This is a genomic window from Faecalibacterium sp. Marseille-P9312 (genome assembly GCF_902497445.1).
GTDB lineage: Bacteria > Bacillota > Clostridia > Oscillospirales > Ruminococcaceae > Faecalibacterium > Faecalibacterium longum.
Window position 1 is genome coordinate 1 of record NZ_CABVEW010000014.1, and the last position, 54,236, is coordinate 54,236.

At 58.9% G+C, this 54,236-nt stretch carries 61 protein-coding genes and 1 tRNA gene (1 of these 62 running past the window's edge); 45 read left to right on the plus strand and 17 right to left on the minus strand.

Translation table 11 applies throughout. From position 1 onward, the window contains the following. The first annotated feature begins 95 nt into the window (after positions 1 to 95). Positions 96 to 662, plus strand: a complete 567-nt coding sequence (locus F3G95_RS10585; protein WP_149794900.1) for a hypothetical protein — start codon at positions 96 to 98, stop codon at positions 660 to 662. Between the two features lie 157 nt (positions 663 to 819). Here F3G95_RS10585 and uxaC read toward each other — a convergent pair whose 3' ends face one another. Next, complete coding sequence (gene uxaC, locus F3G95_RS10590; protein WP_149794901.1) at positions 820 to 2,253, minus strand: glucuronate isomerase; 1,434 nt, start codon at positions 2,251 to 2,253, stop codon at positions 820 to 822. Positions 2,254 to 2,575: 322 nt separating this feature from the next. On the opposite strand from uxaC, the gene F3G95_RS10595 reads away from it, so the two are divergent. The 4 genes from F3G95_RS10595 (at position 2,576) to F3G95_RS10605 (ending at position 6,893) form a co-directional block, all read left to right on the plus strand. Continuing rightward, complete coding sequence (locus tag F3G95_RS10595) at positions 2,576 to 4,090, plus strand: tagaturonate reductase (protein WP_149794902.1); 1,515 nt, start codon at positions 2,576 to 2,578, stop codon at positions 4,088 to 4,090. An 89-nt stretch (positions 4,091 to 4,179) separates the two neighbouring features. Continuing rightward, positions 4,180 to 5,670 (plus strand): altronate dehydratase family protein, encoded by a 1,491-nt coding sequence (locus F3G95_RS10600; RefSeq protein WP_149794903.1) that lies wholly within the window; start codon positions 4,180 to 4,182, stop codon positions 5,668 to 5,670. Between the two features lie 174 nt (positions 5,671 to 5,844). Further along, entirely contained in the window at positions 5,845 to 6,006 is a 162-nt protein-coding gene (locus F3G95_RS13830) for a hypothetical protein (protein WP_015565286.1), read from the plus strand. Between the two features lie 5 nt (positions 6,007 to 6,011). Next, positions 6,012 to 6,893, plus strand: a complete 882-nt coding sequence (locus F3G95_RS10605) for an aldose epimerase (RefSeq protein WP_149794904.1) — start codon at positions 6,012 to 6,014, stop codon at positions 6,891 to 6,893. Between the two features lie 79 nt (positions 6,894 to 6,972). On the opposite strand, the gene F3G95_RS10610 is transcribed toward F3G95_RS10605, so the two are convergent. Both F3G95_RS10610 and F3G95_RS10615 read right to left on the minus strand, forming a co-directional pair. Then, positions 6,973 to 7,674 (minus strand): GntR family transcriptional regulator, encoded by a 702-nt coding sequence (locus tag F3G95_RS10610; RefSeq protein WP_149794905.1) that lies wholly within the window; start codon positions 7,672 to 7,674, stop codon positions 6,973 to 6,975. Between the two features lie 129 nt (positions 7,675 to 7,803). Beyond that, on the minus strand, positions 7,804 to 8,436 hold the full coding sequence (locus F3G95_RS10615; protein WP_149794906.1) for a phosphatase PAP2 family protein: 633 nt from the start codon (positions 8,434 to 8,436) through the stop codon (positions 7,804 to 7,806). 142 nt (positions 8,437 to 8,578) lie between these two features. Between F3G95_RS10615 and F3G95_RS10620 the strand changes: the two genes are divergently transcribed. The 5 genes from F3G95_RS10620 to F3G95_RS10640 all read left to right on the plus strand — a co-directional run bounded on the left by F3G95_RS10620 (position 8,579) and on the right by F3G95_RS10640 (position 13,492). After that, positions 8,579 to 9,496, plus strand: coding sequence for an HAD-IIB family hydrolase (locus F3G95_RS10620; protein WP_149794907.1), 918 nt, complete (start codon positions 8,579 to 8,581; stop codon positions 9,494 to 9,496). A 187-nt stretch (positions 9,497 to 9,683) separates the two neighbouring features. Next, a complete protein-coding gene (eda, locus tag F3G95_RS10625) occupies positions 9,684 to 10,646 on the plus strand; it encodes a bifunctional 4-hydroxy-2-oxoglutarate aldolase/2-dehydro-3-deoxy-phosphogluconate aldolase (protein WP_149794908.1) in 963 nt (320 codons plus the stop codon). A 69-nt stretch (positions 10,647 to 10,715) separates the two neighbouring features. After that, complete coding sequence (locus tag F3G95_RS10630; protein ID WP_149794909.1) at positions 10,716 to 11,741, plus strand: sugar kinase; 1,026 nt, start codon at positions 10,716 to 10,718, stop codon at positions 11,739 to 11,741. Positions 11,742 to 11,760: 19 nt separating this feature from the next. After that, on the plus strand, positions 11,761 to 12,609 hold the full coding sequence (gene kduI, locus F3G95_RS10635) for a 5-dehydro-4-deoxy-D-glucuronate isomerase (protein WP_149794910.1): 849 nt from the start codon (positions 11,761 to 11,763) through the stop codon (positions 12,607 to 12,609). A gap of 82 nt (positions 12,610 to 12,691) precedes the next feature. Then, positions 12,692 to 13,492: a gluconate 5-dehydrogenase gene (locus F3G95_RS10640; RefSeq protein ID WP_149794911.1), complete on the plus strand. Its 801-nt coding sequence runs from the start codon at positions 12,692 to 12,694 to the stop codon at positions 13,490 to 13,492. A gap of 57 nt (positions 13,493 to 13,549) precedes the next feature. Here the strand turns inward: F3G95_RS10640 and F3G95_RS10645 are convergent, their stop codons facing one another. The 3 genes from F3G95_RS10645 to F3G95_RS10655 all read right to left on the minus strand — a co-directional run bounded on the left by F3G95_RS10645 (position 13,550) and on the right by F3G95_RS10655 (position 16,184). Then, positions 13,550 to 13,960, minus strand: a complete 411-nt coding sequence (locus F3G95_RS10645; protein WP_149794912.1) for a peptide deformylase — start codon at positions 13,958 to 13,960, stop codon at positions 13,550 to 13,552. A gap of 291 nt (positions 13,961 to 14,251) precedes the next feature. Continuing rightward, positions 14,252 to 15,682: a site-specific integrase gene (locus tag F3G95_RS10650; RefSeq protein ID WP_149794913.1), complete on the minus strand. Its 1,431-nt coding sequence runs from the start codon at positions 15,680 to 15,682 to the stop codon at positions 14,252 to 14,254. Then, positions 15,654 to 16,184 carry a helix-turn-helix transcriptional regulator gene (locus F3G95_RS10655; protein ID WP_128117650.1) on the minus strand — a complete coding sequence of 177 codons (531 nt, stop codon included), beginning with the start codon at positions 16,182 to 16,184 and terminating at the stop codon, positions 15,654 to 15,656. Before F3G95_RS10655 ends, F3G95_RS10650 begins: the two co-directional genes overlap by 29 nt. A gap of 148 nt (positions 16,185 to 16,332) precedes the next feature. Here F3G95_RS10655 and F3G95_RS10660 point away from each other — a divergent pair, with 148 nt between their 5' ends. From F3G95_RS10660 to F3G95_RS10685, 6 genes are read left to right on the plus strand one after another with little or no spacing between them, the layout of a single operon-like run. After that, positions 16,333 to 16,539 (plus strand): hypothetical protein, encoded by a 207-nt coding sequence (locus F3G95_RS10660; RefSeq protein ID WP_149794914.1) that lies wholly within the window; start codon positions 16,333 to 16,335, stop codon positions 16,537 to 16,539. Further along, positions 16,532 to 16,744, plus strand: coding sequence for a helix-turn-helix domain-containing protein (locus F3G95_RS10665; protein ID WP_128117648.1), 213 nt, complete (start codon positions 16,532 to 16,534; stop codon positions 16,742 to 16,744). The genes F3G95_RS10660 and F3G95_RS10665 overlap by 8 nt, the downstream gene beginning before the upstream one ends. A 6-nt stretch (positions 16,745 to 16,750) precedes the next feature. Further along, positions 16,751 to 17,491 carry a replication initiator protein A gene (locus tag F3G95_RS10670; protein ID WP_149794915.1) on the plus strand — a complete coding sequence of 247 codons (741 nt, stop codon included), beginning with the start codon at positions 16,751 to 16,753 and terminating at the stop codon, positions 17,489 to 17,491. A gap of 55 nt (positions 17,492 to 17,546) precedes the next feature. Further along, on the plus strand, positions 17,547 to 18,002 hold the full coding sequence (locus F3G95_RS10675) for a terminase small subunit (protein WP_128117646.1): 456 nt from the start codon (positions 17,547 to 17,549) through the stop codon (positions 18,000 to 18,002). After that, entirely contained in the window at positions 17,950 to 18,360 is a 411-nt protein-coding gene (locus F3G95_RS10680) for a sigma factor (RefSeq protein WP_128117645.1), read from the plus strand. Before F3G95_RS10675 ends, F3G95_RS10680 begins: the two co-directional genes overlap by 53 nt. 33 nt (positions 18,361 to 18,393) lie before the next feature. Beyond that, complete coding sequence (locus F3G95_RS10685) at positions 18,394 to 18,663, plus strand: hypothetical protein (RefSeq protein ID WP_128117644.1); 270 nt, start codon at positions 18,394 to 18,396, stop codon at positions 18,661 to 18,663. Between the two features lie 201 nt (positions 18,664 to 18,864). Here the strand turns inward: F3G95_RS10685 and F3G95_RS10690 are convergent, their stop codons facing one another. The 3 genes from F3G95_RS10690 to F3G95_RS10700 all read right to left on the minus strand — a co-directional run bounded on the left by F3G95_RS10690 (position 18,865) and on the right by F3G95_RS10700 (position 19,977). Continuing rightward, a complete protein-coding gene (locus F3G95_RS10690; RefSeq protein ID WP_097839813.1) occupies positions 18,865 to 19,089 on the minus strand; it encodes a CPCC family cysteine-rich protein in 225 nt (74 codons plus the stop codon). 222 nt (positions 19,090 to 19,311) lie between these two features. Next, on the minus strand, positions 19,312 to 19,683 hold the full coding sequence (locus F3G95_RS10695; RefSeq protein ID WP_149794916.1) for a PBECR2 nuclease fold domain-containing protein: 372 nt from the start codon (positions 19,681 to 19,683) through the stop codon (positions 19,312 to 19,314). A gap of 21 nt (positions 19,684 to 19,704) precedes the next feature. Then, complete coding sequence (locus tag F3G95_RS10700) at positions 19,705 to 19,977, minus strand: plasmid partition protein ParG (protein WP_128117642.1); 273 nt, start codon at positions 19,975 to 19,977, stop codon at positions 19,705 to 19,707. 348 nt (positions 19,978 to 20,325) lie between these two features. On the opposite strand from F3G95_RS10700, the gene F3G95_RS10705 reads away from it, so the two are divergent. Both F3G95_RS10705 and F3G95_RS10710 read left to right on the plus strand, forming a co-directional pair. Then, positions 20,326 to 20,652: a hypothetical protein gene (locus F3G95_RS10705; protein WP_149794917.1), complete on the plus strand. Its 327-nt coding sequence runs from the start codon at positions 20,326 to 20,328 to the stop codon at positions 20,650 to 20,652. A gap of 68 nt (positions 20,653 to 20,720) precedes the next feature. Further along, entirely contained in the window at positions 20,721 to 20,927 is a 207-nt protein-coding gene (locus F3G95_RS10710; protein ID WP_097839809.1) for a hypothetical protein, read from the plus strand. Positions 20,928 to 21,038: 111 nt separating this feature from the next. Here F3G95_RS10710 and F3G95_RS10715 read toward each other — a convergent pair. Then, positions 21,039 to 21,111: transfer RNA gene (locus tag F3G95_RS10715), tRNA-Pro, on the minus strand. Between the two features lie 61 nt (positions 21,112 to 21,172). Continuing rightward, positions 21,173 to 21,622 (minus strand): Rrf2 family transcriptional regulator, encoded by a 450-nt coding sequence (locus F3G95_RS10720; protein WP_015565277.1) that lies wholly within the window; start codon positions 21,620 to 21,622, stop codon positions 21,173 to 21,175. Between the two features lie 170 nt (positions 21,623 to 21,792). Here F3G95_RS10720 and F3G95_RS10725 point away from each other — a divergent pair, with 170 nt between their 5' ends. The 13 genes from F3G95_RS10725 to F3G95_RS10785 all read left to right on the plus strand — a co-directional run bounded on the left by F3G95_RS10725 (position 21,793) and on the right by F3G95_RS10785 (position 33,448). After that, on the plus strand, positions 21,793 to 22,116 hold the full coding sequence (locus F3G95_RS10725) for a rhodanese-like domain-containing protein (RefSeq protein ID WP_015565276.1): 324 nt from the start codon (positions 21,793 to 21,795) through the stop codon (positions 22,114 to 22,116). 749 nt (positions 22,117 to 22,865) lie between these two features. Continuing rightward, on the plus strand, positions 22,866 to 23,303 hold the full coding sequence (locus F3G95_RS10730) for a hypothetical protein (RefSeq protein ID WP_149794918.1): 438 nt from the start codon (positions 22,866 to 22,868) through the stop codon (positions 23,301 to 23,303). 142 nt (positions 23,304 to 23,445) lie between these two features. Next, complete coding sequence (locus F3G95_RS10735) at positions 23,446 to 24,663, plus strand: cysteine desulfurase family protein (RefSeq protein ID WP_149794919.1); 1,218 nt, start codon at positions 23,446 to 23,448, stop codon at positions 24,661 to 24,663. A 1-nt stretch (position 24,664) separates the two neighbouring features. Then, a complete protein-coding gene (gene nifU / locus F3G95_RS10740) occupies positions 24,665 to 25,114 on the plus strand; it encodes a Fe-S cluster assembly scaffold protein NifU (protein WP_149794920.1) in 450 nt (149 codons plus the stop codon). A 132-nt stretch (positions 25,115 to 25,246) separates the two neighbouring features. Next, complete coding sequence (locus tag F3G95_RS10745) at positions 25,247 to 26,041, plus strand: NAD(P)-dependent oxidoreductase (RefSeq protein WP_149794921.1); 795 nt, start codon at positions 25,247 to 25,249, stop codon at positions 26,039 to 26,041. Beyond that, the gene (locus F3G95_RS10750; protein ID WP_015565272.1) at positions 26,038 to 26,628 is read left to right on the plus strand and encodes a dipicolinate synthase subunit B; all 591 of its coding nucleotides are present in this window, start codon (positions 26,038 to 26,040) and stop codon (positions 26,626 to 26,628) included. Before F3G95_RS10745 ends, F3G95_RS10750 begins: the two co-directional genes overlap by 4 nt. 73 nt (positions 26,629 to 26,701) lie before the next feature. Next, a complete protein-coding gene (locus F3G95_RS10755) occupies positions 26,702 to 28,018 on the plus strand; it encodes a serine hydrolase (protein WP_149794922.1) in 1,317 nt (438 codons plus the stop codon). Between the two features lie 248 nt (positions 28,019 to 28,266). Then, the gene (gene rfbC / locus F3G95_RS10760; RefSeq protein ID WP_015565270.1) at positions 28,267 to 28,833 is read left to right on the plus strand and encodes a dTDP-4-dehydrorhamnose 3,5-epimerase; all 567 of its coding nucleotides are present in this window, start codon (positions 28,267 to 28,269) and stop codon (positions 28,831 to 28,833) included. Between the two features lie 6 nt (positions 28,834 to 28,839). After that, positions 28,840 to 29,649 carry an ABC transporter permease gene (locus tag F3G95_RS10765; RefSeq protein WP_243124987.1) on the plus strand — a complete coding sequence of 270 codons (810 nt, stop codon included), beginning with the start codon at positions 28,840 to 28,842 and terminating at the stop codon, positions 29,647 to 29,649. A gap of 16 nt (positions 29,650 to 29,665) precedes the next feature. Then, the gene (locus tag F3G95_RS10770; RefSeq protein WP_015565269.1) at positions 29,666 to 30,409 is read left to right on the plus strand and encodes an ABC transporter ATP-binding protein; all 744 of its coding nucleotides are present in this window, start codon (positions 29,666 to 29,668) and stop codon (positions 30,407 to 30,409) included. A 6-nt stretch (positions 30,410 to 30,415) separates the two neighbouring features. Continuing rightward, the gene (locus F3G95_RS10775) at positions 30,416 to 32,296 is read left to right on the plus strand and encodes a glycosyltransferase family 2 protein (RefSeq protein ID WP_149794923.1); all 1,881 of its coding nucleotides are present in this window, start codon (positions 30,416 to 30,418) and stop codon (positions 32,294 to 32,296) included. Continuing rightward, positions 32,293 to 32,829 carry a DUF5662 family protein gene (locus F3G95_RS10780; RefSeq protein WP_149794924.1) on the plus strand — a complete coding sequence of 179 codons (537 nt, stop codon included), beginning with the start codon at positions 32,293 to 32,295 and terminating at the stop codon, positions 32,827 to 32,829. The genes F3G95_RS10775 and F3G95_RS10780 overlap by 4 nt, the downstream gene beginning before the upstream one ends. A 142-nt stretch (positions 32,830 to 32,971) precedes the next feature. Beyond that, on the plus strand, positions 32,972 to 33,448 hold the full coding sequence (locus F3G95_RS10785) for a CAP domain-containing protein (protein WP_149794925.1): 477 nt from the start codon (positions 32,972 to 32,974) through the stop codon (positions 33,446 to 33,448). A 68-nt stretch (positions 33,449 to 33,516) separates the two neighbouring features. On the opposite strand, the gene F3G95_RS14080 is transcribed toward F3G95_RS10785, so the two are convergent. Beyond that, positions 33,517 to 33,639, minus strand: a complete 123-nt coding sequence (locus tag F3G95_RS14080; protein ID WP_256276019.1) for a hypothetical protein — start codon at positions 33,637 to 33,639, stop codon at positions 33,517 to 33,519. A 330-nt stretch (positions 33,640 to 33,969) separates the two neighbouring features. On the opposite strand from F3G95_RS14080, the gene rsxC reads away from it, so the two are divergent. From rsxC to F3G95_RS10820, 7 genes are all read left to right on the plus strand, one after another. Next, positions 33,970 to 35,292, plus strand: a complete 1,323-nt coding sequence (gene rsxC, locus F3G95_RS10790; RefSeq protein ID WP_149794926.1) for an electron transport complex subunit RsxC — start codon at positions 33,970 to 33,972, stop codon at positions 35,290 to 35,292. Further along, entirely contained in the window at positions 35,292 to 36,245 is a 954-nt protein-coding gene (locus tag F3G95_RS10795) for an RnfABCDGE type electron transport complex subunit D (RefSeq protein ID WP_149794927.1), read from the plus strand. The genes rsxC and F3G95_RS10795 overlap by 1 nt, the downstream gene beginning before the upstream one ends. After that, entirely contained in the window at positions 36,242 to 36,790 is a 549-nt protein-coding gene (locus F3G95_RS10800; protein WP_149794928.1) for an FMN-binding protein, read from the plus strand. The genes F3G95_RS10795 and F3G95_RS10800 overlap by 4 nt, the downstream gene beginning before the upstream one ends. A gap of 16 nt (positions 36,791 to 36,806) precedes the next feature. Then, entirely contained in the window at positions 36,807 to 37,469 is a 663-nt protein-coding gene (locus tag F3G95_RS10805; protein WP_149794929.1) for an electron transport complex subunit E, read from the plus strand. Between the two features lie 4 nt (positions 37,470 to 37,473). Continuing rightward, positions 37,474 to 38,106, plus strand: coding sequence for an Rnf-Nqr domain containing protein (locus tag F3G95_RS10810; protein WP_149794930.1), 633 nt, complete (start codon positions 37,474 to 37,476; stop codon positions 38,104 to 38,106). A 15-nt stretch (positions 38,107 to 38,121) separates the two neighbouring features. Then, entirely contained in the window at positions 38,122 to 39,042 is a 921-nt protein-coding gene (locus F3G95_RS10815; protein ID WP_149794931.1) for an RnfABCDGE type electron transport complex subunit B, read from the plus strand. A 322-nt stretch (positions 39,043 to 39,364) separates the two neighbouring features. Then, positions 39,365 to 40,495 (plus strand): MFS transporter, encoded by a 1,131-nt coding sequence (locus tag F3G95_RS10820; protein WP_149794932.1) that lies wholly within the window; start codon positions 39,365 to 39,367, stop codon positions 40,493 to 40,495. A gap of 217 nt (positions 40,496 to 40,712) precedes the next feature. Here F3G95_RS10820 and F3G95_RS10825 read toward each other — a convergent pair whose 3' ends face one another. Further along, entirely contained in the window at positions 40,713 to 41,345 is a 633-nt protein-coding gene (locus F3G95_RS10825) for an epoxyqueuosine reductase QueH (RefSeq protein ID WP_149794933.1), read from the minus strand. 234 nt (positions 41,346 to 41,579) lie between these two features. Between F3G95_RS10825 and F3G95_RS10830 the strand changes: the two genes are divergently transcribed. The 3 genes from F3G95_RS10830 (at position 41,580) to F3G95_RS10840 (ending at position 44,207) form a co-directional block, all read left to right on the plus strand. Continuing rightward, positions 41,580 to 41,783 carry a DUF896 domain-containing protein gene (locus tag F3G95_RS10830; RefSeq protein WP_015565258.1) on the plus strand — a complete coding sequence of 68 codons (204 nt, stop codon included), beginning with the start codon at positions 41,580 to 41,582 and terminating at the stop codon, positions 41,781 to 41,783. A gap of 195 nt (positions 41,784 to 41,978) precedes the next feature. Next, a complete protein-coding gene (locus F3G95_RS10835; RefSeq protein ID WP_149794934.1) occupies positions 41,979 to 43,274 on the plus strand; it encodes an adenylosuccinate synthase in 1,296 nt (431 codons plus the stop codon). Positions 43,275 to 43,307: 33 nt separating this feature from the next. Continuing rightward, positions 43,308 to 44,207, plus strand: coding sequence for a DegV family protein (locus tag F3G95_RS10840; RefSeq protein WP_149794935.1), 900 nt, complete (start codon positions 43,308 to 43,310; stop codon positions 44,205 to 44,207). A 60-nt stretch (positions 44,208 to 44,267) separates the two neighbouring features. Here F3G95_RS10840 and F3G95_RS10845 read toward each other — a convergent pair whose 3' ends face one another. The 3 genes from F3G95_RS10845 to cysK form a co-directional block, all read right to left on the minus strand. Next, positions 44,268 to 45,584 (minus strand): hemolysin family protein, encoded by a 1,317-nt coding sequence (locus F3G95_RS10845; RefSeq protein ID WP_149794936.1) that lies wholly within the window; start codon positions 45,582 to 45,584, stop codon positions 44,268 to 44,270. Positions 45,585 to 45,764: 180 nt separating this feature from the next. Beyond that, on the minus strand, positions 45,765 to 48,377 hold the full coding sequence (clpB, locus tag F3G95_RS10850; RefSeq protein ID WP_149794937.1) for an ATP-dependent chaperone ClpB: 2,613 nt from the start codon (positions 48,375 to 48,377) through the stop codon (positions 45,765 to 45,767). Between the two features lie 255 nt (positions 48,378 to 48,632). Further along, on the minus strand, positions 48,633 to 49,565 hold the full coding sequence (gene cysK / locus F3G95_RS10855) for a cysteine synthase A (RefSeq protein ID WP_149794938.1): 933 nt from the start codon (positions 49,563 to 49,565) through the stop codon (positions 48,633 to 48,635). Positions 49,566 to 49,840: 275 nt separating this feature from the next. On the opposite strand from cysK, the gene F3G95_RS10860 reads away from it, so the two are divergent. Beyond that, the gene (locus tag F3G95_RS10860; RefSeq protein WP_149794963.1) at positions 49,841 to 50,272 is read left to right on the plus strand and encodes an RrF2 family transcriptional regulator; all 432 of its coding nucleotides are present in this window, start codon (positions 49,841 to 49,843) and stop codon (positions 50,270 to 50,272) included. A 58-nt stretch (positions 50,273 to 50,330) separates the two neighbouring features. Here the strand turns inward: F3G95_RS10860 and F3G95_RS10865 are convergent, their stop codons facing one another. After that, positions 50,331 to 51,479 carry a trigger factor gene (locus tag F3G95_RS10865; protein WP_243130360.1) on the minus strand — a complete coding sequence of 383 codons (1,149 nt, stop codon included), beginning with the start codon at positions 51,477 to 51,479 and terminating at the stop codon, positions 50,331 to 50,333. A gap of 246 nt (positions 51,480 to 51,725) precedes the next feature. Here F3G95_RS10865 and F3G95_RS10870 point away from each other — a divergent pair, with 246 nt between their 5' ends. The 3 genes in view from F3G95_RS10870 to F3G95_RS10880 are tightly spaced (at most 29 nt apart) and all read left to right on the plus strand, a layout consistent with a single transcriptional unit that may run on beyond the window. After that, on the plus strand, positions 51,726 to 52,898 hold the full coding sequence (locus F3G95_RS10870) for a malic enzyme-like NAD(P)-binding protein (protein ID WP_149794939.1): 1,173 nt from the start codon (positions 51,726 to 51,728) through the stop codon (positions 52,896 to 52,898). A 15-nt stretch (positions 52,899 to 52,913) separates the two neighbouring features. Further along, a complete protein-coding gene (locus tag F3G95_RS10875) occupies positions 52,914 to 53,753 on the plus strand; it encodes a fumarate hydratase (protein ID WP_149794940.1) in 840 nt (279 codons plus the stop codon). A gap of 29 nt (positions 53,754 to 53,782) precedes the next feature. Further along, positions 53,783 to 54,236, plus strand: partial view of a Fe-S-containing hydro-lyase gene (locus F3G95_RS10880; protein ID WP_015565249.1) — the 5' portion only. It continues 104 nt past the right edge of the window; 454 of the gene's 558 nt are visible here — the first part of the coding sequence; the start codon lies at positions 53,783 to 53,785; its stop codon lies off the right edge, out of view.

The window sequence follows — 54,236 nt, forward strand, 5'->3', positions numbered from 1 at the left end:
ATGTGTATAAGAGAACAGATAATGTCGTGGGCTGACGACCGGAAAGGGACAGATGGCCCATGAAATTTATTTGAACATGTGGGAGGCAAAAAATCATGAAAATGGCAAAGAAACTTCTGGCTCTCGTCCTCACCGGCGTCATGGCAATGTCTGTTCTGACCGGCTGTGGAAGCACCGCTTCTCGTCAGGCTGCTGGCAAGCTGGAGGGTATGCTGGAGGGTATGCTGAAGGAAGCAAACCCCAATGCTACCGTTGAGGTCGGCAGTGAAGAACTGGCAAATAAGGCTATCGAGGCTGCAACGACTGATGACGGCAAATTCGAGACTAACGCAAAAAAGAATATCAAAGCTGCTCTGAAGGAGGGCAACAATGACAAGTACGTCTGGTACGCCTACTTCGAAGCCGAGGGTAAGAATGAGACTAACAAGGCTCAGGCAATCGCCAATGAGATTCTGAAGACGGAGACTAACAGTTCTGTAACGATCGGCACGAATAAAGCTGTTAATTCCCTGTATGTCAGGATCCCCGGCAAGTATAATATTAAAGCCGGCGATGAGTTCGTGCTGAGTATGAAGGAGTTTACCGTCACCAGTGATGATGGCAAGACCACGACTGACTGGATCATGGCTGTTGTCACCTGCAAGGCTGTTGAGAACAAGTAAGCCTTTGGCACAACTGAGCAATTCTATATTTCTTCAATAGAAAATGCAGCCAAGGCCCGGGGTGGAGACACCCCGGGCCTTGGTGTTTGTTTTTTCCGGAAGGACAGCAAAAACGGGGGCCGCTGCACGAATGTGCAGCGGCCCCCTCGGGATTGATTTACAGGTTGAAGTAGCGCTTTGCGTTGTCGAAGCAGATGCCGCGGACGATCTTCTCCAGAGCCTTCTCGTCGTTGGGATACTCGCCGTCCTCGACCCACTGACCGATGAGGTTGCAGAGGATGCGGCGGAAGTAATCGTGGCGGGTGTAGCTCAGGAAGCTGCGGCTGTCGGTCAGCATACCGACGAAGTTGCCCAGCAGGCCGAGGCTGGCCAGACGGGACATCTGCTCTTCCATGCCGATCTTGTGGTCATTGAACCACCATGCGGAGCCGTGCTGGATCTTGCCCGGGATCTCGCTGTTCTGGAAGCAGCCGAGGATGGTGCCGATCTGAGCATCATCGCCGGGGTTCAGGCTGTAGATGATGGTCTTGGGGCACTCGTCGGTGTCGTTCAGGGCGCTCAGCAGGGCTGCGATCTGGCCGCCGCAGGTAGCGGTGTTGATCATGTCGTAGCCGGTGTCGGGTCCCAGCAGGGTGTTCATCTTGCGGTTGACGCCGCGCAGGCAGTTGTAGTGGATCTGCATGGCGATACCGAGGCGGTGATACTGCTTGCCCAGATGGATGAGGATGTAGGTCTGATACTTCTCGGCCTCTTCCGGAGTGCAGGTCTCGCCGGCCATGACCTTCTGGTAGATGGCGTTGACCTCTTCCGTGGTGGCCTCACGGTAGGGGATGTAGTCCAGACCGTGGTCGGAAGCGCGGCAGCCCATCTCGGCGAAGAACTCGATGCGGTCGGTCAGAGCGCTGGTGACGCAGTTGATGCAGGCCAGCTTCTCCTTGCCGACCGCAGCGGCCAGCTTGCCCATGTACTCAGCAAAGCCGGGCTTGTTGATGTTGAGGACCTTGTCGGGGCGGAAGGAAGGAGCCACGGTGAACTTGATGGTGGGGTCTTCCTTGATCTTCTTGTGCCACTCGAGGCTGTCGATGGGGTCATCGGTGGTGCCGATGAAGGCCACGTTGCTCTGCTCGATGAGGCCGCGGACGGTCAGCTTGGGGTCGTGCTGGAGCTTGTCGTTGCACAGGTTCCAGACTTCCTCAGCAGTGTCGCCGTTCAGCACGCCGTCGTAGCCGAAGAAGGTGTGCAGCTCCAGATTGGTCCAGTGGTACATCGGGTTGCCGATGGCCATGGGCAGAGCCTCAGCGAACTTCTGGAAGCGCTCGCGGTCAGGCTTGTCGCCGGTGATGTACTCCTCAGGCACGCCGTTGGAGCGCATGACGCGCCACTTGTAGTGGTCGCCGAAGTAGCTGCCGTCCGGGTTGCGGCCGCCCAGCCAGACCTGAGCGATGTTGTCGAAGCGGCGGTTCTCGTAGATCTCACGGGGAGGAATGTGGCAGTGATAGTCACAGATGGGCATATCCTCAGCGTAAGCGTGGTACAGGTGCTGTGCGGTGGGCGACTGGAGCATGAACTCCTTATCCATAAATGCTTTCATGGTCAGAACTCCTTTTTTCAATGGTCATGACAGTTTGAAACATTCTTATAGTAGGGGATCGGCCTGTTCCGTGCAAACAGGCCATTCCTGCTTTTAGTATACCGGAAAATGCCGATGTATACAACTGAAAAACTGCCCAAAAATCTCGTGCGGACTTGTACAATTCGCTGGTTTTTATAAAAACGACCCGGTTTCCGGCAAAAAACTGTTGAGAAGCACTTGACTTATTTGTATACAACAGCATAAAATAGAGGCAGAGAAGGGCGCGGCTCAGGCTGCCCCCCGTGAAAGGCAAAGCAAGCTGATAAAAGGAGACACTCAAATGGAAACTTTGAATTACAAGGTCCTGGAAAGCACCGGCTACAACGGTTATATCCTCAAGGACGCACCCGTCAAGGTGATGCAGTTCGGCGAGGGCAACTTCCTGCGCGCATTCGTGGATTACTTCTTTGATATTGCCAACGAGAAGGCTGGCTACAACGGCAAGGTCAAGCTGGTTCAGCCCATCGCAAACTTCCCCCAGATGGCGGACTGGATCAACGAGCAGGAGGGTCTGTACACCCTGTACCTGCGCGGCAGCGAGAAGGGCCAGAAGGTCGATGCAAAGCGCGTCATCTCCTGTGTGCATGACTGCGTCTGCCCCTACTCCGAGGGCAAGTGGGACGAAGTGCTGGCTCTGGCCCGCTCTGAGGACCTGGAGATCGTCGTCTCCAACACCACTGAGGCCGGCATCGCCTACACGCAGGGTGACAGCCAGTTTGACCAGGTGCCTCCCAACAGCTTCCCCGCAAAGCTGACCCGCGTGCTCTACGAGCGCTACACCGCCTTCAAGGGCGCTGCTGACAAGGGTCTGGTCATCCTCTCCTGCGAGCTCATCGACAACAACGGCAAGGAGCTGCAGAAGTGCTGCAACAACTACGCGAAGGACTGGGACCTCGACGCTGCCTTCATCGACTGGATGAACAACGCCAACACCTTCTGCTCCACTCTGGTGGACCGCATCGTCCCGGGCCGCATCCGTGACCCGAAGGAGATGGCTGCTCTGGAAGAGGCCAACGGCTACACCGATAAGGCTCTGGATGTCGGCGAAGTCTTCGGCGTCTGGGTCATCGAAGGCCCCGATGGTCTGGAGGACAAGCTGCCGTTCAAGAAGGCCGGCGTCAACGTCATGGTCGTCCCCGATGTCACCCCCTACAAGAAGCGCAAGGTCCGCATCCTGAACGGTGCTCACACCGGTTTCGTTCTGGGCGCATATCTGGCCGGTTTCGACATCGTGCGTGACTGCATGCACAACGACACCATCCGCGGCTTCATGAACAAGATGCTGCACGAGGAAGTCATCCCCACCCTGCCTCTGGACAAGAAGGACCTCGAGGAGTTCGCTTCTGCTGTGCAGGACCGCTTCAACAACCCGTTCATCAACCACGAGCTGATGAGCATCTCCCTGAACTCCACCTCCAAGTGGAAGGCCCGCAACATGCCTTCCTTCCTGACTTATATCGAGGAGCAGAAGAAGCTGCCCAAGTGCCTGACCATGTCTCTGGCTGCTTACATCGCTTTCTACTCCAACGACATTCAGGAGCGCACTGCTGACGGCCTCATCTGCAAGCGCCCGGCAGGCAACACCTACAAGATCCAGGATGACGCATGGGCTCTGGACTTCTACTATGCACACAAGGACGACACCGCTGCCCAGCTGGTGAACGCCGTTCTGACCAACACCCAGATGTGGGATCAGGATCTGACCAGGATCGAGGGCCTCGAGGCCGCTGTTCTGGCAGATCTGGAACTCATCCGCACCGAGGGCGCCGAGGCTGCTTACAAGAGCTGCCTGTAAGCTGAAAATTTGCACAAAAGGGCTGCTGCTTTGGGCAGCAGCCCTTTTGGCTTATACCTTTTGTCTTATAAAAGAGTAGGAGAAAAACTATGCCGCAGGCGATCCATATCAGTCCCATCGACAACGTCGTTGTCGCTCTGCATCCCATTGCCAAGGGTACCCTCGTCGAGGTGGACGGCCTTGCCGTTACCGCGCTGGAGGACATCCCTCAGGGCCACAAGATGGCCGTCAAGCCCATCAAGAACGGCGAGAACGTCATCAAGTACGGCTTCCCCATCGGCCACGCCACCGCCGACGCTGAGCCGGGTACCTGGATGCACACCCACAATGTCCATACCAACCTCTCCGGTGAGGTGGAATACAGCTATAACCCCGCCCCTGATCTGGCCCCGCTGCCCAAGGTGGAGCCGGAGACCTTCATGGGCTTCCGCCGTAAGGATGGCCGCGCCGCCATCCGCAACGAGATCTGGATCATCCCCACCGTCGGCTGTGTCAACGACATCGCCAAGAAGATGGTGGCCGACAATCAGGACCTCGTCACCGGCACCGTCGAGGGCCTCTACACCTTCACCCACCCCTTCGGCTGCAGCCAGACCGGTCATGACCATGCGCAGACCCGCAAGCTGCTGGCCGCTCTGGTCCGCCACCCCAATGCCGCTGCCGTTCTGGTGCTGTCTCTGGGCTGCGAGAACCTGACCCATGAGCAGTTCCTCGCAGAGCTGGGCGAGTATGACCACGACCGTGTGAAGTTCCTGACCTGCCAGGACGTGGACGACGAGTTCACCGCTGCCCGCGACATCCTGAAGGAGCTGGCCGCTTACGCCGGCCAGTTCAAGCGTGAGCCCATCCCCGTGAGTGAGCTGGTGGTCGGCATGAAGTGCGGCGGCTCGGACGGCCTGTCCGGCATCACTGCCAACCCCACCATCGGCCGCTTCTCCGATATGATGGGCCAGCGGGGCGGCTCCACCGTCCTGACCGAAGTGCCGGAGATGTTCGGCGCCGAGGGCTTCCTGATGGACCGCTGCATCGACCGCGATGTCTTCGTCAAGGCCGAGCAGATGATCAACGGCTTCAAGGAGTACTTCATCAGCCACAATGAGGTCGTCTACGACAATCCCTCTCCGGGCAACAAGCAGGGCGGCATCACCACGCTGGAAGACAAGAGCTGCGGCTGCGTCCAGAAGGGCGGCACCGCCCCCATCATGGACGTCATCGGCTACGGCGACCCCGTCGTCACCAAGGGCCTGAATATGCTCTACGGCCCCGGCAATGACCTCGTGTCCGCCACTGCCATGACCGCCGCAGGCGCACACCTCATCCTCTTTTCCACTGGCCGCGGCACGCCGTTCTCCGCTCCGGCTCCCACCCTGAAGATCTCTACCAACACCCCGCTGGCAGAGAAGAAGGCGGGCTGGATCGACTTCAACACCGGCGTCATCGCAGACGGCGAAAAGACCATCGACGAGGCCGCAAAGGACCTGCTGGATCTGGTCATCCGCGTTGCCAGCGGTGAGCAGACCAAGGCCGAGAAGCACGGCTTCCGCGAGATCTCCATCTTCAAGGACGGCGTCGTGCTCTAACTGCGATTCGCGTATTTTTAATACGTTGGCAACAGCCGCGAATCGCGTGTCACAAAACAGCCGCCTTTGAAAGGGTCTGGAGTGTATCTTTGTGACCAAAATAAAGGCTGCTGTACGCACTTTTTGCGATACGGCGGCCTTTTTGTGCATGAAAACGGAAAGGAAGTGTTTTATATGATGGGTGCAAATGGCGCAGTATTGTTTTCTCTGCTGATCTATGCAGCGCTGCTCTACGGTGCGGTGCGGCTGATCAAATATTTCATCCGCTACGGCATTGATTACTATTTTGAAAAACTGGTGGAATACCAGAAAAACCAGAAACATACGGAGGACTGAAATTTATGAACCAGATCACCACCCAGTACGTCACCGAGAACGGTGCATGCTATGAGCAGTACGTCATCACCGACCCTGCCGCAAAGACCAGCCTGACCATCACCCCCGAGCGCGGCGGCATGATCACCGGCTTCACCCTCGACGGCGACGAGTACATCTGGACCCGCCGCCCCAACTTTTCCGAGTGCAACCGCCCCCGCTTCGGTGTGCCGGTGCTCTTCCCCAGCTGCGGCAACCCCGACGGCGGCGTCCACAACTTTGACGGCAAGGCTTACCCCATGGAGACCCACGGCTTTGCGGACCTGTGCGCATGGGACGTGGAGAGCGTCGGCCCTGACGGCGTGACGCTGGCTCTGGAATCCACCCCGCTGACCAAGTTCCTCTACCCGTTCGACTTCACCCTGTTGGTGAACTACAACCTCGAGGGCAACAAGGCCGCCATCAGCCTGACCGTCATCAACGAGGGCGACAAGCCGATGCCCTTCAGCTTCGGCTACCCCCCCTATTTCATGGCTTCCGCTCTGGAGAACGTGGACTTTGACATCAAGTGCGCCACCTGCTCCGAGAATGCCAAGGGTGAGCAGCCCGCCGCTCCCGAGAAGATCACCCTCACCCGCAAGGAGGGCGCAGACAACACCATCCGCCTGCTGACCGGTGTTCAGTTCCCCATGACCTTCACCGACAAGGGCAACGGCCACAAGGTCACTGTGGATGCCGATGAGACCTTCGACAAGGGCGTGCTCTGGCAGCAGGATGCCGAGAACTTCGTCTGCATGGAGCCCTGGAACGGCTGGGCCAACAGCGTCAACGAAGAGGGCAAGCACGAGGTGCTGGACGTCGATGAGGCCATGACCAGCGAGTGGAGCATCACCATCGAAAAGGTCTGAGCTTCTGAACCATAATGCATAAGAAAACGCCGCACAGCGATTTTGAGACGCTGTGCGGCGTTTTTGTGTTGTGCCGGATTCAGATGTGGTAGTCCACCGGGCGGACCGTCCCCTCCGTGAAATACTCGGGGTGGCGCTGGCGGGCCTGCTCCACCGAGAGCTTATAGCGGTTGAGGTGGTCGCTGAGGGCGCGGCTGAGGTCTTCTTCGGAGCCGCGCAGGACGGCTTCGAGGATGCGGGTGTGGGCCGCGCAGACGGACTTGTTCTCCTCGGTCTGCAGGCTGAACTTGCGCAGCCGCTCGATGTGCTGGAAGGTGGAGAGCATATGGTCGAAGTGCTCCTCCATGCCGCAGAGCTCAAAGGCCCGGCGGTGGAAGGCGTTGTCGAGGTCCAGCATCCGGGTCTCCCGGTTTTCGGCGTCGGGGTCGCGCTCCAGCTGGCGGTAGCTCTCGAGGTTGAGCCGGTAGGCGGCTTCCTGCTCGGCAGTCAGACGGCCCCGGATGCGGTTCAAAATCTCTTTTTCCAGCGTGAAGCGGGCGAACTGCTCCATCTCCATCAGCTTGAGGTCGATGGGGGCCACATGGGTGCCGCTCTGGGGCTTGATGACCACCATGTGGGCGATGTTCAGCATGATGAGGGCTTCCCGCATGGGGGTGCGGCTGATGCCCAGCTCCTGGGCCAGCTCCCGGTCGTTCAGCTCATCGCCGGGCTTGAGGTCCATGGTGATGATGCGGCTGCGGATGGTCTCATAGGCGACCTCCCGTGCGCTTCGTGATGCCATTGCAGTCACGCTCCTTCTGAAACGGGCAATGCCCGGAAATGTGATATATCAGCTACCACCATTGTACCCGCGGGCATCTGCGCCGTCAAGAGCAGCGGCAATAAAAAACTGTATATTTTACCAAAAAGTTCAACGCTTCCGGGGGCGGAGATAGAGCACTGGCACCCAGATGAATGCCACGGCCAGCCCGCAGAAGACATCGATGATGGAGTGCTGCTTGGTAAAGACGGTGGACGCGCAGATGAGCGCCGCCCAGCCGAAGGCCAGAACTTTGAGCCACGGGCGGTCTTTCGCCAGTGTGCTGCCCGAGAAGGCGATGGCCATGCAGGCAGAACTCTGGCAGTGGATGGAGGGGCAGACGTTTACTGAGGCGTCGGCTTTCCAGATGAGCTGCATCAGGGTCATGGCGATGTTGCTGCGGCCCACCTCTTCCACCGTGGGGCGGATGTCGAGGCCGTTGGGCAGCACCATATAGAGGATGAGGCAGAAGGTCATGCCTGAGAACATCATGAGGCAGAGCTTATCATAGCTGGCGGTGTCGAACCACCAGAGCAGTGCCGTGACGCCCGCCAGCAGGAAGAACCAGCTGCCGTAGGGAAAGATGAACCACTCGTTGAAGGGGATGAAATCGTCCAGCGGGCTGTGGATGATATAGTTCGGGTCGGTGACGGTGAGGTCCAGCCAGAAGAACCAGATGAGGTAGACCACCCAGTACAGCTGATACCACAGGTGGGGCCGTGCGTGAAGAAGAGAAGTTTTCATGGAGATCTCCTTGTTTTTATCATACGATGATACATTTTACCATACTTGGCCGACTTGCGCAAATCCATTTGCTGTTATAAAATAAAGACAGCCTGTCCCGCTGGGGCAGAAAACGTGTACTTACAAGCGCAAAGGAGCTTTCATGTCTACTTCATCTCACCCCATCCTTCTTGCGGCCCTCGATCTGGACGGCACCCTGCTCAACAGCAACGGCGAAGTCTCGCCCTGCACGCAGAAGGTGCTGTCCGAGGCGTCCGATCGGGGCGTCGTGGTCATCCCGGCTACAGGCCGCCCGCTGGCCAGCCTGCCGCCGGTGGTGGCGAAACAGCCCTGGGTACATTATGCTCTCACCTCCAACGGCGCGGCGGTCTGGGATCTCGGCGGCGACCCGCTGGGCTGCGTCTACAGCCGGTATGCCAACGCCGCAGAGCATGAGACGAGCCAGCCGGAGTGCATCGTCCGGCGGTGCTTCCCGGTGGAAAAGGCCCGGGAGGTCTACGAGGCATTCCACGGCCTGCCCGGCGGGCTGAACATCTTCAGCGACGGGCGCGCTCTCCGCGACACGGTGCAGCAGCACTTTTTCGACGAGCGGTTCGCCCGTCTGGCGGCGGTGAAGGGGACAGAGGCCATCCAGCCCAACGATGGACGCTTCACCATCCTGCGGGACCAGAGCGAGTGGATGAGCCGCCACGCCCACGAGGTGGAGAAGTTCTGCATGTTCTTCCACTCGGTGAAAGAGGCGCAGCAGTATCTGCCCCGCTTTACGGCCATCGAGGGCGTCGAGGTGGTGCAGGGGGCGCCCGACAACATCGAGGTCACCGCCGCCGGAGTAAACAAGGGCGAAAGTCTGCTGGCGCTGGCCGACCATCTGGGCATCCCCCGCGAAGCCACGCTGGCTGTGGGCGACAGCGAGAATGACCGCGCCATGCTGGAAAAGGCAGGTGTCGCCGCCGTGATGGCAAACGGCATGGAGCACATCCGAAAATTGGCCGACATCGTCAGCGAAAACGACAACGACCACGACGGTGTGGCCGAGATCTTTGCCCGTCTGGGGCTCTGAGAAGCACAGCTTCGGCGTTTTTGTGCAATGTATACAAGCTCTTATGCAAAACATTGTGCTTGTTGAGCATTACCAAACGGCCCGCTCTCGTTTATACTAAAGATACGAATGTGCGGTGGGGAAGGTATGCCCATTGGGGCCCTCAGCCGCAGGAGTTCATGCAAATGTTAAAAAGGAGAAATGCGTTATGAATCCCATCGTAGAAAAGGTCTATCAGATCGGCATTATCCCTGTTATTGCTTTTAACAGCGTAGACGAGGCCCTGCCCCTGTGCAAGGCTCTGTCTGAGGGCGGTCTGCCCGCAGCTGAGGTCACCTTCCGCACCGCTTGTGCTGAGGAGTGCATCCGCAAGATCCACGAAGAGATGCCCGAGATGCTGCTGGGTGCCGGCACTGTCCTGACCTGCGAGCAGGCTGACCGCGCTATGGCTGCCGGTGCTTCCTTCATCGTTGCTCCCGGCTTCGATCCCGAGGTCTGCAAGCACGTCATCGACAAGGGCGGCATCATGATGCCCGGCACCGCTTCCGCAGGCGAGATGCAGCAGGCTATGAACATGGGCTGCGAGGCTCTGAAGTTCTTCCCCGCTGAGGCAAACGGCGGTGTTGGGATGCTGAAGAACATCGGCGCTGCCCTGAAGGGTGCTCGCTGGATGTGCACCGGCGGCGTCAACGCCAAGAACGTCAACGACTACCTGGGCTATGACCAGATCTTCGCTGTCGGCGGCACCTGGATGTGCAAGAGCGACGTCATCAAGGCCGGCGACTGGGCAAAGATCACCGCTCAGAGCAAGGAAGCTGTTGACACCATGCTGGGCCTGCACCTCATCCACGTCGGCATCAACACCGGCAACGAGGAAGAGGCTGCCAAGATCGCAGGCATCATCTCCACCATGCTGAACATGAAGGTGACTCCGGGCAACTCCAGCATCTTCGTGGGCAACAAGGAGTTCGAGATCATGAAGAAGCCGGGCCGCGGCACCAACGGCCACATCGCCATCGGCTGCAACAACGTCGATCGCGCGATCTACCACCTGTCTCAGCGCGGCGTGAAGTTCGACCTCGACAGCAAGAATGTCAAGAACGGCAAGACCGTCGCCTGCTACATGGAGGGCGAGATCGCCGGCTTCGCATTCCACCTGGTCCAGGCCTGAGCCTGAATTTTCCGTCAAGACCCGCCGCGGCGGGATGATCCGATGATACAAACATAAAGGAGAAACACTATGAAAGTCGTTACCTTTGGCGAGCTGATGGTTCGTCTGCAGCCCTTCAACTACGAGCGCTTCGTTCAGGCCAACAGCCTGGAGTTCACCTTCGGCGGCGGCGAGGCCAACGTCGCTGTCTCTCTGGCTAACTACGGCCTGGACGCAGCTTTCGTCACTAAGCTCCCCGCACACGCGATCGGCCAGGCCGCTGTCAACAGCCTGCGCCGCTACGGCGTCGATACCAGCATGATCACCCGCGGCGGTGACCGTGTCGGCATCTACTACAACGAGAAGGGCGCTTCTCAGCGCGGCTCTGTCTGCATCTACGACCGTGCCAACAGCGCGATCCAGCTGGCTCAGCCTTCCGATTTCGACTGGGATAAGATCTTCGAGGGTGTCGATTGGTTCCACTTCACCGGCATCACCCCGGCTCTGGGCGCAAATGTCGTCGAGATCTGCCTGGAGGCCTGCAAGGCTGCTAAGGCTCACGGCGTGAAGATCAGCTGCGACCTGAACTACCGCGGCAAGCTGTGGACCCGTGACCAGGCTCGTGAGGCTATGACCAAGCTGTGCGAGTACGTTGACGTCTGCATCTCCAACGAGGAGGACGCTAAGGACGTGTTCGGCATCGAGGCTGAGGCTACCGACATCTACGGCGGCAAGCTGAACGCTGAGGGCTACAAGAGCGTCGCCAAGCAGCTGGCTGACAAGTTCCACTTCGAGAAGGTCGCTATCACCCTGCGTGAGAGCCACAACGCTTCCGAGAACGGCTGGAGCGCTATGCTGTACGATGTCGCTTCCAACGAGTACTGCTTCTCCAAGAAGTACGAGCTGAAGATCATCGACCGCGTTGGCGGCGGTGACTCCTTCGGCGGCGGCCTGATCTACGCTCTGCTGAACGGCAAGAGCACTCAGGATGCTGTTGAGTTCGCTGTTGCTGCTTCTGCTCTGAAGCACACCATCGAGGGCGACTACAACATGATGACTGTCTCCGAGGTCGAGAAGCTGGCTGGCGGCGACGGTTCCGGCCGTATCCAGCGCTAAGCAGGAAAGGAGATCCGCGATGGATATCCGTTATTCCTGCAACCAGAAAGACTTCAAGCGCTACACCACCGAGGAGATGCGCGACGAGATGCTCATTACCGGCCTGTACAAGGCGGATGAAGTCGTGGCTGTCTACAGCCATGTGGACCGCATGGTCACGCTGGGCTGTATGCCTGTCCACGAGACGGTCTCCATCGACAAGGGCATCGACGTCTGGGCCAACTTTGGCACCCACTATTTCCTCGAGCGCCGCGAGATCGGTATGTTCAACATCGGCAAGGACTCCACGGGCATCGTGGTGGCCGACGGTGTGAAGTACGAGTTGGGCTATAAGGACTGCCTGTATATCACCCAGGGGACCAAGGAAGTTACTTTTGCTTCCGCAGACCCCGAGCATCCGGCAAAGTTCTATATGGTCTCCGCTCCGGCACATTGCTCTTACGAGACCCGCCTCATCAAGATGGCTGATGCAAATCACCGTCCTCTGGGCAGCGTCGAGACCTGCAATAAGCGCACCATCAATCAGTTCATCCACCCCGACGTGCTCAAGACCTGCCAGCTGAGCATGGGCATGACCGAGCTGGAGCCCGGCTCCAACTGGAACACCATGCCCAGCCACACGCATGAGCGCCGGATGGAGATCTACACCTACTTTGAACTGCCCGAGGGGCAGGTGGTGTTCCACATGTGCGGCGAGCCCACGCAGACCCGCCACATCGTGATGCACAACGAGGACGCTGTCATCAGCCCCTCCTGGAGCATCCACAGCGGCGTAGGCACTTCCAATTACACCTTTATCTGGGCAATGGGCGGCGAGAACATGGAGTTTGACGACATGGACAACATCGCTACCACCGACCTGCGCTAAACAAGTACACCATACAACGCCCCGCATCGGGAGACCGATGCGGGGCGTTTTGCTAAATATTTAACTTTGACGGAGGAATACAATGGATCTATCGGCTTTCGATTTGAAGGGCAAGGTCGCCCTCATCACCGGCGGTGCGCACGGCATCGGCTTCTCCATCGCAGAGGGTATGGCCAAGTGCGGTGCCACCATCTGCTTCAACTGCTCTTCCGAGGCCAGCCTTGAGAAGGGCATGGCTGCTTATAAAGCTGCCGGCATTGACGCTCACGGCTATGCCGCAGACGTCTCCGACGAGGACGCCGTCAACGCGATGGTGGCAAAGATCAAGGCCGAGGTCGGCCCGGTGGACATTCTGGTCAACAATGCCGGCCTGATGAAGCGGGTGCCGATGGTCGAGATGAGCCACGCCGACTTCATGCGGGTCATCGACGTCCATGTGGGCGGTGCGTTCAACTGCTCCAAGGCTGTCCTGCCCGACATGATGGAAAAGCGCGAGGGCAAGATCATCAACATCTGCTCCATGATGAGCGAGCTGGGCCGCGAGACCGTCTCCGCCTACGCCGCCGCAAAGGGCGCCCTCAAGATGCTGACCAAGAACATCGCCTCCGAGTACGGGGAGTACAACATCCAGTGCAACGGCATGGGCCCGGGCTATATCGCCACCGCCCAGACCGCCCCGCTGCGTGAGGTCCAGCCCGACGGAAGCCGTCACCCCTTCGACCAGTTCATCACCGCCAAGACCCCGGCGGGACGCTGGGGCGACCCGGAAGATATGGTCGGCCCCTGCGTCTTCCTGGCCTCCCACGCCTCCGACTTTGTGAATGGTCAGATCTTGTACGCCGACGGCGGCATCCTCGCCTACATCGGCCGTCAGCCTAAGTAAATCAGACAGCAGAAAAGCCCTGCGGCGTGCCGCAGGGCTTTTGTCGTGCCAGTCGTGTCAAATAAGGATGCCGTCGCAGTGGTCGAGCTCGTGCTGGATGATCTCTGCTGTCCAGCCTGAGAAGGTCTTGATGCGGGGCTGGAACGTTTCGTTCTGCCACTGCACCTTGATGGTCTGGAACCGTTTGGCCTTCCGGGTGCCGGTGAGGGAGAGACAGCCCTCCTCCGTTTCGTACGGCCCGGACTTTTTGAGGATGACAGGGTTGAACATGACGAGATAGCCGTCCTCGCTCTCGAACGCGATGATGCGCTTAGCGACGCCTATCATGTTCGCGGCCATGCCGACGCAGCTGTCTTTGTGGGCGATGAGCGTTTCCAGCAGGTCCTGCGCGATGGGCAGGTCTTCCGGCAGTGCGGGTGCAGCTTTCCGGGTGAGGAAAAGCTCGTCTTTGCAGATGTCACGGATCATAAGAAACCTCCTGTGTGGATGAAAGAAAGCCACGATGGATGTCCCATCGTGGCTTTTTCTTCTATCGGAGTGGCGAGACTCGAACTCGCGGCCTCCTGCTCCCAAATATGCCCAAAATCGGATTGAATGGTTGCAAATCGTCTTATTTTATGTTGAATCACCGTCATATTTATTCAAAGCGATTCTCTTTGATTTTGTTTCATTTTGGATGAATAACGCACAAATAACGCACAAAACAGCAGTGCGATAAAGCGGACAGAGGTATTATACAGCGGCTTTTGCCCGCTCTTTTTATGCCCGGCTCTTTTCGCGGATGTTGTCAAAAACAATTTCCATTGCGTCCGACGCTGCCGCGTCTGCTGTGCGGATGAACCCCGCGTAAATATCCGTGGTGGTGGAGGTCTGAGCGTGGCCCAGACGGCCCGAAACCGTTGTGATGGGAACGTGGGCGGCTATCATCAGGCTTGCGTAAGTGTGCCGCAGGCTGTGGAAGTGCACCGCCGGGAGATCATGCGCCCGCAGGAAGTGCGGGAACCATGTTGTCAATCTTTCCAGATCAAAGGGTGTTCCGTCCCAGCTGGTAAACAACAGGTCATTTTGCACCGTCTTTCCGTTCTCCACCTGCACAGTACGCGCCCACATCGACCCAACGCGCAGCCGTTCCGCCTTTTGATAGAGCTGGTACTCCCTCAGCATATCCATACAGTTTGCACCTACCTTGAATGTACGGTTTGACGCTTTGGTTTTTGGTGCGGTGAAGATAAGCCCCTCGTGCGGGATGTATTCCACTGTGCGGTTTACGGAGATGGTGGAAGCATTGAAATCAATATCAGACCAGCGCAGGCCGCAAATCTCGCCCCGGCGCATCCCTGTGAACAAACCAAGCTGCACCATAGCGCTGTACTGTGGCGGAACATCATGCAGCGCAGCCAGCAGCCGCGCGGCGTCGGCCTCTTCCAGATAGGACACTTCAACAGCTTCTCCCTTTGGCGGTTCTGCCCGCTTTACCGGGTTATCCTCCACAATGCCCCATTGCACAGCCTTTGTGAAGACGCTGGACAACATCCGGTGATAGTGCTGCACTGTGTTCCCGTTGAGTTTGCCGCCCTCTTTGGCCTGTTCGGTGAATGCTTTGGAGAAGATCACCCCGGCGGCGCGGGCTACCTTCTCAGCTGAGGCCCGGCTTACCGGCGTTCCGTTGCAAACACAGGTCATTGTGCGCCCACCTACACCCGCAGCCTTTGCGGTCTCTTGCCGCTTACCGCGTGGCAGCTCCTTGAGGAGGGCAGGCGTTGCCAGATATACAGAATCCCGCCGCGCTCCCGCCTCTTCCAAACTGGAATAAAAGGCCATCAGGTGCGAGGGTCTTATCTGGTTTACCCTCATGTGACCCAGCGCCGCAGAGATACGCGGCCTAAGATACCGATATTCTACCCCGGTTTTGGGCTTACACTTTTTGTCGATGTACTCCGAAAACCAGCGGTCTATCAGGTCATCCAGCTTCATATCTGCATCGAGAGCAAGACCGTTATGCACTTCCCGTTCAAACTCATCTGCCCGGCGGCGCACTTCCTTTTCCAGCTTGAGCCCGGTCAAGGTGGGCGGAGGGGTGAAGGTGCGGGACGTTGTGACCTGCTTGCCGTTCCGATCATACCCGGTAGACACCCGGAACAGGTAGGAAGTGGAGCCGTTTTTATTCTTTCGCTTCACGATCTGAGCCATTCTTTAGCGCCTCCTCAATAAGCTTTCTTATCAGATAATCGGCATAGTCCTGAACCTCTTTTTTCAGTAACAAACGCTTTTCGGAGGAAATAGTAACGCTTGCACAGCCTGCTTCAAAATCCAGCTTTTGAAATGTTGCCGTTTCGAGCGCATAATTGACGGCGAGAACTTTTGACGAAAAATCAAAAGCACTCCATTCTGCCTTTTCCTGAGCTTTTCTTACGGTTTCTTCAATTTCTTCTGTGGTCATAAAATCATCTTCACACCATAACCATTCAACGCGAACATCCGCTGCCGTGGCTATGCGTTCCGCGTTGTCCCTTGTAAGATTGTGCTTTCCGGTGACGATACAAGAAAGGTGTTGTTGTGATGTATGGAGAACTTCAAGAGCAAAATCTTTTTGATTTTTTCCGGTGCGGCCTATTGCAATTTTCACCCGCCTGCCGCGCTTCTTTGACAACAATTCATCTGGTTTTTCGGCTGTTTTAGATTTTTTATTCATTTTCGACCACTTTCAGACCAACTATGCAAGCTCGAACTATGTTAATTGCGATAACATTGCAAAAAAGATGCAATTTACAAAATTCACATTTTGTGACACAATAATAGCATAGCACAAAACAAAAATCAACAACAGGAGATGATAAAAATTGACTGAAGCAGAAAAGTTTGTGCCGATACGAAAACTAGCCGAGAGTGGTTTCTTGACAGAGTCGAGGCTGAGAAAAATGCACAAACAGGGAAAGCTTCCCGGCATTTGGTGCGGAAAGAAATTTTTGGTCAATGTTCCGCTTCTGAATGAAGAACTTGACCGAGAAAGCAAAAAGCAGCTAAACGGAGGTGGATGCAATGAGTAATACGGTGCAATATCCGACTATGGCAACGGTGAAGGACGCTGCCGCCAAGTTCGGCATCTCTGAATACTTCTTGCGGAATCTCTGCCGCGCTGGCAAGGTGCGCTTTGTCTGTGTTGGCAACCGCTGGTTGGTCAATTTGGACAGCCTTGCCGCCTACTTCAACGAGGGCGACGACCCGGCGGAACTGGAAAGCCGTCACGGGTAAACCGATATGGGAACAGGTTTCGTAAAGTTCCCGCGTTGGTTGCTGGAAGAACCTTATTTGTCCGGGCTATCAGGAAACGAAAAAATCTTATATTCACTTATTGCAGATCGGTGTGAACTTTCAAAGTCGACCGGAAAATGTGATGAAGACGGAAAGCCGTTTGCTGTTTTTACAATAAAATCTATCATGCTTGCAATCGGGTGTGAGAAGGCAACAGCAATAAAGGCACTCGACAAGCTAGAAGGAATCGGCCTTATTGTGCGGAAGAAGAAGCACCGGCAACCATCAAGTATCTATCTTTCTGAATCTTCTTTAGGTTCAGAAAGTGAACCCAGTAAGGTACAAAAATTGAACCTTTTAGGTTCAGAAAGTGAACCCAACAAGGTACAAAAATTGAACCCCATCTATACTAATACTAGCTATACTGATACTAGACTTATATCAACTAGACCTGCTGGAACGTCTGATGAAGAAGACGTTGCAAAGCGTGCAGCGGCTCTAATAAACGCCAACAAAGAGAAATGTGCCTCCCGTGGACGTGTGGGGGCTGGACGATTTGGGACTGGCGTTATAAGAAGCCTGTTGGGTGAACAGTATGCCGAGCCTGAAATCTTACGGGCCGCAAAAATATCTCTTGACTGGATGGAACTTGAAGCCAATGTGAAAAAAGTCGCCCGGTGCAGCGAGCACACGAGCGGCCAAGGGGACAGATCACTTGTAAAGCAGGAAGGGAGGGCGAAGCAGTGAACACCACCACAAGACCGCCGGGAGGAGCCGAGGGCGGAGAACAGGAAGCCAGACCATGAACCAAAGACAACGGGCATTTTGTGAAGCCTACCTCAAGTGTGGGAACGCAGCGGAGGCGGCAATAAAAGCCGGGTACAGCCCCAAAAGCGCCCGCAGCATCGGCCAGCGGTTGTTGACATTTGCTGACATTCGGGAATATCTGGCCCAGCGTAACGCTCAGATCATCGCCGAGAACACGGCCACCCTTGAGGAGATATACAGCTTTTGGACGGTCACAATGAGAGATCAGGCATCAAAACCGGCTGACCGCCTGAAAGCCTCCGAACTTCTTTCAAAGGCGCTGATAGTAGAACGTACCCGGAAAGAAAACAGCGATCAGAGCGGTGCAGGGCATGAGTTTGACGGCTGGAGTGATGAGGAGTTGCGCGGCGCTGTTCACCTTATGGAAGACCTGAGCGATGAAGAATTTAACGCCATCATGGACGCGTATAACCGAAAAAAGAGGCGATAATCTGAAGAAAGCAGAATTGAATGCGCTTGCTGTCCGTGCCAGAGACGGCAACGAGGAAACGCTTTTGGACTTATGGAACGCGGTGAAAGGCTTTGTCAAGAAAAAGGCTGTTTACTATGCGAAGAACCACACAGCAGGCATGACGACCGCGGAAGACCTTGTGCAAGCCGGCTTTTTCGCCGTCTATGACACCGTGCAGGCATTCGACGAGACGAGAGAGAAAACTTTCCTGACCCTGCTGAAATACTTCCTGCAAAAGCGCTTTGCAGAAGAAGCAGGGGTGTGCACCAGCCGCCGGGACCGTCCGGCGGACAGCCCCCACAAAACAGGTTCAAGGGATGCAATCCGGCATCTCTGAAGATACACCTCAACCGCAAAGGAGAATAAAAACATGAACGTATTCACCGAAATCAGTACCCGCGAACTGGAAAACACCCTCAAGGGCAAGGCTGTCCGCTACATCGTCAACGATGCAGGGGAAGGGCTGTGCTTATTCTTTGAGGGCTGGACGGACAACACCGGCTCAAACCACGGTGACGCTATCCACATCAGCCCGGTCATTGATGCAGCTGGCAAGCCGCAGCTTGTTGTGCAGTATGTCCCGGAAGAGGAACGGCCCGAAGACAGCGAAACCAGCAACAACGGCGTTGTGGGTGAGTAACCTACTCGCCGCATGACCCACGAAGCCCCCACGGCCTCAGAAACAGAGGCGTGAGGGCTTTTCTTTATGTCTGCATCAACTTTCCCACCGGGCAGTATGTCGCCTGTTCTAGGCGCTTGCCAGACGTTGCGAGAGTATGCACAGGCAAAACAAAAAGGAGGCCGCAGCGTTACGACCTCCATACTGTACCCGCCCGGCGGGTCATTCGTCTTCCCATTCATCGACCCGCCGACCATGCGCCCACGCCTCGCGGGCCTGATTTAAGCTCATGTGGTTGGCACAGTCTTCTTCATCCGGGTTTTCGAGCTGGCAAAGATCATCCTCCCAGTTGCACACCGGGCAAATATCAAAATCCCCGGCATACTCAAACGTGTACTTACCGCAGACCGGGCAGATATAGCTTTCTCCAACTTTCACGATTCTCATACAATGCCGCCTCCTTGCCGGTGGGGTGCGTCTGGCTCACCCCATAGTGATAGCAAAAGGCCGCTGCATCTCTGCAACGGCCTCTTTCTGTTCGAGAATCAGGCGGGGTGACGTTTCCCGCATCTCCTAACAATGGGCGGCAGCTGCCTGTTCTGCCCTCTGGTTCTCTTTGCAAGTCTATTATACCAGAACACGAAAAAATGTCAATTCATGTTGGTTCGTTTAGTATCGTTTCAATGTGCCTTTTTCGATGAAGTTTAGAACGCGGTTCGTGTTCAGGCGGTAGACCGACCGGGCAAAGAGCTGTCCCCGCGCGGAGACCCGGACGGCGACCTTGACAAAGACGCTGTTCACCTGTACTTCCTTGACGTACTCAATGGAGCCGTCCTTTGCATTCAGGGCCACATAGTCCGGTTCGGCCAGAATCAGCGGGATATACTCCCCATAAAGGGCAAAATCCGCCGGGTGGCGGCTGACCATGTGGGCAATATTGGACTCACCGAGTAGAATACTCTGCCCCTCTGTCATGGACAGCCCCAGAAGATCAATTACGCGCTGGCACAGTACGCCTACCTGTTTGGCGTGGTCTGGCATCGTTCAACATCCTTCCCAGCCTTACAGCCCTTTGATACTTTCCAGCAGTGCGGCCCGCCGGGCCTCTGTGTCATCGTCCGGGGCATTCCCGGCGGTGTGGGGCTGTTCCGGCGCGGGGTGTTCTTCCAAATAGGCTTTCACGGCCTGCTGCAAGACCGCATTGGACGTTGTTCCCTGTGCAGCACAAGCGGCCTTGAACTGTTCCGCCGTCTCCCGCTTGACCTTGCAGGCCAGAACGACCATGTTTTCTTTGTCCCATTTGGCACTTGCCTTTTTCTGTGCATCAGAAACCATTGTATTTCCTCCTTTTCCGTAAACAGTATACCATAAAAGCGAAACGGTTTACAGTATAAAATTGACCAGAAACATACGGTAAACCTTATACAATGTGCCAATAGACATATACAGTAAACCGTAGTATACTATAATCACAGCAAGGGAGCACGACCGGAAGGCAAGGGGCGAAGGATGTACCGGGAGCGCTGTAAGCCGTGAACGCATGCTAAGACAGTAACCCACTCCCGCCGCTGTATATGAAAAATGACCCGGTGACCGCTACCAACGAAACACCGAGCCAAACCCAACAACAGGGTCAAGCCTAGTATAACAGGGCTGGCCCGCAATGTAAAGCGAGGTCATCACATGAAGTACAATCTTTCGGAGATCATGCACAAGGCGTGGAAGCTGTACCGGAAAGACGTTGCCGCCTTTGGTGAGTGCCTGCACAGGGCATGGAACAGCGCAAAGGCCGAACCCATCAACGCCCAGCGCATTGAGAAAGCCCAGCAGGCCGCAGGCGTGGCCGAGCAGGTGAACACATGGACAGGATGGAAAACCGCCGGGTTTGAAGTCCTGCACGGTGCAAAGGCTTTGTTCCAAGTGGTTCTCATCCACAGCAGCAGGGGAGACGGTAAAACCTACCGTGCATCATTCTTTGGAGCCTCCCAAGTGAAGCCCCTGAACGCCTGATATTGAACCGCTGACCCGGCGGCGCAGAGAAAGCCCGCCGGGATTTATTTTGAAGGGAGATTTTCACAATGAACCGAGTAGATGTTGAAAGCGCTGTTATTGCAATGGGAGATGTTGCTGTGTGCATCAAGATGGTGGACGACGCGACCGAGGAGGGGAACGCGGTGCAGCAGGGCCGAGCGGTGCAAGTCCTTATGGACATCTTCAAGGCCAGATATGCCGCTCTTGTGTCCTGTGTTCAGGGCGACCAGAGCGCCGCGCAGGGCAGTTTTTGAGGCAATAACGCACAAATAACGCACAAACGGGCGATTTCGCCCCTCATATCGAACAAAAAGACCCACGACAAACGCCGTATTTCAAGCGTTACATCGTGGGTTTTATTCATATCGGAGTGGCGAGACTCGAACTCGCGGCCTCCTGCTCCCAAAGCAGGCGCGCTACCAACTGCGCAACACCCCGGCGGTGATACTCAAATAGTATACCTTTTTTTGGACGCGGAGTCAATCCCGGGGTAGAAAAATCAGGACTTGGTGCCGCAGCAGCCGCAGCCCTCTTTGACGGCGGGCAGGCTCTGGGCCAGCTGCTCGAGGGTGACGCTGTCGATGTATTGGTTGATCACATCGTCCAGCCCGGCCCAGAAAGGCAGAGTGAAGCACTGGTCAGACATGGGACACTCGTTGGTCTCGCTGCCGAGGCAGGGGATGGGGGCCACGCTGCCCTCGATGGCCCGCAGGATCTCACCGGCGGTGTAGTCGGCGGGGGCTTTGGTCAGGCGGTAGCCGCCCTGACTGCCGCGCTCACTCTTGACGAGGCCCACGCGGGCCAGCGGAGTGACGATCTGTTCCAAATATTTCAGGCTCAGCTGCTGGCGTTCGCTGATCTCCTTCAGCGAGACGGTGGTACCCGGGGCGTAGCGGGCCAGCTCGGCCATCAGCCGCAGCGCATAGCGGCTCTTGGTGGAAAATTTCATAGCGGTTCTCTCCTTGCTTGCCTTCCAGTATACCACGACGACCCGCTTTTGGAAAGTGAAAAAACCTGCCTTTTGCTCCGGACGTGGAAATATCGAAAAGTCATCTTGCTAGAACAAAAAATATCTGTTATCATAAGATGATGCAACAAGAGATATAAGGAGAGACACTTATGATACAGAAGATCGAGCCCGCAGCCGCCATCCGTCTGCTGGACGCGAAAAAGGCACAGGCGGTGGACGTGCGGGAGCCGGACGAGTACGCAGTGGGCCATATCCCGGGCGCAAAGCTGCTGCCGCTGGGTGAGGTGATGAGCCGCGCTGCCGAGGTGCTGCCCGACAAGGATGCACCCTGGCTGGTCTACTGCCGCACCGGCCGCCGCAGCGCTGACGCCGTCCAGAAGCTGGATGCGCTGGGCTATACCAATATCTATGATTTGGGCGGCATCCTCAGCTGGCCCTATGAAATCGAAGGGGACTTTGAGGGGCATTTCTAATGTGACGGAGAGCGTTTTCTCGCGCCGGTGGCGCGGGGGTAGAGCGCTTTTGCATTGGGGCTAAGTTCTCTTTTGCGTGCCAAAAGAGAACCAGAAAAGCACCAGCGATTTCGACGCGCTGGACCCACGAGAAAGGGGCTGCTCGCCCCTTTCAGACCCCGAAGGGGTTGTCGAAACGGAAAAAAGCTAGTCGCTGCGCTTAACGCTTTTTTCTCGTTTCTCCGATTTGCTGCTTCGCGGCTGGTGTTAGGCCCTCGCAGGGCATAAAGTCCAGCAGATAGGTGAAATCTTCGGCGGAGCCGTAAATGGGAGAAGCACAAAAAAATGCGTTTAGCGAAGCGGCTAGCATTTTTGGGCTTCGACCTCATCTTTGGAATTGTTAAGGGCGAGCAGCCCTTAACTCGTTGCGGGGAGAGTGGAGTCCAGAGGTAGGGAGGGGGGATTCGAAACACCCCTCCCTGCCTCTGGCCCGCGCGGAGCGCAAGCCGCTTGACCGAAAGAATAAAACCTGCCCCGCGCCACCGGCGCGCGAACCTGCTCAAAGAAAAAACCAGCTCTGCCTCTGGCCCGCGCGGAGCGCATAGCCACTTGACCAAAAGAAAAAACCAACCCCGCGCCACCGGCGCGAGAACCAGCTTAAAGAAAAAACCAGCTCTGCCTCTGGCCCGCGCGGAGCGCAAAGCCATTTGACCGAAAGAATAAAACCCGCCCCGCGCCACCGGCGCGCGCAGAAGCAGAAAGGACAGAAGATGTTTACCGCCAAACAGTTCGCCGGCACCCACTGCGGCTGCCGCTACCAGCAGGACTACCGCCCCACGCTGGGCAAAGACGGCAAAAAGGAGTCCGGCACGCTGGAAGTCATCAAGTTCTACTACGACGGTGCCATCCGGATGGAGCAGCACTGCTACGGCGAGGCGGCGACCTTTGTATTCGGCGTCTGGGCCGAGGGGATGGACGCCGACGGCACCCTCCACTGGGCGCTGCCCGACCGCCGCAAGAGCTACTACGACGAGGACTATCTGCCCCGAAAGCTGGACCGCGTGGACGAAGCGGGAAATCTCTACTTCGACGGCAGTCCTTTCCCGTGGAAGCTGGCCGACGATTTCGACGAAGACAAGCGCTGGGGCTACCCGAAATGGAAGGTGTTGCTGGGAAAACTCACCGGAAAAGGCCGGAAATGTGACTGAATCACGAAATTCGAGTATTCCCATTGACATACTAGGGAATGATATGATATAACTATTCCGTCAAATGGAATCTATGCGGGCAGCGCCCCGGCCCCCTGGAAGGCGCGGTGCTCCCGCATTTTAGCAGAAAGGAACCATTCCTATGGAAAACACAGAAAAAGTGGTTTATCTGGATAACGCTGCTACCACAGCCTGCGCTCCCGAAGCACTGGCTGTGATGGTCGAGGCACTGAGCGGCGCCTGCGGCAACCCCAGCAGCCATTATAGTGTGGGCTATGAGGCCAAGGAGTTCGTGGACAAGGGCCGCGCACAGGTGGCAAAGGCCATCAACGCCTCCACGTCCGAGATCTTCTTCACCGGCTGCGGCTCTGAGGCCGACAACTGGGCCGTGAAGGGTACTGCCTTCACCAAGGCCCGCCAGAACAAGAAGCACCTCATCACCAGCGCTTTCGAGCACCACGCCATCATGCACAGCATGGCCGCTCTCGAGCGTCTGGGCTTCGAGGTCACTTATATCAAGCCCACCACGGAGGGCTACATCCGCCCGGAGGATGTCGAGGCTGCGATCCGTCCCGACACCGCCCTCATCAGCATCATGATGGCCAACAACGAGATCGGCACCATCCAGCCCATCAAGGAGATCGCTGAGATCGCCCACAAGCACGGCATCTGGATGCACACCGATGCGGTTCAGGCTGTGGGTGCCATCCCCGTGGACGTCAAGGAGCTGGGCGTGGATATGCTGTCCATGAGTGCTCACAAGTTCAACGGCCCCAAGGGTATGGGCGCGCTGTACTGCCGCAAGGGCATCTGGCCCCAGAACCTTATCGACGGCGGCAGTCAGGAAGCACGCCACCGCGCCGGTACGGAGAACGTCGCCGGCATCGCCGGCATGGGCAAGGCCCTCGAGATGGCGACCGAGCATCTGGAAGAGCGCATGGCCCACGAGAAGGAGCTGCGTGACTACGTCATCGACCGCATCCTGAAGAATATCCCCGAGGCCCGTCTGAACGGCGGCCTTGAGCATCGTCTGCCCGGCAACGCCAACATCAGCTTCCCGGGTCTGGAGGGCGAGACCATCCTGCTCGACCTCGATATGCACGGCATCTGCGCCTCTACCGGCTCTGCCTGCAACTCCGACAGCCTTGACCCCAGCCACGTGCTGTTGAGCATCGGTGTGCCGGAAGAGATCGGCCACGGTTCCATGCGGTTCACCTTTGGCCCGCAGAACACGATGGAAGAAGCGAAATATCTGTGCGATGTGCTGGAGGAAGTTATTCCCCGCCGTCGTGCTATGAGTTGTATGTGGCTGCAGGGCCAGAACACGGCCCGTCACTTCAGCCTGAAGGGAGAAAACTAAAATGGCAGGTATGTATAGCGCAAAGGTCATGGAGCATTTTGCACATCCGCACAACGTGGGTGAGATCCCCGACGCAAACGGCGTGGGTGAAGTCGGCAACCCCAAGTGCGGCGACATCATGCGGATGTACCTCAAGATCGAGAACAACGTCATCGTTGACGTCAAGTTCCTCACCTTCGGCTGCGGCGCTGCGATCGCAACCAGCAGCATGGCCACCGACCTCATCAAGGGCAAGACCATTGACGAGGCCCTGAAGCTGACCAACAAGGCCGTTGTCGAGGCTCTGGAAGGTCTGCCTCCCATCAAGGTCCACTGCTCTGTTCTGGCTGAGCAGGCCGTCAAGGCCGCTCTGTCCGACTACTACCGTCGTCAGGGCATCGACCCGGAACCCATCGTGGGCAAGCTGGAAGAGGACTGCGACCATTGCAGCGGCGAGAGCTGCGGCCGCTGAGGCGCACTCCTGAACCTTAAATAAAAAAGTAAGGCCCGGCGGATGCTGTAAAGCGTCTGCCGGGCCTTTTTGCACTCTCGGCACAGCCTCTGCATAGGATGGCACACCGAGCATGTGGGAGGGGGCCTTGCAGTGGAAGGAAAGAAATGCTTTGCGGTGGTGGGCGGCGACGCCCGGCAGGCCGCAGCGGCCCGGGCGCTGGCCCGGGCCGGGTACAGTGTGGGCGGGCCGGAGATGATAGCGGTGGCAGATTACATCCTGCTGCCCCTGCCGCTGGACGCGGCACGGACGCCGCTGGCCGAATTGCTGCGGGCCGCAAGGCCCGGTACGCTGGCGCTGGGCGGGATGCTGTCGGTGGAGGCAAAAGCCATCGCCGCCGAGGCCGGGGTAGAGCTGGTAGACTACTTCGCCCGGGAAGAGCTGACCATCCGCAACGCCATCCCCACGGCGGAAGGGTGCATCGGCATCCTGATGAAAGAGCGCAGCCGCACCCTCTGGGGCAGCGGCATCCTGCTGACCGGCTTCGGGCCGGTGGGGCAGGCGCTGGGCGTCCGGCTGGCAGCGCTGGGAGCGCAGGTGACGGCGGCGGCCCGCCGCCCGGCCCAGAGGGCGCTGGCCGAGAGCTTCGGGCTGCGGAGCGTCCCCATCGACCGGCTCGGGCAGATAGCGCCGGCCTTTGATACAGTGGTGAACACGGTGCCTGCGCCGGTGCTCAGCGAGGCAGTGCTGGCCCGGCTGCGGCCGCAGAGCTTTATCGTAGATCTGGCGTCCCGCCCCGGCGGTACCGACTTCGACGCGGCCCGGCGGCTGGGCCACAGAGCCATCCATGCGCTGAGCCTGCCCGCCGCCTGCGCGCCCGAGACGGCAGGCGAGGCAGTGGCCCGGACGGTGTGCGATATGATCGGGCAGAGGGAGGAAGCATCATGATAGAGAAGAAACGACGCTGCGCGGCCTTTGCGGTCTGCGGCAGCTTCTGCACACTGGAAGCGGCGCTGGATGCGGCCCGTGCGCTGCGGGGGCAGGGGTGGGAGCTTCTGCCGGTGATGAGCTTTGCGGCAGGGCAGGACACCCGCTTTGGCCGGGCCTCCGGCTGGCGGCATCAGCTGGAAGGGCTGACGGGCCGTCCGGTTCTGGATACCCTGCAGGCGGTGGAGCCTCTCGGCCCACGGCATCTGGCCGACGCCCTCGTGATCGCGCCCTGCACGGGGGCCACGCTGGCCCGGCTGGCCGAGGGCCTTTCCGACACGCCGGTGACGCTGGCAGCGAAGAGTCTGCTCCGGGTGGGCTGTCCTGTCGTCATCGCTGTCTCGACGAACGATGGGCTGGGCGCTTCCGGGGAGAACATTGCCCGGCTCTACCAGCGCAAGCACTATTATTTTGTGCCTTACGGGCAGGATGACCCCAACACCAAGCCCCAGAGCCTCAAGGCACGGTTCGAGCTGCTGCCCCAGACGCTGGAAGCGGCGTTGGAAGGGCGGCAATTACAGCCGGTGCTGCAATGTCCGTGTGGATGAAAGGTGTCTTTTCAGGCAGGGGAAAGTGTGGTATACTAAGTTTATCTATGAAGATTTGTGGAGAATTGATCGAATGAAAAAATACATCGCTGCACTTCTTACAGCGTTGCTCCTGCTCTGCACGGCGCTGTCTGCCGGGGCGGTGGGTCCGGCCCTGACCACGACGGAGGCTTACTGCATCATTGATGCAGACACCGGCCTCGTGCTGGCACAGCAGAATATGAACGAAGAACTGCACCCGGCGTCCATCACCAAGGTGATGACGCTGGGCCTTGCCTGCCAGAAGGCGCAGGGAAACTGGGACGGCGTGAAGCTCACGGTCTCCCATGAGGACGTCTACTCCCTCGCAGGCACTGATTCCAGCCATATCGCCCTGCGGGAGGGGGAGGAAGTCCCCCTGCAGGACGCTCTTTACGGAACCATGATCGCCAGCGCCAACGACGGCGCGAACCTGCTGGCCGAATACTTCGGCGGCGGCACCATCGAGGGCGGCGTGGCCGCCATGAATACCCAAGTGCAGGCGCTGGGCCTCGAGCACACCCACTTCGCCAACCCCCACGGCATCAGCGGCGATGACCACTACACCAGCTGCTACGACATGGCCCAAATTCTGCGCTGGGCGCTGACCCAGCCGGGCTTTGAGACCATTTTCACCCGGCTCGAGATGTACACCATGGCGCCCACGAATGTCCAGCCGGTGACCCGCTATTTCTCCCAGCAGGACAAAATGCGGCTGAGCTACAGCCGGTATTACATCCCGGCCATCCGCGGCTCCAAGATCGGCTACACCAACATCGCCCGCTACAGCTACGTCTGCCTCGCGGAACAGAACGGCGTCCGCCTCATCTGCGTGACCATGCAGAGCGAGATGAAGACCGATAAGTACAACGACGTCCGCACCCTGCTGGACTACGCTTTCGCCCGCTATACCGGCTACACCGACCTGCCCTCCCAGGGCCTGACCGGAGAGGTGGAAGTCGTGGGCGGCGGCGGAGCGCTGGGCAAGGTGACCGTCACCGACCCCGGCGTCCGGCTGCTGCTGGCCGACGGCGTGACGGCGGGGGATGTCTCGGTGTCGCTGGAGCTGCCCGAACGATACGTTCTGGGTGCTTCGCCGGAAGTGTACGCGGTGTATACCGTCAATGGCGGCGATAAGCAGGAACCGACGAGTGTCCGGGTCCCGGCGGTACTCACCGGGCTGGATGCGCTGCTGGAAGCGAACGCGGGCAGAGAGCTGGACACGGCCTCCGACCTTAAGCCTGCCAGGACGGCGGGAATGCTCATCGCCATCTCGCTGGCCTGCACCGCAGCTACTGCCGGTGCCACCCTGTGCGTGATGCGGGTGATGCGGCTCCGGAAAACCAAAAAGCAAAAGCCCTTGAAGCATTAAAAATCGCGCAAAAGCTGCAAAAGGCTTTTCCATATACTGGAAGCCGTTTTCATAAGCATTGCACCCCGCCTGAATGGCCTTTTTGCCCGCATACTGCGTTGCCTTCCCTTGCGATCCACCAAGGATCGCTGCGGAAAATCGCCTTGCCTGCGGAGCAAAAATCCTCGTCATTCGGCGCACCCTGCTTACGAAAACCGCTTCTACAAAACAACAAAAAACGATAAAACAAAACAGAGAGGAAAATAATTATGGGCAAATTCACCTTTACGCAGACTGAGATCCCCGGTGTCGTCGTCATTGAGCCGCAGGTGTTCGGCGATGACCGCGGCTATTTCATGGAGACTTACCAGAAAGACCAGTTCGCCGAGGCCGGCATCGACAAGGAATTCGTGCAGGACAACCAGAGCCGCTCCACCCGCGGTGTGCTGCGCGGCCTCCACTTCCAGAAGAACCACACCCAGGGCAAGCTGGTGCGTGTGACCAGGGGCGAAGTCTACGACGTCGCCGTGGACTGCCGCCCCAACAGCGCCACCTTCGGCAAGTGGGTGGGCGTGATCCTCTCCGAGGAGAACAAGAAGATGTTCTATATCCCGGAGGGCTTTGCCCACGGCTTCCTCGTGCTGAGCGATGTGGCCGAGTTCTGCTACAAGTGTACCGATGTCTACGACCCCACCAGCGAGGGCGGCATCCCCTACGACGACCCCACCGTCAACGTCCAGTGGCCCGACTGCGGCTGCGAGCACAAGACCAGCGCCAAGGACAAGCTCCATGAGCCCTTTGCCGCCCAGAAGTTCGAGTATTTTGAAAAGTGGTGATCGCCTGTGAAAAAACTCAAGGCAATGTTCAACGGCCTGTGGTGCTACCGCTATCTGCTGTGGAACCTCGTCAGCCGTGACTTTAAGCTCAAATACCGCCGCAGTGTGCTGGGCGTGGTGTGGAGCGTGCTCAACCCCCTGCTCATGTGTCTGGTGTACTGGGCAGTGTTCAGCAGCCTGATGGATATGCGGGGCAGCGGCATCGACAACTTCCCGGTCTTCCTGATGTGCGGCCAGCTGCTCTTCAACTTCTTCAACGAGGCCACCTCCACCAGCATGAGCAGCGTCCTCGGCGCGGCCTCCCTGCTGAAAAAGGTCTATATCCCGAAATATGTCTTCCCGCTGGAAAAGTGCTGCTTCGCCATGGTCAACTGCGTCTTCAGCTTCGTGGCGCTGGCGCTGGTCATGGTGTTCACCGGCAGCCCCATCCATATCACGGTGTTTGAAGCCCTCTACCCGCTGGTGACCCTCTTCTTCTTCAGTCTCGGCGTGGGCCTCTTCCTCGCGGCGGCGACGGTGTTCTTCCGGGACATCATGCACATCTGGAGTGTCTTTATCACGGCGCTGCTCTATTTCTCCGCCATCTTCTACGACCCCACCCAGATGACCTTCTCCATCGGCGGCTTCAACATGCAGCAGATCATCAAGCTGAACCCGATGTACTGGTATATCACGGGCTTCCGCCGCACCCTGATGTGGGGCATCCCGCTGGACATCAACATGTTCCTCGTCTGCGGCCTCTGCGCCCTCATCTCGATGCTGATAGGCGTCCAGATGTTCCGCAAGACACAGGACCGCTTCGTGCTGCATATATAAGAGGGAGGAGAGAACGATGGAACCTATCATCAAAGTGGACAATGTGTCCATGTGCTTCAACCTCTCCACCGAAAAGCACGAGAGCCTGAAGGAATACCTCCTTGCCATGGTGCAGGGACGCTTACAGTACGACGAATTCTACGCCCTCAGGGACGTGAGCCTTGACATCATGCCCGGCGATTTTTACGGCCTTGTGGGCCTGAACGGCTCGGGCAAATCCACCCTGCTCAAGACCATTGCGGGCGTGTACAAGCCCAGCAAGGGCAAAGTGACCGTCAACGGCACCATCGCCCCCCTCATCGAGCTGGGTGCGGGCTTCGATATGGACTTGACCGCCCGGGAGAACATCTACCTCAACGGTACGGTCCTGGGCTTCTCGCCCAAGTATCTGGACGAGAAGTTCGATGAGATCGTGGAGTTCAGCGAGCTGCAGAACTTCCTCGACGTGCCGCTGAAAAACTACTCCTCCGGCATGGTGGCCCGCATCGGCTTTGCCATTGCCACCATCACCAAGCCTGACATCCTTATCGCCGACGAGGTGCTGGCGGTGGGCGACTTCCTCTTCCAGCAGAAGTGCGAAAAGCGGATGAAAGAGCTGATGGCCGGCGGCACCACGGTGATCCTGGTGTCCCACTCCATCGAGCAGATCGAGCGCATGTGCAGCAAGGTGGCATGGCTGAGCCACGGCCACCTCAAGATGAACGGCGACACCGAGACCGTCTGCAACGCCTACAAGGCCGTGCAGCGGGGCGAGGCATAAGAAACTATGAATGTACGACTCAAACGCGCCAAAGAGCTGATGGGCTATGCTGTCCAGCTCACGAAAGACGAGGGCCTGCCCACGATGGTAAAGCGGGGCGCGGGCTTTGTCCGCCGCCGTTTCTTCGGCAAGCGGGCGCGCTATCTGCCCGGCAAAAAGGTGCTGGAAGCTCAGGCCGCCGAAATGGTCGGCAAGACCGCTGAGAACTGCGGCCTGCCTACCATCTCCATCCTGACCCCACTGTATAATACGCCCGAAAATTACCTGCGGGAATTTCTGGACTCCTTCGTGAACCAGACCGCCCCCAATGGTCAGCTCTGCCTCGCGGACGCTTCCGACGACGCCCACCCCGAGGTGGAGCGTGTCGTAAGGGAATATCAGCGGAAAAATCAACGCATCGTATACAAAAAGGTCGAAAATAAGGGCATCGCCGCCAACACCAACGCCGCCGAGACGCTGGCGACGGGCGAATATCTCGCCCTCGCCGACCACGACGATGTGCTGGCCCCCCACGCCATGTACGCGATGGGAAAGGCTGTCTTGCAGCTCCGCGAAAAGGGTGAGCCGGACAGTTTCCTCTACAGCGACGAGGCGCTCTTCACCAAAGACATCAAAAAGCCGATGGTGGGACACTTCAAGCCCGATTATGCCCCGGATTATCTGCTCTGCTGCAACTACATCTGTCATCTGGCGGTCTTCAAGCGGGCGCTGTATGAGCAGCTGGGCGGCGAGCGCCCCGAGTGCGACGGCAGTCAGGACCACGACCTCTTCCTCCGGCTCATCGAACAGACCGGCGGTGCGGCTCATCTGCCGCAGGTGCTCTACTACTGGCGGGTCCATGCCGGTTCTACTTCCGGCGGCACCGATGCCAAGCCCTATGTGGCGGCAGCTGCCAAAAAGGCGCTGGCCGACCATCTGAGCCGCACCGGGCGCACCGGCACGGTGGAGGATGGGCTTTTCCCCAGCACCTACCGGGTCAAGTGGGACATCGAGGGCGACCCCAAGGTGAGCATCCTCATCCCCAACAAAGACCACACCGACGACCTCGAGAAATGCCTGTACAGCATCTGGTCAAAGACCGAGTGGGACAACTTCGAGGTCATCGTCATCGAGAACAACTCCACCGACCCGGCCACCTTTGCCTATTATAAGGATGCTGAGAAGCGGTACGAGGGCCTGAAAGTGGTCACCTGGCCGGAAAAGGGCTTCAACTTCTCAGCCATCAACAACTTTGGCCGGAAGGCGGCGCAGGGCGAGTACCTGCTGCTGCTGAACAACGACGTGGAGGTGCGGAACGGCGACTGGCTCACCGAGCTGCTGCGGCAGTGCGCCCACCCCGGCGGGGCGGCCATCTGCGGCGCGATGCTCTACTATCCCGACGAGACGCTCCAGCATGCGGGCGTCGTCACGGGTCTGGGCGGTTACGCGGGCCACAGCCATAAGTACAAGAAGGCGGGCGGCAGCGGCTATCTGTTCCGCGCCGCTACCGTGCAGGACTTCTCCGCCGTCACGGGTGCCTGCCTGCTGGTCAGGGCCAGCGTGTGGGACGAGGTGAAGGGGCTGGACGAGAAGTTTGCCGTGGCCTTCAACGATGTGGACTTCTGCCTCCGGGTGCGGGACAAGGGCTATCGTATCGTGTGGACGCCCTACGCCCAGCTGACCCATTACGAGAGCAAGAGCCGCGGCGGCGACGAGAAAGACCCCGTCAAGGCGGCGCGCTTTGCCGCCGAGCAGCAGCGGCTCTACGACGTCCACGGCAAGGCGGATATTCTGGATGACCCCTATTATAACCCCAGCCTGACTCACGACCGGGAGGATTTCTCGGAGAGCGGCGATCTGCGGAACCTCAAAGAGGGAAAAGTGACAGTGAGGTGGCGAAACGCATGAACATCAAAGGCCATTTTGAGACCATCACCCGGCACAAGCTGCTGGTGATGAAATACTGCTTTGCCTGCGGGCTCTACGAGCAGGGCCTTGCCCACGATCTGAGCAAGTACAGTCCCACCGAGTTCATCCCGGGCTGCATCTACTATCAGGGCGACCACAGCCCCAATGAGGCGGAGCGGGAAGCCAGGGGCTACACCTCGGCATGGCTCCACCACAAGGGCCGCAACAAGCATCACCTCGAATACTGGATCGACTACAGCACCACGAAAGCCGGCCTCACCGGCATGAAGATCCCCCTGCGGTACGTCTGCGAGATGGTCTGCGACCGTGTGGCCGCCAGCCAGATCTATCTGGGCGGCAAGTACACCGACGCCTCCCCTTGGGAGTACTACGAGCACAGCAAAGACCACTATCTGCTCCACCCCGAGACGAGAGCGCTGCTGGAAAAGCTGCTCAAAATGGTGCGGGACATCGGGCAGGAGCGGACCTTCGCGTACATGAAGTTCCTGCTGGGCTGCGAAAAGGATTATTGATGGAATGAAAAATGCCGCTGATGAAAAATCAGCGGCATTTTTGTCGGATCTGAGCATTGACAGCTGACTTTTGGCGGTGATAGACTACACACAAGGTTCGGCGCAGAGCCGGGCAGAAAATTTGTTCGTGGAGGGACGGAACATGAAACTGACGAAAAAATTCCTTTCGGCGCTGCTGGTCTGTGCGGCGGCAGTCACGCTGCTGTGCGCTGCGGTCGGCGCAACGGCTGCACCTGTCACTGCGGAGACGCCTGCCCAGAAGCAGGCTGTGCTGGACACCATCAATGCGGTACGCCAGCAGAACGGCCTTGCCCCTGTGGCCGAAACGGCGGACACGGACGCGCAGGCCGACCGGATGGCGGCGCTTTATTTCAGCACCGATGACGGCGACGCTTACGACGCCCAGTGGCTGGCCATCCTCGACACCGAGGTGGAGGGCAAAGTCAGCATCGGCGACTGCTACTCCTACAAGCTGCAAAATGGCGGCTGGGATATAACGGACTGGAACAACATGGACCTGCTGCCCACCCCGGCCTTCAAGCTGCTGAAGAGCGCCGACGTGACGATGGTGGGCATCTCCTTCACCAACGAGGGCGGCGTGGTGCTCCTGCCGTACTAAGATAAGATAAAACGAGAAAGCCCCCGGATGCGGTGCCGCATCCGGGGGCTTCTGTCGTCGGAGAAAAATCAGTCTTCGCTGTTGTCGATCTGGATATAGCGGGGGCCGTGCTTGTCCACAAAGAGCAGCACGCCGGTCAGCGTGACAGCCAGACAGGTCAAAACAGCGAGCATTACTTTCAGAAATTTCATGGTAGACCCTCCTTGACGGCTCAGACCGCACGGCGCGGGATGCGCCTGCGTGTTCGTTTGGTTGTAGTATAACATATTCTTCCCGGAAAGGCAAACGACCGGACTTTGGGAAAAGTTGTGCGATACGAACGAAAAAATGGGAGGTTAGCCACGGCTAATCGTTAAAAACAGCCAAGAAATTTAAGGAATTTCCATCATTTTGGCCTTGTTGTCGTTGACTTCCCACCGCAAAATGATACAATAAACATGTTAAGCAGCAACTGTCCCTGTACCAGTGCGCCTGCATGGGCGTGGGGACAGCAATTCAAGCAGAATGGGGGATTTAATTCCATGTTGAACAAGCTGAAACGTGCGGCGCTTGGCGCGCATACGCCGCATGACAAGGCAACTGCTGCAAGCAAACCGGTCCCGATGCCTCTGCCCGCGCAGGTACGCATCCTGATGAGTCAGCATATCGGCGCTCCCGCCAAGGCTTTGGTGAAGAAGGGCGACGAGGTGTTCGTCGGTACCAAGATCGGTGAAGCTGGCGGCTTTGTGTCTGCAAATATCCACTCCAGCGTCTCGGGTACTGTGGCGGCTGTGGAACCGTTCCGTCTGTCCAATGGCCGGATGTGCGACTCTGTGGTCATCAAGACCGATGGCAAGCAGACCGTAGACCCCGCCGTGAAGGCACCCGAAGTGACCGATAAGGCCAGCTTCCTCGCCGCCGTGCGTGAGAGCGGTCTGGTGGGTCTGGGCGGCGCAGGCTTCCCGACTGACGTCAAGCTGCAGCCCAAGGACCCCGTGGATACCCTGCTCATCAACGCCTCCGAGTGTGAAGTCTGGCTGACCAGCGACACCCAGGAGATGCTGAACTGCGCAGACGACATCGTCCGCGGTATCGAGGCTGTGCTGAAGTACACCGGCATCCCGAAGTGCGTCATCGGCATCGAGAACAATAAGCCCGAGTGCATCGACCTGCTGTGCCAGAAGACGAAGGACAAGCCCGCCATTGAGGTGAAGCCCCTGCCCAGCGTCTACGGCACCGGCGCAGAGCTCATCCTCATCGAGAAGTGCCTGGGCCGCGAGGTCCCGCACGGCGGCCTGCCCGCCGCTGCCGGCGCCATCGTCATGAACGTGACCAGCGTGTCCAGCCTCGGCAAGTATCTGGCTACCGGTATGCCGGTGGTCAGCCGCGTCATCACCGTGGACGGCGATGCCTGCGAGAAGCCCCAGAACCTCATCGTCCCCGTGGGTACTTCCTACGAGGATGTCCTGAACACTGCCGGCCTCAAGGGCGGCGTCACTCTGGGCAAGGTCGTGGCCGGCGGCGCTATGATGGGTCCCGCTGTGCGTGACCTGAGCTACCCCACCACCAAGACCACTTCCGGCCTTATCATGCTGAGCGAGGCGACTGCACAGCCCCCCCAGGTCAACCCCTGCATCCGCTGCGGCCGCTGCGTCGAGTACTGCCCCATGGGTCTGGAGCCCGTGGAGGTCAACCAGGCTTACGCTGCCCGCGACGTCCAGGAGCTGGGCAAGCTGCACGTTGACTACTGCTTCAACTGCGGCTCCTGCACCTTCGTCTGCCCGGCCAAGCGTCCCTGCACCCAGATGATGGGTCTGGCCAAGGCATTCTATCTCGGTGAAATCAAAAAAGGAGGCAATAAGTAATGGATACGAAGCTTATTGTTTCGGCCTCCCCGCACCTGCGCTCTGAGGAGACGACCGCCGGCCTGATGGCCAACGTGATCGTGGCTCTGACCCCGTGCGTCGTGGCCTCTGCCATTATCTTTGGTCTGCGTGCTCTGCTGGTCACCGCAGTGTCCGTCGTGGCCTGCGTGGCTTTCGAGTGGCTGTACTGCAAGCTGCTGAAGAAGGCAAACCCCATCAGCGATCTGTCCGCCGTCGTCACCGGCATCATCCTCGCCATGAACGTGCCTGTGGGCATGCCCATCGGTGAGCTGCTCATCGGCGACTTCGTGGCCATCATCGTGGTCAAGCAGCTGTTCGGCGGCATCGGCATGAACTTTGCGAACCCCGCTCTGGTGGGCCGTATCGTGCTGTTCGTCAGCTTTGCCGGCGCGATGAACAACTGGGTGTTCCCGGATGCAGCGGTCGATCAGCTGTCCTCCGCTACTCCTCTGGCTGTGGCTGACCCCAACAAACTGAGCCTGCTGGACCTCTTCATGGGCGTCCACGGCGGCGTTCTGGGCGAGACCTGCGCTCTGGCCATCGTGCTGGGCCTGATCTACCTCGTGGTCACCAAGACCATCAGCATCGCCATCCCTGCCGCTTACGTTGGCAGCATGTTCGTGTTCTACCTCATCGCCACCCACAGCGTCCACGCTGCACTGGTGGCTGTGCTGAGCGGCGGCCTGCTGTTCGGCGCTGTGTTCATGGCCACCGACTACGTCACCAGCCCCTTCACCCTGAAGGGCAAGCTGATCTACGGCGTGGCTCTGGGCATCGTCACCTTTGCTATCCGTTACTGGGGCAGCTACACCGAGGGCGTGTCCTTCGCACTGCTGTTCATGAACCTGTGGGTCCCGTACATCAATGACTTGACCCGCCAGACGCCGTATGGCTATGTCAAACCTGCTAAGAAGGAGGCTGCTGGCAAATGAATAAGTCTACTTGGGAAAGCACGGTAAAGCCGGTAGTCGTGCTGAGCGTCATCGCACTGGTGGTCAGCTTCCTGCTGGCCCTGGTCAACTCCTTTACTGCGCCTATCATCGAAGAAAACCAGAAGGCCGCCACTCTGGCAGCTTATGTGGACGTCATGCCCACCGTTTCTGACGCCAAGACGCTGGAAGAAGTGACCGACTACACCACCGAGAACGTCACCGGCGTCGTCAAGGCCGAGGATGGCAGCATCGCCATCAAGGCTGAGGAGAAGGGCTTCGACGGCGGCATCCTCACCGTCATCATGGGCTACGACACCAACGGCACCGTCACCGGCATCTGGGTGGACGCTTCCACTCAGACCAAGGGCATCGGCTCCAATGTCGCAACCGACACCTTCCTTGCCCAGTTCAACGGCATGGACGGCACCCAGAATATCGCCATCGGTCAGGGCGGTTTTGACGCATACAGCGGCGCGACCATTTCCTCTAAGGCACTGTTCGCCGCCATCAACGACTGCGTCAACTGCTACAACGAGCTGGCATAAAGGAGGTTGGTAAGAAATGGCATCTGAAAACAAGTCCAAGGTAAGCATCCTTACCAACGGCATCATCAAAGAGAACCCCGTTCTGCGTCTGGTCCTGGGCACCTGCTCCTGCCTGGCAGTTACCACGGCAGTCTCCAGCGCACTGGGTATGGGCGCAGCCTTCACCTTCGTGCTGGTCTGCTCCAACATCCTGATCTCGCTGCTGCGCAACGTGATCCCCGCAAAGGTCCATCTGCCCTGCTACATCGTCATCATCGCAGGCTTCGTCACCATCGTCCAGATGGTCATGCACGCCTACATGGACAGCCTGTACACCGCATTGGGCGTCTTCCTGCCCCTGATCGTCGTCAACTGTATCATCCTTGGCCGTGCCGAGATGTTCGCCTGCAAGAACAACGTGGTCGATTCTGCACTGGACGGCGTCGGCATGGGCATCGGCTACACCCTCACCGTCGTGCTGATGGCTACCATCCGCGAGGTGCTGGGCAGCGGCACTTGGCTGGGCTTCCAGGTCCTGCCCGACAGCATCGCCCGCATCAGCATCATGACTCAGGCTCCCGGCGCATTCTTCTGCTACGGCGTCCTGATGGCCGGCTGTGTCTGGCTGGAAGGCAAGCTGGATGCGCGCATCGAGCGCAAGAGCTGCTGCGACATCGACAATCTGAAGAAGGAGGGCTAATAAGATGCTCGTCAAACTCGCTGCTATCTTCTTCAGCATGATCCTTGTCAACAACTACGTGCTGGTGAAGTTCTATGGCATCTGCCCGTTCCTGGGCGTTTCCAAGAAGCTTGACTCCGCTGTGGGTATGTCCGGCGCTGTCATCTTCGTCATGTTCATGGCTACGGCTGTGACCTTCCCGCTGCAGATCTTTGTTCTGAACCCCGCCGGTCTGAGCTATCTGCAGACCATCGTGTTCATTCTGGTCATTGCAGTTCTGGTGCAGTTCATCGAGATCTTCCTGAAGAAGTATGTCGTTGCGCTGTACAACTCTCTGGGCGTCTACCTGCCCCTGATCACCACCAACTGCTGCGTTCTGGCTGTCACCATTCTGGTCGTCGATGACTACGGCGCAGACGTCGAGGCTCTGGGCTTCGGCGCGGCCTACATCGAGGCTCTGATCTGTGCCATCGGCGCAGGCGTCGGCTTCATGCTGGCTATGGTCATGTTCAGCGGCGTGCGCAAGCGCGTGGAGGCCTGTGATCCCCCGGCTCCCTTCAAGGGCCTGCCCATCACTCTGCTGGCCGCAGCGATCACCAGCCTGTCCTTCATGGGCTTTGGCGGCATCGTTGAGAATCTGTTTAACGTGACGCTGTAAAGGAGGAACAGGATTATGAATATCGCATCTGCTGTTATCCTCTGCACCATCGTCGGTGCTGTCGGCGCAATCATTCTGGTCGCCGCTGCCAAGTTCATGGCAGTTGAGGAAGACCCCCGTATCGAAGAAGTTGCCGGCTGTCTGGCCGGCGCAAACTGCGGCGGCTGCGGCTACGCAGGCTGTGCCGACTACGCAAAGGCTGTCGTCATGGACGGCGTGCCTTGCGACAAGTGCGCTCCCGGCGGCCCCAAGGCTGCTGCTGCCATCGCCAAGATCATGGGCGGTGAGGCAAGCGCTGTGGAGAAGAAGGCCGTGGTCCAGTGCCAGGGCAGCTCCGAGCACTGCAAGCCCGCTTACGACTACAAGGGCATCCAGACCTGCGCCGCTGCTGCTACCCTGTACGGCGGCCCCAAGACCTGCTCCTTTGCCTGCATCGGTCTGGGCGACTGCACCAAGGTCTGTAAGTTCGACGCCATCCACATCGTGGACGGTGTTGCCAAGGTGGACAAGGACAAGTGTACCGGCTGTGGTGCCTGCGCCAACATCTGCCCCAAGAAGGTCATCATGATCGACGCCGGCGGCCCGCGCAAGCCTGTCGTTATGTGCTCCAATCAGGATAAGGGCGCTGTCGCCAACAAGCTCTGCACCACCAGCTGCATCGCCTGCGGTATGTGTGAGCGCACCTGTAAGTTCGACGCGATCCATGTCGTTGACGGCGTGGCCCGCGTGGACTACGACAAGTGCAAGGGCTGCGGTATGTGCGCCCAGAAGTGCCCGAAGAAGATCATTCTCTTCCCCCTGAAGGACGATCCGTATCCCCCGAAGCCTGTGGTGAAGCCTGCTGCTCCCGCAGCAAAGCCCGCCGCACCGGCTGCCGCCCCTGCGGCAGCACCGGAGGCCAAGGCTGAGGCAAAGCCCGAGACCAAGGCTGAATAAGCGCTGACCTCAAAGAGGGCCGGACAGCTGTCCGGCCCTCTTTTTGCGTAGAAAACCTCTCCGTCATCGCTGCGCGATGCCACCTCCCCTATCGAGGGGAGGCTTTGGCATATCGGAAAAGTCAGCCTCTTCGCCAGAGGCTCCCCTACTAGGGGAGCTGTCTGCGAAGCAGACTGAGAGGTTGGACGAAGGAGAATCTGCCCCACGGCAAAGCCGCGATTGAGAGGTTGAAACTCCGGCAGCAGAAAGCTATAATGGGATAGGATACAACGCGCTTACGGCAAGGCGCGGACGGAAAAGGAAAAACGGAAAGAGGAATCGTATGGAACAAAAGAACACCCGCCTGCGGAACGTGGGCTTCATCACCTTCTTTTTCAGCGGCATCTGCGCCATTTCCAGCGGCGTGGTGGTCAGCCTATTGCAGGAGCAGTATGGCTTCGCCTACGGCATGACCGGAACCCTGCTGTCTCTCATGAGCATCGGCAACCTGCTGGCAGGCTTCCTCATCGCCATGCTGCCCGGCAAGCTGGGCATGAAGCCCAGCATCCTGCTGCTGACCATCGGCTATGCGCTGGGCTACGCCATGATGGGCCTCAGCGGCGCGGTGGCTGTGCTGGCGCTGGGCTTCTTCCTCGTGGGCATCGCCAAGGGCAGTGTCATCAACACCTGCACCATCCTCGTCAGCGACAACTCCGCTGACCGCACCCGGGGCATGAACCTGATGCACAGCTGCTATGCCTGCGGCGCACTGCTCTGCCCCTTTTTCATCGCGGCTGCAGGCAGGGTGAGCGGCTCCTTCGCCGTGCTGGTGCTGGCTGTGCTGGGTCTGCTGCTCTGGCTGGTGTACATGGGGACTCCCTTTGCGGGCAAGGGCGCGGGCAAGAAGGAAGTCACCGATTGGAGCTTCCTCAAATCCACCCGCTTCTGGCTGTTGACCGGCCTGCTCTTCTGCCAGAACGCCGCTGAGCAGAGCGTCACCGGCTGGATGGTCACCTACTTCAAGGGCAGCGGCATCATCGCAGGCGCGCTGGCGGCCTATACCGTCACCGTCATGTGGGGCGCGACCCTCGTGGCACGTCTGCTCATCGCCTTCGTGTTCCCCTTCAAGCAGCCCCGCAAGGCCATGGTGGTCATGGGCGTGAGCTGCACCATCTTCTACATCCTGCTGGTGCAGGCCCGCAGTCAGGGCGCGGCCATCGTGCTGCTGTTCGCCTTTGCCTTTGCGATGGCGGGCATGAACCCCACCGCTGTGGCCAGCGCAGGCCGTATGACCAGCGTGACCAGCATGGGCATCATGCTGCCGGTGGCGGCCAGCGGCGCGATCCTGATGCCCTGGGTCATCGGCGTCGTGGCCGAAAGCGCCGGTCTTGCCGCCGGTATGATGACCAACATCGTTCCCTGCGTGGGTCTGGTCATCTTTGCGGTGCTTGTGGCAAAGCTTCCGGAAGAATAAAAATAAGAAGTGCAGCTGTATCAGCTCTCTACGGAGGGAGGTTATCTGATACAGTTGCACTTTTTTGACGCTGATAAGTTGAAAATCGAACTGTATCAGCTGATACAGAGCCTCCGGCCTGATACAGTGAGTCAGTGTATCAGCGAGTGTCAGTGTATCAAACTGATACAGAGACAAAATAAGACGTAGATAAGATATATATTTGTCACTGTATCACTTATTCTCCCGCAGTAGTGCCGATGCCTCTCGCCTTTGCGCTGAACTCACAGCCGCAGTAGTCCTGCCGGTAAAGGCCGTATTCCTCCGAGAGCTGCAAGCTGCGCAGATAGCCGTTCTGCTTTTTGAAGTCGGAGGGCAGGTGCTTCACGCCGAACTCCTGCTCCAGCTCCTGTCCGATGGCATTGATGCGCTTGGCATCCTTGTGGGGGCTGATGGAGAGGGTGGTGGTGAACCAGTCGAAGCCGTGCTCGGCGGCATACTGGGCCGCACGGCGCATCCGCAGCCGATAGCAGACCGTGCAGCGACTGCCGCGCTCCGGCTCGTTCTCGAGGCCCGCGACAGCGGAGTAGAACTCCTGCGGGTCGTACCGGTCTTCCACCACTGTCACGCCCAGCGGGTGGGCGGCGGCGACGAAGCGCTCCAGCTCTTCGCCCCGGCGGTGGTATTCTTCGGCGGGCCATGTGTTGGGGTTGTAGTAGAGCACGGTGATGTCGAAATACCGGCACAGCCGCTCCAGCACGGCGCTGGAACAGGGGCCGCAGCAGGCATGGAGCAGCAGCCGGGGGCGGGTGTCGCCCAGAGTTTTCAACACTTCGTCCATCTGCTGTGAAAAATTGAGTTGATTTGACATAAGAAAAGTCCTTTGCTATACTAAAATGAACCTATAAAAGGGCAGGCTGCCCTTCATACAACCTCTCAGTCTCGCTGTCGCTCGACAGCTCCCCTTGTAGGGGAGCCTCTGGCGAAGAGGGAAAGCTTTACGGAATGCCAAGGCCTCCCCTCGGTAGGGGAGGTGGCACGGCGTCAGCCGTGACGGAGAGGTTGAGCATTTTTCTAATTATACCACAAACGGAGGAAAACTTCGATGACCAAAGAAAAGATAGCCCGCATCAACGAGCTGGCACACAAGAGCAAGACCACCGGCCTGACGGAGGCCGAAAAAGCCGAGCAGCAGGCTCTGCGCAAGGAGTATATCGAGGACATGAAGTCCAGCCTCCGCGCCCAGCTGGAGCACACCTCCATCAAGGAGCCGGACGGAACCATCCACAGAGTGAGCAAAAAGAACTGAATCGGGAGGAAAAAGTCGTACAAAACCGCTTTTTCCTCTTTTTTTGTGGGCGAAAGAGTGCTATACTTATACTTGAGCTGTTGCGTGCTCCGGCAGGAGCCGCGCGGCAGAAAACAAGTTTCCCAAGGCGGCGTATCCCGGGCAGGGTGCGCGGAAAAGGCCGCCTTTTGAAAAACAATAAAGAGGTCATTTATTATGCTTACTGCAATTACGGGTATCAACTGGGGCGATGAGGGCAAGGGCCGCATGGTCGACCTGATCAGCCAGGAGTACGATATTGTTGCACGCTATCAGGGCGGCAACAATGCTGGTCATACCGTCAAGAACGAGCGGGGCAAGTTCGTGCTGAACCTGCTGCCCTCCGGTATCCTCCGCCCCGATGTTGTCTGCGTGATGGGCAACGGTATGGTCATCGACCCCCACCATCTGGACGGTGAGATCAACAAGCTGCGCGAGCAGGGTATCTCCATCACCCCTGCCAACCTGAAGATCTCTGACCGCGCCACCATCACCATGCCCTACCATGTCGATCAGGACGGTCTGGAAGAGGCACGTCTGTCCAAGACCGGCGCACAGTTCGGCTCCACCAAGCGCGGCATCGCCTACACTTACGGTGACAAGTACATGAAGAAGACCCTCCGCATGGGCGACCTGCTGCATCTGGACGACTCCGTCAGGAAGCGCCTGGTCACCATGGTGGACGCCAAGAACCTCGTCATGGAGGGCAGCTACAACGCCGCTCCCATCAGCGTGGACGAGATGTGGGCATGGCTGGAGAAGTACGCCGCCATCTTCAAGGACTACATCTGCGATGTGGGCCAGTATCTGGCTGACGCCGATGCCGCCGGCAAGAAGGTGCTGTTCGAGGCCCAGCTGGGCGCTCTGCGCGACATCGACTTCGGCATCTATCCCTACACCACTTCCTCCAACACCATCGGCGCTTACGCCCCCATCGGCGCAGGCATCCCGGGCCACAAGCTGACCAACTCCGTCGGCGTCATGAAGGCTTATTCCTCCTGCGTCGGCGACGGCCCCTTTGTCACTGAGCTGGCCATGACCGAGGAAGAGAAGCACGCTCTGCGTGAGGCCGGCCACGAGTACGGCGCTGCCACCGGCCGTCCCCGCCGCGTCGGCCCCATCGACCTAGTGGCAAGCCGCTACGGCGTCTTCTGCCAGGGCTGCGACGAGGTCGCCCTGACCCTGCTGGACGTGCTGGACTACATGGAGAAGATCCCCATGGTCACTGCTTACAAGCTGAGCGACGGCACCACCACCACCCGCTTCCCCATGGGCGAGGCTCTGGACACCGCACAGCCGGTGGTGGAGTATCTGCCCGGCTGGCACTGCGACATCACCGCCGCCCGCAAGTGGGAAGACCTGCCCAAGGCGGCCCAGAACTACGTCGAGTATCTGGAAAAGGCCGTGGGCTGCAAGATCACCTATATCTCTGTGGGCGCAGAGCGTGAGGCATACATCCACCACGTGGTCTAAACCCTGAATTCACCGGAAAGAAGGATGCCGCTAATGTTTGACATCATCACCGACAGCGCCTGTGACTTTACGCCGGAAATGGCGCAGAAGATAGGCGTGGAGATCGTGCCGTTCTATGTTTCGCTGGACGGTGAGCACTACCGCAAGGAGGGCAAGGAGATCGCTGTGCGGGATTTCTACCAGTTCATGGTGGACAACCCCTCTGCCTACCCCAAGACCAGCCTTGCCTCCATCGAGGATTTCGAGGAGGTGTTCCGCCGTCAGGCTGAGGCCGGCCGCCCCACCCTCTGCCTCTGCTTCACCGGCAAGATGAGCGGCTGCGTGGGCAGCGCCCGCAACGCCCGGGAGCTGGTGCTCGAGGACTACCCCGACGCGAAGATCGAGGTGATGGACTCGGCGGCGGCTACTGTCACCGAGGCGACCATGGTGGAGAACGCTGTGGCCATCCGCGACGCAGGCTGCACGCTGGACGAGGCGGTGACCTGGCTGGAAGCGGAAAAATCCACCAACAACATCTTCTTCACGGTGGGCAACCTCGATTACCTCATCAAGGGCGGACGCATCGGCAAAGTCTCTGGCCGGGCGGCGAATCTTCTGGGCATCAAGCCGATGATCCTCTTCAAGGACGGCGAGATCTTCTCGGGCGGTGTGGCCCGGGGCCGTCAGAAGAGCTTTGAGAAGGCCCTTGAGCAGCTGATGAACTATCTGGACGCCAACGGCGGCACGCCGGACGACTACCGCATCATCGTGGGCTACGGCTACGATGAAGAAGAGGGCAAACGGCTCTGGATGCAGACCCGCGCCGCCCTGCGTGCCAAGTACCCCGCCGCACAGTGCGAGGTGGGCCTGCTGCAGATCGGCTCCACCATCGCGGTCCATACCGGCCCCTATGCGCTGGGCATGGGCATCATGCGCCGCTGGAAAAAGCAGTAATAGCCGGATCGAAAAAATCCTCTCCCATCGGGAGAGGATTTTTTTGTGTGTGATAGAGTGTTATCGGCCCTCGGTGCGCTGCGCCAGACGGGAAGAGCGCTTGTCCTTGTCCTTTTCGTCGTCCTGCGGGGCAGGTGCGGTGTGGGTGAACCGGACTTCGGTGACGCGGCGGCGGGCCGTGCGGGTCACGACGCCCTCGTAGTCGTTCAGCTGGAAATGATCGCCCACCTTGGGCAGATGGTGGGTCTTTTCCTGCACGAGGCCGTTCACGGTGTTGGAGTCGATGTCTTCATCCTCGGGCAGGTCCAGCGTCTCGTAAAGGTCGTCCACGCTGGCCGAGCCGGACACGAGCCAGCTGCCGTCCGACTGCTGGCGGAAGTCCTCAGTGGCCTCGTCGTGTTCGTCCCAGATCTCGCCCACAAGCTCTTCCAGAATGTCCTCGAGGGTGATGATGCCCTCGGTGCCGCCGTATTCGTCCACGACGACTGCCATGTGATGGTGCTGCTCCCGCAGGGTGCGCAGCAGCTGGGAGATCTGGGTGGAGCCGGTGGTGTAGAGGGTGGGGGCGATGAGGTCCTCCATCGTGACGGACTTTTTCAGACGGGCGATGTAGAAATCCTTCTCATGGACGACGCCGATGATGTTGTCAACGGTGTCGTGATAGACGGGCAGGCGGGAATAGCCGGATTCCGCGAACGTCTGCGCAAGCTCTTCCAGCGAAATATCGTCCTCCACGGCCACCACGTCTACACGGGGCGTCAGGATCTCCTCCACCTCCACGTCATCGAACTCGATGGCGCTGCGGATGAGCTGGCTTTCCCGGTCGGTGAGCTCACCGTCGTTCTCAGCCTCGCTCACCATGGTGATGAGCTCACCTTCGGTGATGGCGTCGCTCTCACTGCTGTGGACGAAGCGTCCCAACAGCTTCTTCCACTGGCTGAACAGCCAGGTCAGGGGGGTGAAGAGGGTCAGGAGCAGACTCAGCACCGGCGAGACGGCGGTCGCGACCGTTTCCGGCATCTCCTTGGCGAGGGTCTTGGGGGTCACTTCGCCGAAGATGAGGACGACCACCGTCAGCACGATGGTGGAGGTGGTGGCGCCCCGCTCCGCACCCAGCCACTTGGTAAAGAGGACGGTGCCGATGGAAGCGGCGGCGATATTCACGATGTTGTTGCCGATGAGGATGGAGGAGAGAAGCTTGTCGTACTTCTCGGCCATCGCCAGCACCCGGGCGGCGGAGGTGTCGCCTTCGTCAGCGCGGCTTTTCAGGCGTATCTGGTTCAGGGAAGAAAATGCGGTCTCGGAGGCGGAGAAGAATGCGGAAAACGCGATCAGAACGATCAGCGCCACCAAGAGCGTTATACTGCCATCGTCCATAATAAAGGATAATCAACTCTACTTTCTTATTATAATAATATGTTAACCAAAAAGTGCTTTCCACCGTTGCCTTCGACGATGAAAAGCACTTTGTTCAACGCCTATAATATCATATTCCACCCGCCGGTGCAAGCGTTCCTGTCAGGAGAAGGGATAAAATAGGTAAAAAGTCTGCGGTTTTTAGCGGAGCACAAGGCCCGTGCCGTCGTAGTCCACCGTCAGGGTCGCGCCCTCGGGGTAGCTGCCCTGAATGATGGCCTTTGCGATGAGGGTCTCCACACGGCTCTGGATGAACCGCTTGATGGGACGTGCGCCGTAGACGCTGTCATAAGAGGAATCAATGATGAAGTCCTTGGCTGCCGTGGTGACGTCCAGCTTGAGGTGCTTGCCCTCGTCCATCCGCTTGCGCAGATCTTCGAGCTGCAGGTCCACGATCTTGCGGGTCTCGTCCTTGGTGAGGCTCTTGTAGTAGACGATCTCGTCCAGACGGTTCAGGAACTCGGGACGGAATTTGCTCTTCAGCAGCAGATCGATCTGCTTGCGGGCGTCCTCGCTCAGCTCGTTGGAGCCCTCGGCGCGGCGCTGCTCCAGGTCGTTCAGGATGATGTCACTGCCGAGGTTGGAGGTCAGGATGATGACGGTGTTCTTGAAGTCCACCGTGCGGCCCTGACTGTCGGTGATGCGGCCATCGTCCAGCACCTGCAGCAGGATGTTGAAGACATCGGGGTGAGCCTTTTCCACCTCATCGAACAGCACGACGCTGTAGGGCTTGCGGCGGACGGCCTCGGTCAGCTGGCCGCCCTCTTCATAACCGACGTATCCCGGAGGCGCGCCGATCAGGCGGCTGACGCTGAACTTCTCCATATACTCGGTCATGTCGATACGCACCATGTTCCGCTCGTCGTCGAACAGAGCCTGTGCCAGAGCTTTTGCCAGCTCGGTCTTGCCGACGCCGGTGGGGCCGAGGAAGAGGAAGCTGCCGATGGGGCGGTTGGGGTTTGCGATGCCGGCGCGGCTGCGCAGGATGGCCTCGCTCACCTTGGTGACGGCCTCGTCCTGGCCGATGACTCTCTTGTGGAGCACATCGTCCAGATGCAGCAGCTTCTCGCGCTCACCCTCCACCAGCTTCTCCACGGGGATGCCGGTCCAGCGGGCCACGATGCGGGCGATCTCCTCGTCGGTCACGCGGTCGCGCAGCAGGCTGTCCTCCTTCTTGGCGGCGGCGATCTTCTCTTCTTCTTCCAGCTGTTTCTGCAGCTGAGGCAGCCTGCCGTATTTCAGCTCAGCGGCCTTGTTCAGATCGTATTCGCGCTGTGCCTTCTCGATGGCGGCGTTGGTCTGCTCGATCTGCTCGCGCAGAGACTGCACCTTGCCGATGGCGTTCTTCTCGTTTTCCCACTTTGCCTTCATGCTGTGGAACTTATCCTGCAGCTCGGCCAGCTCTTTTTCGAGGTCGCGCAGACGGCTCTGGCTCAGAGCGTCGGTCTCCTTTTTCAGGCTGACCTGCTCGATCTGGAGCTGGGTGATGCGGTGGGCGAGGTCGTCCATCTCGCTGGGCATACTGTCCATCTCGGTCTTTATCATGGCGCAGGCTTCATCCACCAGGTCAATGGCCTTATCGGGGAGGAAGCGGTCGGTGATATAGCGGTCAGAGAGGGTGGCGGCGGCGATCAATGCATTATCGCTGATCTTCACGCCGTGGAACACCTCGTACCGCTCTTTCAGGCCGCGCAGGATGGAGATGGTGTCTTCCACGGTAGGCTCATCCACCTGCACCGGCTGGAAGCGGCGCTCCAGAGCGGGGTCTTTCTCGATATACTGACGGTACTCGTCCAGCGTGGTCGCGCCGATGCAGTGCAGCTCGCCGCGGGCCAGCATGGGCTTCAGCAGATTGCCGGCGTCCATTGCGCCGTCGGTCTTGCCGGCACCCACGATGGTGTGCAGCTCATCGATGAAGAGGATGATCTTGCCCTCGCTCTTCTTCACTTCATTCAGGACGCTCTTCAGACGCTCCTCGAACTCGCCGCGGTACTTTGCGCCGGCCACCAGAGCACCCATGTCCAGGCTGAACACGGTGCGGTCCTTCAGGTTCTCCGGCACATCGCCCCGGACGATCCGCTGGGCCAGACCCTCGGCGATGGCCGTCTTGCCGACGCCCGGCTCACCGATGAGGCAGGGGTTGTTCTTCGTCTTACGGGACAGGATGCGGATGACATTTCGAATTTCCTGGTCACGGCCAATGACGGGGTCCAGCTTCTGCTTGCGGGCCAGGTCAACGAGGTCCTGACCATACTTCTGCAGGGCATTGTAGGTGTCCTCGGGGTTGTCGTTGGTCACCCGCTGGTTGCCGCGCACGGCGGTGAGCTGCTGTAAGAACTTATCCTTCGTGATGCCAAAGGCGCGGAACAGCTCGGAGGTGTTCTGGGTCTGCTCGTCCAGCAGGGCGAGGAAGAGATGCTCGACGCTGACGTAGTCGTCCTTCATGGCCTTGGCCTCGCGGGCGGCGGCGCTCAGCACCTTGTCGGTGGCCTGCGAGATATAGACCTTGTCGGGGTCACGGCCAGAGCCGGACACCCGGGGCATTGCGGAAAGCTTTTCGGCCACAGCGGCGGAGAAGCTGCCTGCGTCCACATTCAGCTTTTGGAGCAGCTGGGGGATAAGGCCCTGCTCCTGTGTCGCCAGAGCGTGGAGCAGATGCTCCGGCTCCAGTGCGTTATGCTGATACTCCACAGCCAGCTGCTGGGCCGCCTGCAGAGCCTCAAGGGTCTTCTGGGTATATTGATTGGTATTCATAAAGTCAAGCCTCCATTCGTACCGGAAGTTGAGATTCAGGCGGTGGGCCGGAATGCTGTTTTAGCACTCTAGCTCATCGACTGCTAAAAATATACTCCAAACACGCTGCAATGTCAATAGGCAAAACCCGTAAGAGCCTCGGATTCACAAAAAGTTTGCAAAAATGCAAAAAATCACACCATATCGTCTCACGAAGGTAAACAAAAGGCCCCTGCCGGGCGGAAAGCCACAGCAGGGGCGGAAGGAATGAGAGGATCATTCAGCAAACAGCGGGGTGGACAGATAACGGTCGCCGGTGTCGGGCAGCAGGACGACGATGTTCTTGCCGGCGTTCTCGGGGCGCTTTGCCAGCTGGATGGCAGCCCAGACAGCAGCACCGGAGGAGATGCCCACCAGAACGCCTTCCTTGTGGCCGATCAGGCGGCCGGTGGCAAAGGCGTCGTCATTTTCGACGGCGATGATCTCATCGTAGACCTTGGTGTCCAGCACGTCGGGGACGAAGCCTGCGCCGATGCCCTGGATCTTGTGCGCACCGGCGGTGCCCTTGCTCAGGACAGGGGAGGCAGCGGGCTCAACGGCCACGACCTTGACGCCGGGATTCTTGCTCTTGAGGTACTGGCCCACACCGGTGATGGTGCCGCCGGTGCCGACGCCGGCCACGAAGATGTCAACCTTGCCGTCGGTGTCGTCCCAGATCTCGGGGCCGGTGGTGGCGATGTGAGCCTTGGGGTTGGCCGGGTTGACGAACTGGCCGGGGATGAAGGAGTTGGGGATCTCTTTTGCCAGCTCGTCGGCCTTGGCGATGGCGCCCTTCATGCCCTTGGCACCCTCGCTCAGCACCAGCTCTGCGCCGTAAGCCTTCATCAGCTGGCGGCGCTCGACGCTCATGGTCTCGGGCATCACGATGATGATGCGGTAGCCCTTGGCAGCTGCCACGGCAGCCAGACCGATGCCGGTGTTGCCGGAGGTGGGCTCGATGATGACAGAGCCGGGCTTGAGCTTGCCGGAAGCCTCGGCATCATCGATCATGGCCTTGGCGATACGGTCCTTGACGGAGCCGGCGGGGTTGAAGTATTCCAGCTTTGCCAGAAGCTTGGCAGAAAGGTCTGCATCCTTCTCGATATGGGTCAGCTCCAGCAGCGGGGTGTGGCCGATCAGCTGGTCTGCGGAAGTATAGATCTTGCTCATAATAGTAAACCTCCCGATTGCGGGCGATGCGCCCGGCTGCACCGGATAAAGCCGGTGCCGTCTCGATGTCCCTCATATTCCCGTTAAACCAATGTGGTTTGTGGGTTTGGCTGTATTATAGCTTCCTTTGGGGCGGTTGTCAATGGAAAATCGAAAATTTCTGATTGAAAAGTTATAAACCCCGTTGTATAATAGGTTAAAATAAACGGAAGTGTGTTCCGCAGCTGACCCGGCTGCATCACAATAATAACAGGAAAGAAGAGAAAGGAATGTCTATGATCGTTTCCACCAAAGGGCGCTATGCGCTGCGTGTGATGATAGATTTGGCTGAGCACCGCTCTGAAAAATATGTCCCGCTGAAAGAGGTCGCCGCCCGGCAGGAGATCTCCGAAAAATACCTCGAAAACATCCTCAAGGTTCTGGTGCAGAACGGCTTCCTCGAGGGCCTGCGCGGCAAGGGCGGCGGCTATCGTCTGACCCGCGAGCCTGACCAGTACACTGTGGGCGAGATCCTGACCCTCACCGAGGGGAGCCTTGCACCGGTGAGCTGTCTTGCACAGGGCGCGGCTCCCTGCCGCCGGATGAGCAGCTGCCGCACGTATGATATGTGGAAGGGCCTTGATGACCTCATTGAGGACTACTTTGGCAAGATCACCCTTGCCGACCTCGCCGCACCCGATGAGGCAGGCAACGACTACGTTATCTGAAGGATGAGCAAAAGAAAATCCCTGCCATCGGCAGGGATTTTCTTTTGTGCGGATCGAATCAGGAAACGACAGCGCCGCTGGTCAGCGTGCTGGTGACAGCGTCCATCAGGGCCACCATGGTGCAGTAGTTCTGGCCGTAGGTGTCCGCATAGGCGGAGTAGGTGTCGATCTGCTCCTGCGTGGGGGTGATGTCCAGCGACTCAGCCACGGCCTGGTAGAGCAGAGCTTCCTTGGCGTAGTCTTCCAGATTGCTCTCAAGGTGGGCCAGCATGGCGTCGGTGCTCTCGTAGCCCAGCAGATTCTGGACGAGGCCGTCGAGGTCATAGCCGTAGTAGCCCGCCAGCGTGCTGTAGTAGTTCAGGCACTGGTTGACCTGATAATCCATCACCTGCTGAGGGATGGACTTGAAGGTGGAGTTTTCCAGCAGGTAGTCCATGACGGCGGTGTTGAGGTTGGAGGTGTAGAGCTGCTCCTGATAGTAGGCGCGCAGGGCCTCCACGGTGTAGATGTTGTTGGGGGTGCCGAAGGTGCCGAAGTTGTCGGCCACCCAGCTGTCGGTGAGCTCGGGCAGGACGCTCTCGCTGATGTAGTTGAGGGTCACGGTAAAGACGGCTTTCTGGCCGCTGAGCTTCACAGCATTGCCGCTGGCGTCGGTGGAATCGCTGTAGCCGTCGGGGAAGGTGACGTTGACGTCGAAGGTCTCGCCGGGCTTGTGGCCGATGATCTGGTCTTCAAAGCCGTCGATGAAAGTGCCGCTGCCCAGCGTCAGATCGTAGTTCTCGGCGCTGCCGCCGGTGAACTCCACGTTGTTCACAGAGCCGACATAGTTGATGTTCACGGTGTCGCCGTCGGCGGCAGCGCGGTCGGTGATGCGCTCGGTGGAGGAATACTGGCTCAGCAGATCGCTGATCTGCTCCTCCACTTCCTCGCTGGTGGGCTCGACGTCCGAGCGCTTGATGGCGACGGATGCAAAGTCTTCGGGCAGGGTCACATAGTCCAGAGCGCGGATGCCCTCCCAGTAGCCCTTCTCATCCAGACCATCGCTGTAGTTGAAGTTCTGGTAGTCGTAGTCGGACGCGCTGCCGAGTGCGGAAGAAGATGCCGTGCTGGATGCAGCACTGTCGGCCTTGCCGCCGCAGGCAGCGAGGCTCAGCGCCAGAGCGCCGGCGCAGACAAGGCAGAGTGCCTTGGTGAAAATACGCTTCAAAAGAATTCCCTCCTGTTGGTAGACCGGTATTTTGCCGGTGGTTCGAAAAACAACCTCTATTATATCGGGTAAAAATGAAAAAGAAAAGTTTTTTGCAAAATTTCCACACTCTCCCCGCCCTTTGTCGGACTTTTGGGGCCGGAGAGTGCGAAAAGGCGGAAAAGATATGGAAAAGCGGGGGAGCTTTTGCTATTATTATAATAATGTTTTAAATATGCCCGGCGAAAAAGTTAGGAGGATAACCCCATGGATTTCAACAAAGCAGCTCTGGAAATGCACGAGACGCACCACGGCAAGGTGGGCATCGTGAGCAAGGTGGAGGTCAAGACCCGCGATGATCTGTCCACCGCCTACACCCCCGGTGTCGCTGAACCCTGCCGCAAGATCAGGGAAAACCCCGACGACGTCTACAAGTACACCTTCAAGAGCAATATGGTGGCGGTCGTCTCCAACGGCACCGCCGTGCTGGGTCTGGGGGACATCGGCCCCGAGGCCGGTCTGCCGGTCATGGAGGGCAAGGCTGTGCTGTTCAAGGAGTTCGGCGGCGTGGACGCCTTCCCCATCTGCATCGACGCCCACGACGCGGCCAGCGTCATCGCGGCCTGCAAGGCCATCGCCCCCACCTTCGGCGGCATCAACATCGAGGACATCAAGAGCCCCGAGTGCTTTGAGATCGAAGAGACCCTGGAGCGTGAGCTGGACATCCCCGTCTTCCACGACGACCAGCACGGCACGGCCATCGTCGTCACCGCTGCCCTCATCAACGCCCTGCGGGTGGTGGGCAAGAAGATGGAAGATGTTCACATCGTCCTGAACGGTCCCGGTGCTGCCGGTACGGCCATCATCAAGATGCTGATGACCGCCGGCGCGAAGGACATCATCGCCGTGGACCAGTTCGGCACCCTGTACAAGGGCTGCAACAGCGCCGAGGCCCACAAGAACTGGCTGGGCGAAGTGACCAACCCCCGCCAGATCAAGGGCGGCCTGAAAGAAGCTCTTGCGGGCGCAGACGTCTTCATCGGCGTGTCCAAGCCCGGCATCCTGACCACCGAGCTGTGCAGGACCATGAACAAGGACGCCATCGTCTTTGCTATGGCCAACCCCACCCCCGAGATCATGCCCGACGAGGCCAAGGCGGGCGGCGTCCGGGTCATGGCCACCGGCCGCAGCGACTTCCCGAATCAGGTCAACAATGTCCTCTGCTTCCCGGGCCTCTTCAAGGGCGCTCTGAGCGTCCGCGCCCGCGACATCAACGACAAGATGAAGCTGGCCGCCGCCTACGCCATTGCGGACCTCATCACCGACGATGACCGCAGCGAAGAGAACATCATCCCCGGTGCCTTCGACCCCCGGGTGGCCGAGGCTGTGGCGAACGCTGTGGCAAAAGCTGCCCGCGAGAGCGGCGTGGCCCGCCTGTAAACGGAGGGAGCTCCTATGAGAACCATTTCCGCGCAGCAAATTACAGACACCGTGGCCCGCCTCTGCATCGAGGCCAACACCCGCCTGCCCCGGGACGTGCAGGAAGCACTGGACAAGGCCCGGGCCGAAGAGCCCTGGCCGCTGGCAAAGAACACCCTTGACCTGCTCTGGTCGAACCTCGCGGCGGCGAAAGAAGAGGATCTGCCCATCTGTCAGGATACCGGCATGGCCTGCGTCTTCGTGGAGCTGGGGACGGACATCCACATCGACGGCAGCTTTGAGGCTGCTATCCATGAGGGCGTGCGGCGGGGCTACACCGACGGCTATCTGCGCAAGAGCATCGTGGCCGACCCGCTGCGCCGGGGCAACACCGGCGACAACACCCCCGCCGCCATCACGGTGCATCTGGTGGACGGTGACGGCTGCACCATCACCGTCGCCCCCAAGGGCTTCGGCAGCGAGAACATGAGCCGCATCCAGATGCTCAAGCCCGCCGACGGCGTGGAGGGCTTCAAGAAGTTCGTCATCGAGACGGTCAGGCTGGCCGGCTCCAACCCCTGTCCGCCCATCGTGCTGGGCGTCGGCGTGGGCGGCAGCTTTGATAAAGTGGCCTATCTCGCCAAGAAAGCTCTGCTCCGCCCGCTGGACGTCCCGAACCCCGACCCCTATTACGCTGACCTCGAGAAAGAGCTTCTGAAGGCCATCAACGAGCTGGGCATCGGCCCTCAGGGCTTCGGCGGCAGGACCACCTGCCTCGGCCTCGCCATCGAGCAGATGCCCACCCATGTGGCCGGTCTGCCGGTGGCCGTGAATGTTTCCTGCCATGTCACCCGGCGGGCAAGTGCCGCATTGTGAGAGGGCCAGGACGCTAAAGGAGAATGCAAATGCAATACGAACTGACAACTCCCTGCACGGCGGCAGACCTCGCGCCCCTGAAAGCGGGCGATACCGTGCTGCTGTCCGGTGTGGTGTACACCGCCCGCGACCAGGCCCACAAGCGGATGCTGGAAGCGCTGGACAAGGGCGAAAAGCTGCCCTTTGACCTCGAGGGCAGCGCCATCTACTATGTCGGCCCCACGCCGGAGCGCCCGGGCGAAGTCATCGGCTCCGCCGGCCCCACCACCAGCGGACGGATGGACGCCATGAGCCCCCGCCTGCTGGACCTGGGCAATAAAATCATGATCGGCAAGGGCAAGCGGGACGCCGCCGTCAAAGAGGCCGTCGTCCGCAGCGGCGCGGTCTATCTGGCTGCGCTGGGCGGTGCCGGTGCGCTGATGGCCCAGAGCGTCAAGACGCTGGAAGTCATCGCGTGGCCCGACCTCGGCTGTGAGGCCGTCC

Coding starts and splice junctions, on each gene's coding strand:
- F3G95_RS10585 (WP_149794900.1), top strand. CDS start 96: ATGAAAATGGCAAAGAAACTTCTGGCTCTCGTCCTCACCGGCGTCATG.
- uxaC (WP_149794901.1), bottom strand. CDS start 2,253: ATGAAAGCATTTATGGATAAGGAGTTCATGCTCCAGTCGCCCACCGCA.
- F3G95_RS10595 (WP_149794902.1), top strand. CDS start 2,576: ATGGAAACTTTGAATTACAAGGTCCTGGAAAGCACCGGCTACAACGGT.
- F3G95_RS10600 (WP_149794903.1), top strand. CDS start 4,180: ATGCCGCAGGCGATCCATATCAGTCCCATCGACAACGTCGTTGTCGCT.
- F3G95_RS13830 (WP_015565286.1), top strand. CDS start 5,845: ATGATGGGTGCAAATGGCGCAGTATTGTTTTCTCTGCTGATCTATGCA.
- F3G95_RS10605 (WP_149794904.1), top strand. CDS start 6,012: ATGAACCAGATCACCACCCAGTACGTCACCGAGAACGGTGCATGCTAT.
- F3G95_RS10610 (WP_149794905.1), bottom strand. CDS start 7,674: ATGGCATCACGAAGCGCACGGGAGGTCGCCTATGAGACCATCCGCAGC.
- F3G95_RS10615 (WP_149794906.1), bottom strand. CDS start 8,436: ATGAAAACTTCTCTTCTTCACGCACGGCCCCACCTGTGGTATCAGCTG.
- F3G95_RS10620 (WP_149794907.1), top strand. CDS start 8,579: ATGTCTACTTCATCTCACCCCATCCTTCTTGCGGCCCTCGATCTGGAC.
- eda (WP_149794908.1), top strand. CDS start 9,684: ATGAATCCCATCGTAGAAAAGGTCTATCAGATCGGCATTATCCCTGTT.
- F3G95_RS10630 (WP_149794909.1), top strand. CDS start 10,716: ATGAAAGTCGTTACCTTTGGCGAGCTGATGGTTCGTCTGCAGCCCTTC.
- kduI (WP_149794910.1), top strand. CDS start 11,761: ATGGATATCCGTTATTCCTGCAACCAGAAAGACTTCAAGCGCTACACC.
- F3G95_RS10640 (WP_149794911.1), top strand. CDS start 12,692: ATGGATCTATCGGCTTTCGATTTGAAGGGCAAGGTCGCCCTCATCACC.
- F3G95_RS10645 (WP_149794912.1), bottom strand. CDS start 13,960: ATGATCCGTGACATCTGCAAAGACGAGCTTTTCCTCACCCGGAAAGCT.
- F3G95_RS10650 (WP_149794913.1), bottom strand. CDS start 15,682: ATGGCTCAGATCGTGAAGCGAAAGAATAAAAACGGCTCCACTTCCTAC.
- F3G95_RS10655 (WP_128117650.1), bottom strand. CDS start 16,184: ATGAATAAAAAATCTAAAACAGCCGAAAAACCAGATGAATTGTTGTCA.
- F3G95_RS10665 (WP_128117648.1), top strand. CDS start 16,532: ATGAGTAATACGGTGCAATATCCGACTATGGCAACGGTGAAGGACGCT.
- F3G95_RS10670 (WP_149794915.1), top strand. CDS start 16,751: ATGGGAACAGGTTTCGTAAAGTTCCCGCGTTGGTTGCTGGAAGAACCT.
- F3G95_RS10675 (WP_128117646.1), top strand. CDS start 17,547: ATGAACCAAAGACAACGGGCATTTTGTGAAGCCTACCTCAAGTGTGGG.
- F3G95_RS10680 (WP_128117645.1), top strand. CDS start 17,950: ATGAAGAATTTAACGCCATCATGGACGCGTATAACCGAAAAAAGAGGC.
- F3G95_RS10685 (WP_128117644.1), top strand. CDS start 18,394: ATGAACGTATTCACCGAAATCAGTACCCGCGAACTGGAAAACACCCTC.
- F3G95_RS10690 (WP_097839813.1), bottom strand. CDS start 19,089: ATGAGAATCGTGAAAGTTGGAGAAAGCTATATCTGCCCGGTCTGCGGT.
- F3G95_RS10695 (WP_149794916.1), bottom strand. CDS start 19,683: ATGCCAGACCACGCCAAACAGGTAGGCGTACTGTGCCAGCGCGTAATT.
- F3G95_RS10700 (WP_128117642.1), bottom strand. CDS start 19,977: ATGGTTTCTGATGCACAGAAAAAGGCAAGTGCCAAATGGGACAAAGAA.
- F3G95_RS10705 (WP_149794917.1), top strand. CDS start 20,326: ATGAAGTACAATCTTTCGGAGATCATGCACAAGGCGTGGAAGCTGTAC.
- F3G95_RS10710 (WP_097839809.1), top strand. CDS start 20,721: ATGAACCGAGTAGATGTTGAAAGCGCTGTTATTGCAATGGGAGATGTT.
- F3G95_RS10720 (WP_015565277.1), bottom strand. CDS start 21,622: ATGAAATTTTCCACCAAGAGCCGCTATGCGCTGCGGCTGATGGCCGAG.
- F3G95_RS10725 (WP_015565276.1), top strand. CDS start 21,793: ATGATACAGAAGATCGAGCCCGCAGCCGCCATCCGTCTGCTGGACGCG.
- F3G95_RS10730 (WP_149794918.1), top strand. CDS start 22,866: ATGTTTACCGCCAAACAGTTCGCCGGCACCCACTGCGGCTGCCGCTAC.
- F3G95_RS10735 (WP_149794919.1), top strand. CDS start 23,446: ATGGAAAACACAGAAAAAGTGGTTTATCTGGATAACGCTGCTACCACA.
- nifU (WP_149794920.1), top strand. CDS start 24,665: ATGGCAGGTATGTATAGCGCAAAGGTCATGGAGCATTTTGCACATCCG.
- F3G95_RS10750 (WP_015565272.1), top strand. CDS start 26,038: ATGATAGAGAAGAAACGACGCTGCGCGGCCTTTGCGGTCTGCGGCAGC.
- F3G95_RS10755 (WP_149794922.1), top strand. CDS start 26,702: ATGAAAAAATACATCGCTGCACTTCTTACAGCGTTGCTCCTGCTCTGC.
- rfbC (WP_015565270.1), top strand. CDS start 28,267: ATGGGCAAATTCACCTTTACGCAGACTGAGATCCCCGGTGTCGTCGTC.
- F3G95_RS10770 (WP_015565269.1), top strand. CDS start 29,666: ATGGAACCTATCATCAAAGTGGACAATGTGTCCATGTGCTTCAACCTC.
- F3G95_RS10775 (WP_149794923.1), top strand. CDS start 30,416: ATGAATGTACGACTCAAACGCGCCAAAGAGCTGATGGGCTATGCTGTC.
- F3G95_RS10780 (WP_149794924.1), top strand. CDS start 32,293: ATGAACATCAAAGGCCATTTTGAGACCATCACCCGGCACAAGCTGCTG.
- F3G95_RS10785 (WP_149794925.1), top strand. CDS start 32,972: ATGAAACTGACGAAAAAATTCCTTTCGGCGCTGCTGGTCTGTGCGGCG.
- F3G95_RS14080 (WP_256276019.1), bottom strand. CDS start 33,639: ATGAAATTTCTGAAAGTAATGCTCGCTGTTTTGACCTGTCTGGCTGTC.
- rsxC (WP_149794926.1), top strand. CDS start 33,970: ATGTTGAACAAGCTGAAACGTGCGGCGCTTGGCGCGCATACGCCGCAT.
- F3G95_RS10795 (WP_149794927.1), top strand. CDS start 35,292: ATGGATACGAAGCTTATTGTTTCGGCCTCCCCGCACCTGCGCTCTGAG.
- F3G95_RS10800 (WP_149794928.1), top strand. CDS start 36,242: ATGAATAAGTCTACTTGGGAAAGCACGGTAAAGCCGGTAGTCGTGCTG.
- F3G95_RS10805 (WP_149794929.1), top strand. CDS start 36,807: ATGGCATCTGAAAACAAGTCCAAGGTAAGCATCCTTACCAACGGCATC.
- F3G95_RS10810 (WP_149794930.1), top strand. CDS start 37,474: ATGCTCGTCAAACTCGCTGCTATCTTCTTCAGCATGATCCTTGTCAAC.
- F3G95_RS10815 (WP_149794931.1), top strand. CDS start 38,122: ATGAATATCGCATCTGCTGTTATCCTCTGCACCATCGTCGGTGCTGTC.
- F3G95_RS10820 (WP_149794932.1), top strand. CDS start 39,365: ATGGAACAAAAGAACACCCGCCTGCGGAACGTGGGCTTCATCACCTTC.
- F3G95_RS10825 (WP_149794933.1), bottom strand. CDS start 41,345: ATGTCAAATCAACTCAATTTTTCACAGCAGATGGACGAAGTGTTGAAA.
- F3G95_RS10830 (WP_015565258.1), top strand. CDS start 41,580: ATGACCAAAGAAAAGATAGCCCGCATCAACGAGCTGGCACACAAGAGC.
- F3G95_RS10835 (WP_149794934.1), top strand. CDS start 41,979: ATGCTTACTGCAATTACGGGTATCAACTGGGGCGATGAGGGCAAGGGC.
- F3G95_RS10840 (WP_149794935.1), top strand. CDS start 43,308: ATGTTTGACATCATCACCGACAGCGCCTGTGACTTTACGCCGGAAATG.
- F3G95_RS10845 (WP_149794936.1), bottom strand. CDS start 45,584: ATGGACGATGGCAGTATAACGCTCTTGGTGGCGCTGATCGTTCTGATC.
- clpB (WP_149794937.1), bottom strand. CDS start 48,377: ATGAATACCAATCAATATACCCAGAAGACCCTTGAGGCTCTGCAGGCG.
- cysK (WP_149794938.1), bottom strand. CDS start 49,565: ATGAGCAAGATCTATACTTCCGCAGACCAGCTGATCGGCCACACCCCG.
- F3G95_RS10860 (WP_149794963.1), top strand. CDS start 49,841: ATGATCGTTTCCACCAAAGGGCGCTATGCGCTGCGTGTGATGATAGAT.
- F3G95_RS10870 (WP_149794939.1), top strand. CDS start 51,726: ATGGATTTCAACAAAGCAGCTCTGGAAATGCACGAGACGCACCACGGC.
- F3G95_RS10875 (WP_149794940.1), top strand. CDS start 52,914: ATGAGAACCATTTCCGCGCAGCAAATTACAGACACCGTGGCCCGCCTC.